The 52,473-nt window shown below is 61.0% G+C and carries 53 protein-coding genes and 1 tRNA gene (1 of these 54 cut by a window edge); 18 read left to right on the top strand and 36 right to left on the bottom strand.

The features are described from left to right. From KP701_RS09145 to KP701_RS09130, 4 genes are all read right to left on the bottom strand, one after another. A partial coding sequence (locus KP701_RS09145) for a transposase (RefSeq protein ID WP_215746917.1) occupies positions 1-162 on the bottom strand: 162 nt, incomplete at its 3' end. Between the two features lie 215 nt (positions 163-377). After that, positions 378-452, bottom strand: a tRNA-Val gene (locus KP701_RS09140). Between the two features lie 97 nt (positions 453-549). Next, the gene (locus KP701_RS09135) at positions 550-2,436 is read right to left on the bottom strand and encodes a hypothetical protein (RefSeq protein WP_215746907.1); all 1,887 of its coding nucleotides are present in this window, start codon (positions 2,434-2,436) and stop codon (positions 550-552) included. A 12-nt stretch (positions 2,437-2,448) separates the two neighbouring features. Further along, positions 2,449-3,381 carry a mitochondrial fission ELM1 family protein gene (locus KP701_RS09130; protein WP_215746906.1) on the bottom strand — a complete coding sequence of 311 codons (933 nt, stop codon included), beginning with the start codon at positions 3,379-3,381 and terminating at the stop codon, positions 2,449-2,451. Between the two features lie 62 nt (positions 3,382-3,443). Here KP701_RS09130 and KP701_RS09125 point away from each other — a divergent pair, with 62 nt between their 5' ends. Then, the gene (locus KP701_RS09125; protein ID WP_215746905.1) at positions 3,444-4,625 is read left to right on the top strand and encodes a DEAD/DEAH box helicase; all 1,182 of its coding nucleotides are present in this window, start codon (positions 3,444-3,446) and stop codon (positions 4,623-4,625) included. Here the strand turns inward: KP701_RS09125 and KP701_RS09120 are convergent. Next, a complete protein-coding gene (locus tag KP701_RS09120; protein ID WP_215746904.1) occupies positions 4,622-5,698 on the bottom strand; it encodes a glycosyltransferase family 4 protein in 1,077 nt (358 codons plus the stop codon). The genes KP701_RS09125 and KP701_RS09120 overlap by 4 nt on opposite strands. Next, on the bottom strand, positions 5,695-6,747 hold the full coding sequence (locus tag KP701_RS09115) for a glycosyltransferase family 4 protein (protein WP_215746916.1): 1,053 nt from the start codon (positions 6,745-6,747) through the stop codon (positions 5,695-5,697). Before KP701_RS09115 ends, KP701_RS09120 begins: the two co-directional genes overlap by 4 nt. Positions 6,748-7,095: 348 nt before the next feature. On the opposite strand from KP701_RS09115, the gene KP701_RS09110 reads away from it, so the two are divergent. Further along, the gene (locus KP701_RS09110) at positions 7,096-8,238 is read left to right on the top strand and encodes a succinylglutamate desuccinylase/aspartoacylase family protein (RefSeq protein WP_225198027.1); all 1,143 of its coding nucleotides are present in this window, start codon (positions 7,096-7,098) and stop codon (positions 8,236-8,238) included. Here KP701_RS09110 and glyA read toward each other — a convergent pair. Next, positions 8,235-9,539, bottom strand: a complete 1,305-nt coding sequence (gene glyA / locus KP701_RS09105; protein WP_215746903.1) for a serine hydroxymethyltransferase — start codon at positions 9,537-9,539, stop codon at positions 8,235-8,237. The genes KP701_RS09110 and glyA overlap by 4 nt on opposite strands. Before the next feature lie 92 nt (positions 9,540-9,631). Here glyA and KP701_RS09100 point away from each other — a divergent pair, with 92 nt between their 5' ends. The 3 genes from KP701_RS09100 to KP701_RS09090 are packed head-to-tail and all read left to right on the top strand — an operon-like array spanning position 9,632 to position 12,457. Further along, positions 9,632-11,074 (top strand): APC family permease, encoded by a 1,443-nt coding sequence (locus KP701_RS09100; protein ID WP_215746902.1) that lies wholly within the window; start codon positions 9,632-9,634, stop codon positions 11,072-11,074. A 16-nt stretch (positions 11,075-11,090) separates the two neighbouring features. Then, a complete protein-coding gene (gene hemB / locus KP701_RS09095; RefSeq protein WP_225198030.1) occupies positions 11,091-12,089 on the top strand; it encodes a porphobilinogen synthase in 999 nt (332 codons plus the stop codon). Next, complete coding sequence (locus KP701_RS09090; protein WP_371818936.1) at positions 12,086-12,457, top strand: YraN family protein; 372 nt, start codon at positions 12,086-12,088, stop codon at positions 12,455-12,457. Before hemB ends, KP701_RS09090 begins: the two co-directional genes overlap by 4 nt. A gap of 4 nt (positions 12,458-12,461) precedes the next feature. On the opposite strand, the gene KP701_RS09085 is transcribed toward KP701_RS09090, so the two are convergent. The 9 genes from KP701_RS09085 to purB all read right to left on the bottom strand — a co-directional run bounded on the left by KP701_RS09085 (position 12,462) and on the right by purB (position 19,410). Beyond that, the gene (locus KP701_RS09085) at positions 12,462-12,788 is read right to left on the bottom strand and encodes a hypothetical protein (RefSeq protein ID WP_215746900.1); all 327 of its coding nucleotides are present in this window, start codon (positions 12,786-12,788) and stop codon (positions 12,462-12,464) included. A gap of 190 nt (positions 12,789-12,978) precedes the next feature. Beyond that, the gene (grxD, locus tag KP701_RS09080; protein ID WP_215746899.1) at positions 12,979-13,314 is read right to left on the bottom strand and encodes a Grx4 family monothiol glutaredoxin; all 336 of its coding nucleotides are present in this window, start codon (positions 13,312-13,314) and stop codon (positions 12,979-12,981) included. Positions 13,315-13,403: 89 nt separating this feature from the next. Beyond that, positions 13,404-13,634 (bottom strand): BolA/IbaG family iron-sulfur metabolism protein, encoded by a 231-nt coding sequence (locus KP701_RS09075; protein ID WP_215746898.1) that lies wholly within the window; start codon positions 13,632-13,634, stop codon positions 13,404-13,406. Between the two features lie 5 nt (positions 13,635-13,639). After that, a complete protein-coding gene (purL, locus tag KP701_RS09070; protein WP_215746897.1) occupies positions 13,640-15,844 on the bottom strand; it encodes a phosphoribosylformylglycinamidine synthase subunit PurL in 2,205 nt (734 codons plus the stop codon). Then, the gene (gene purQ, locus KP701_RS09065) at positions 15,841-16,542 is read right to left on the bottom strand and encodes a phosphoribosylformylglycinamidine synthase subunit PurQ (RefSeq protein ID WP_215746896.1); all 702 of its coding nucleotides are present in this window, start codon (positions 16,540-16,542) and stop codon (positions 15,841-15,843) included. The genes purL and purQ overlap by 4 nt, the downstream gene beginning before the upstream one ends. Further along, positions 16,539-16,943 (bottom strand): Rap1a/Tai family immunity protein, encoded by a 405-nt coding sequence (locus KP701_RS09060; RefSeq protein WP_215746895.1) that lies wholly within the window; start codon positions 16,941-16,943, stop codon positions 16,539-16,541. The genes purQ and KP701_RS09060 overlap by 4 nt, the downstream gene beginning before the upstream one ends. Then, positions 16,940-17,182 (bottom strand): phosphoribosylformylglycinamidine synthase subunit PurS, encoded by a 243-nt coding sequence (gene purS / locus KP701_RS09055; RefSeq protein WP_062448244.1) that lies wholly within the window; start codon positions 17,180-17,182, stop codon positions 16,940-16,942. The genes KP701_RS09060 and purS overlap by 4 nt, the downstream gene beginning before the upstream one ends. Further along, positions 17,179-17,943 carry a phosphoribosylaminoimidazolesuccinocarboxamide synthase gene (purC, locus tag KP701_RS09050; protein ID WP_215746894.1) on the bottom strand — a complete coding sequence of 255 codons (765 nt, stop codon included), beginning with the start codon at positions 17,941-17,943 and terminating at the stop codon, positions 17,179-17,181. Before purC ends, purS begins: the two co-directional genes overlap by 4 nt. 135 nt (positions 17,944-18,078) lie before the next feature. Then, positions 18,079-19,410 (bottom strand): adenylosuccinate lyase, encoded by a 1,332-nt coding sequence (purB, locus tag KP701_RS09045; RefSeq protein ID WP_215746893.1) that lies wholly within the window; start codon positions 19,408-19,410, stop codon positions 18,079-18,081. A 91-nt stretch (positions 19,411-19,501) separates the two neighbouring features. On the opposite strand from purB, the gene KP701_RS09040 reads away from it, so the two are divergent. From KP701_RS09040 to KP701_RS09030, 3 genes are read left to right on the top strand one after another with little or no spacing between them, the layout of a single operon-like run. Further along, positions 19,502-20,104 carry a YjbE family putative metal transport protein gene (locus KP701_RS09040; RefSeq protein ID WP_024716901.1) on the top strand — a complete coding sequence of 201 codons (603 nt, stop codon included), beginning with the start codon at positions 19,502-19,504 and terminating at the stop codon, positions 20,102-20,104. Beyond that, entirely contained in the window at positions 20,088-21,965 is a 1,878-nt protein-coding gene (locus KP701_RS09035) for a transglycosylase SLT domain-containing protein (RefSeq protein ID WP_215746892.1), read from the top strand. Before KP701_RS09040 ends, KP701_RS09035 begins: the two co-directional genes overlap by 17 nt. Beyond that, the gene (locus KP701_RS09030) at positions 21,955-22,440 is read left to right on the top strand and encodes a CinA family protein (protein ID WP_215746891.1); all 486 of its coding nucleotides are present in this window, start codon (positions 21,955-21,957) and stop codon (positions 22,438-22,440) included. Before KP701_RS09035 ends, KP701_RS09030 begins: the two co-directional genes overlap by 11 nt. Before the next feature lie 83 nt (positions 22,441-22,523). On the opposite strand, the gene KP701_RS09025 is transcribed toward KP701_RS09030, so the two are convergent. From KP701_RS09025 to KP701_RS08970, 12 genes are all read right to left on the bottom strand, one after another. Continuing rightward, on the bottom strand, positions 22,524-22,832 hold the full coding sequence (locus KP701_RS09025) for a hypothetical protein (RefSeq protein WP_215746890.1): 309 nt from the start codon (positions 22,830-22,832) through the stop codon (positions 22,524-22,526). 86 nt (positions 22,833-22,918) lie between these two features. After that, on the bottom strand, positions 22,919-23,398 hold the full coding sequence (locus KP701_RS09020) for a type II toxin-antitoxin system RatA family toxin (protein WP_062458993.1): 480 nt from the start codon (positions 23,396-23,398) through the stop codon (positions 22,919-22,921). Then, entirely contained in the window at positions 23,398-24,366 is a 969-nt protein-coding gene (lipA, locus tag KP701_RS09015) for a lipoyl synthase (RefSeq protein WP_215746889.1), read from the bottom strand. The genes KP701_RS09020 and lipA overlap by 1 nt, the downstream gene beginning before the upstream one ends. A gap of 5 nt (positions 24,367-24,371) precedes the next feature. After that, positions 24,372-25,778, bottom strand: a complete 1,407-nt coding sequence (gene lpdA / locus KP701_RS09010; protein ID WP_215746888.1) for a dihydrolipoyl dehydrogenase — start codon at positions 25,776-25,778, stop codon at positions 24,372-24,374. A gap of 3 nt (positions 25,779-25,781) precedes the next feature. Continuing rightward, the gene (locus KP701_RS09005) at positions 25,782-27,011 is read right to left on the bottom strand and encodes a pyruvate dehydrogenase complex dihydrolipoamide acetyltransferase (protein ID WP_215746887.1); all 1,230 of its coding nucleotides are present in this window, start codon (positions 27,009-27,011) and stop codon (positions 25,782-25,784) included. Positions 27,012-27,016: 5 nt separating this feature from the next. Continuing rightward, positions 27,017-28,384: a pyruvate dehydrogenase complex E1 component subunit beta gene (locus tag KP701_RS09000; protein ID WP_215746886.1), complete on the bottom strand. Its 1,368-nt coding sequence runs from the start codon at positions 28,382-28,384 to the stop codon at positions 27,017-27,019. Positions 28,385-28,387: 3 nt separating this feature from the next. Further along, complete coding sequence (gene pdhA / locus KP701_RS08995; RefSeq protein ID WP_215746885.1) at positions 28,388-29,392, bottom strand: pyruvate dehydrogenase (acetyl-transferring) E1 component subunit alpha; 1,005 nt, start codon at positions 29,390-29,392, stop codon at positions 28,388-28,390. Between the two features lie 153 nt (positions 29,393-29,545). Then, positions 29,546-30,472, bottom strand: a complete 927-nt coding sequence (gene trpC, locus KP701_RS08990; RefSeq protein ID WP_215746884.1) for an indole-3-glycerol phosphate synthase TrpC — start codon at positions 30,470-30,472, stop codon at positions 29,546-29,548. Continuing rightward, positions 30,469-31,560 (bottom strand): anthranilate phosphoribosyltransferase, encoded by a 1,092-nt coding sequence (gene trpD, locus KP701_RS08985; RefSeq protein WP_215746883.1) that lies wholly within the window; start codon positions 31,558-31,560, stop codon positions 30,469-30,471. The genes trpC and trpD overlap by 4 nt, the downstream gene beginning before the upstream one ends. Continuing rightward, positions 31,557-32,153 (bottom strand): aminodeoxychorismate/anthranilate synthase component II, encoded by a 597-nt coding sequence (locus KP701_RS08980; RefSeq protein ID WP_215746882.1) that lies wholly within the window; start codon positions 32,151-32,153, stop codon positions 31,557-31,559. Before KP701_RS08980 ends, trpD begins: the two co-directional genes overlap by 4 nt. A 58-nt stretch (positions 32,154-32,211) precedes the next feature. Continuing rightward, positions 32,212-33,624, bottom strand: coding sequence for an anthranilate synthase component I (trpE, locus tag KP701_RS08975; protein ID WP_215746881.1), 1,413 nt, complete (start codon positions 33,622-33,624; stop codon positions 32,212-32,214). Continuing rightward, a complete protein-coding gene (locus tag KP701_RS08970; protein WP_215746880.1) occupies positions 33,624-35,561 on the bottom strand; it encodes a peptidyl-prolyl cis-trans isomerase in 1,938 nt (645 codons plus the stop codon). Before KP701_RS08970 ends, trpE begins: the two co-directional genes overlap by 1 nt. A 200-nt stretch (positions 35,562-35,761) precedes the next feature. Here KP701_RS08970 and tpiA point away from each other — a divergent pair, with 200 nt between their 5' ends. The 4 genes from tpiA (at position 35,762) to kdsA (ending at position 39,453) form a co-directional block, all read left to right on the top strand. Continuing rightward, positions 35,762-36,562, top strand: coding sequence for a triose-phosphate isomerase (tpiA, locus tag KP701_RS08965; protein WP_215746879.1), 801 nt, complete (start codon positions 35,762-35,764; stop codon positions 36,560-36,562). Next, positions 36,559-36,897 carry a preprotein translocase subunit SecG gene (gene secG, locus KP701_RS08960; RefSeq protein WP_215746878.1) on the top strand — a complete coding sequence of 113 codons (339 nt, stop codon included), beginning with the start codon at positions 36,559-36,561 and terminating at the stop codon, positions 36,895-36,897. The genes tpiA and secG overlap by 4 nt, the downstream gene beginning before the upstream one ends. A gap of 103 nt (positions 36,898-37,000) precedes the next feature. Continuing rightward, positions 37,001-38,632, top strand: a complete 1,632-nt coding sequence (locus KP701_RS08955) for a CTP synthase (protein WP_215746877.1) — start codon at positions 37,001-37,003, stop codon at positions 38,630-38,632. Then, positions 38,629-39,453, top strand: coding sequence for a 3-deoxy-8-phosphooctulonate synthase (gene kdsA, locus KP701_RS08950; RefSeq protein ID WP_215746876.1), 825 nt, complete (start codon positions 38,629-38,631; stop codon positions 39,451-39,453). Before KP701_RS08955 ends, kdsA begins: the two co-directional genes overlap by 4 nt. Here the strand turns inward: kdsA and KP701_RS08945 are convergent. Then, positions 39,450-39,926, bottom strand: coding sequence for a DUF3429 domain-containing protein (locus KP701_RS08945; RefSeq protein WP_225198052.1), 477 nt, complete (start codon positions 39,924-39,926; stop codon positions 39,450-39,452). The two genes, kdsA and KP701_RS08945, sit on opposite strands and share 4 nt — an antisense overlap. Positions 39,927-40,043: 117 nt before the next feature. Between KP701_RS08945 and eno the strand changes: the two genes are divergently transcribed. Further along, positions 40,044-41,324, top strand: coding sequence for a phosphopyruvate hydratase (gene eno, locus KP701_RS08940; RefSeq protein WP_215746874.1), 1,281 nt, complete (start codon positions 40,044-40,046; stop codon positions 41,322-41,324). 141 nt (positions 41,325-41,465) lie between these two features. Further along, complete coding sequence (locus tag KP701_RS08935) at positions 41,466-41,795, top strand: septum formation initiator family protein (RefSeq protein ID WP_099286734.1); 330 nt, start codon at positions 41,466-41,468, stop codon at positions 41,793-41,795. A gap of 83 nt (positions 41,796-41,878) precedes the next feature. On the opposite strand, the gene rpmG is transcribed toward KP701_RS08935, so the two are convergent. Next, positions 41,879-42,046 (bottom strand): 50S ribosomal protein L33, encoded by a 168-nt coding sequence (gene rpmG, locus KP701_RS08930; protein ID WP_011253780.1) that lies wholly within the window; start codon positions 42,044-42,046, stop codon positions 41,879-41,881. 305 nt (positions 42,047-42,351) lie between these two features. On the opposite strand from rpmG, the gene lexA reads away from it, so the two are divergent. Continuing rightward, positions 42,352-43,068, top strand: a complete 717-nt coding sequence (lexA, locus tag KP701_RS08925; protein WP_215746914.1) for a transcriptional repressor LexA — start codon at positions 42,352-42,354, stop codon at positions 43,066-43,068. A gap of 46 nt (positions 43,069-43,114) precedes the next feature. On the opposite strand, the gene KP701_RS08920 is transcribed toward lexA, so the two are convergent. From KP701_RS08920 to KP701_RS08905, 4 genes are all read right to left on the bottom strand, one after another. After that, on the bottom strand, positions 43,115-43,720 hold the full coding sequence (locus tag KP701_RS08920) for a hypothetical protein (RefSeq protein ID WP_215746873.1): 606 nt from the start codon (positions 43,718-43,720) through the stop codon (positions 43,115-43,117). A gap of 102 nt (positions 43,721-43,822) precedes the next feature. Then, positions 43,823-44,425, bottom strand: coding sequence for a CDP-diacylglycerol--glycerol-3-phosphate 3-phosphatidyltransferase (gene pgsA / locus KP701_RS08915; RefSeq protein WP_024716896.1), 603 nt, complete (start codon positions 44,423-44,425; stop codon positions 43,823-43,825). Between the two features lie 90 nt (positions 44,426-44,515). Further along, the gene (gene uvrC, locus KP701_RS08910; RefSeq protein ID WP_215746872.1) at positions 44,516-46,453 is read right to left on the bottom strand and encodes an excinuclease ABC subunit UvrC; all 1,938 of its coding nucleotides are present in this window, start codon (positions 46,451-46,453) and stop codon (positions 44,516-44,518) included. 313 nt (positions 46,454-46,766) lie between these two features. Next, on the bottom strand, positions 46,767-47,774 hold the full coding sequence (locus KP701_RS08905; RefSeq protein WP_215746871.1) for a dipeptidase: 1,008 nt from the start codon (positions 47,772-47,774) through the stop codon (positions 46,767-46,769). Between the two features lie 81 nt (positions 47,775-47,855). Here KP701_RS08905 and KP701_RS08900 point away from each other — a divergent pair, with 81 nt between their 5' ends. After that, the gene (locus tag KP701_RS08900) at positions 47,856-48,653 is read left to right on the top strand and encodes an exodeoxyribonuclease III (protein WP_215746870.1); all 798 of its coding nucleotides are present in this window, start codon (positions 47,856-47,858) and stop codon (positions 48,651-48,653) included. A 23-nt stretch (positions 48,654-48,676) separates the two neighbouring features. On the opposite strand, the gene KP701_RS08895 is transcribed toward KP701_RS08900, so the two are convergent. Beyond that, complete coding sequence (locus tag KP701_RS08895; protein ID WP_141352280.1) at positions 48,677-49,411, bottom strand: response regulator transcription factor; 735 nt, start codon at positions 49,409-49,411, stop codon at positions 48,677-48,679. A 163-nt stretch (positions 49,412-49,574) separates the two neighbouring features. On the opposite strand from KP701_RS08895, the gene KP701_RS08890 reads away from it, so the two are divergent. Then, positions 49,575-50,087: a L,D-transpeptidase gene (locus KP701_RS08890; protein ID WP_215746869.1), complete on the top strand. Its 513-nt coding sequence runs from the start codon at positions 49,575-49,577 to the stop codon at positions 50,085-50,087. A gap of 7 nt (positions 50,088-50,094) precedes the next feature. Here the strand turns inward: KP701_RS08890 and KP701_RS08885 are convergent, their stop codons facing one another. Then, positions 50,095-51,897, bottom strand: coding sequence for a sodium:proton antiporter (locus KP701_RS08885; protein ID WP_215746868.1), 1,803 nt, complete (start codon positions 51,895-51,897; stop codon positions 50,095-50,097). Positions 51,898-51,989: 92 nt separating this feature from the next. On the opposite strand from KP701_RS08885, the gene KP701_RS08880 reads away from it, so the two are divergent. Beyond that, a protein-coding gene (locus KP701_RS08880) for a GNAT family N-acetyltransferase (RefSeq protein ID WP_215746867.1) crosses the window boundary here: on the top strand, positions 51,990-52,473 show its 5' portion. Its footprint extends 41 nt past the window's final position; only the first 484 of its 525 coding nucleotides appear in the window; its start codon is at positions 51,990-51,992; the stop codon falls past the right edge of the window.

Here is a 52,473-nt window from a genome sequence, read left to right as displayed (position 1 = left end):
CTCATGCATGTCTCGCCAGGGGCAACCTGTGCGCAGAACATGCAGCATACCATTGAGGAACCGGCGATTGTCTCCAGCCGGACGCGCCCAACGTCCGCGTTCAGCCGGCAGAAGTGGACCAATGATCGCCCATTCCTGATCCGTCAGATCACCTCGTGCCATGCCTGCTCCACTGTACTGCCTTCATTGAAGACAACAGTGAATCAGATCTCACGCAGATCGTATAGACCTTTTGTCAACGTGACCTAAGTAGAGTGTACGGATTTTGTACAGATCGCCCACTTATAGGGATAAACTGCTTAGGTTAGAGACAGCTTAAAGAAATGCGTCTCTATCTCGCGCAGCAAGCTAAGTACAATATTTTCAGGAGTTTAGGATGGTGGGCGCGACAGGGATTGAACCTGTGACCCCTGCCGTGTGAAGGCAGTGCTCTACCGCTGAGCTACGCGCCCATCCGTGGGACGGGCTTCTAGCAAGGTGTTGTTTTCCTGACAAGATCTTTTTCGTGGGGAGCCGCATTATCCGCTGCGGCTCCCCTTTCCCTGCAGATCAGAAGCCGAACATGTGGTCCAGCGAGAATGCGCCTTTTCCATTTTCCAGACCATGATAGCCGAAGAGGCGGCAGGTCAGGTCCCGGATCAGTACGTAGCCCCCTTCCCCTGCACGATCGAGGTGCGAGCCTTCAAACAGTTCGTGCGGGCGGACCATAAATGACCCGTTGGGCGCGATCCTGATGGTCGTCTGGGCAATCAGGGCACCATTTGCACCATGAAGCAGAAGAACGGTTTCCGAGATGTCGGTTCCGTCGACGGAAGCGGGATGGATGAGGCAGCAGAAGCTTCGCAGCGTCTCTTGGCCTGTCTTCTGTCCCAGCTTCAGGAAAAGCCGCGTTGTCAGGCCTGGCGGTGGGCCTGAGTACGATTGCGGCTCCGAGCGCCAGGTCATGAGCGTGTTGAAGATATGGGCGCCAAAGCTGGTTTCAGCAGCGTGATCGCTCTCGCGGTTCCGATAGCGCATCAGGGCGTGCAACCACCCATCGGCTTCCCCGCCGTCGCGGAAATCATAGACCAGGTCGGCATGACCCGGTCGATCCATCAGGGTGTGCAGAGCAACGGCCGTGTCATGGTTGCGGGGAAGATTGCCCAGGAAGTGCGATCCGATCTCCCCGCCTGCCTCATCAAACAGATCGAGCCTTACGGGAAGAGACTGGAGCGCTTCGGACATGGGGTTGGGCTGCAAGAAGGTTTCGAACTGCTTCGGATCCAGGATCGGAAACGGTAGCAGGAACCCACGGCCCAGCGACGGTGCAAACTGACGGATGGCAGGCTCGGGGCGCAGATCGTCCCGCTCAACGTTCAGATGGGCGATGCGGGTCCGGCCGCGCTGCGTGATTTCATAGCGTGGGCGCACGAGATGCCGGCCCGAACGCAGTTCAAACTGTGCGGGCCAGTGGAATCCGGGAAAGAGCGCGCCAATATCCACGGCCACCGTCTCGAATGGCCCGACAGGCCGGTCGAGCGCATGCGATGTGTCTTCTCCCATCCGGTTGAAGGTAATGCCTCCTGCCGGAATGGTGGTCGCATGGCTGTTCTGTACCCAGACAATCAGCGTCTCGTCGGGTTCAGGGGCCGGAAGGGTCGCGTAACGCACGGAAGGCCACGCATTGGCATCATGCGTGACGGAGAGGCTCGGGTCGCCGTTTTTACCCCAGCTGTCGAGAGCATATTTGACGACGTCATGTCCGCGAGCGCCCAGAACATGGATGAAAAGCTGGCCCGTAAATTCCGGCAGATCAAAGCGGCGGCGGATATCGGCGCTGTCGATCGTGATCCCCGCCCCGGCTTCAGTAACCGGCTGTTCCCACTGGGCCAGTACCTTGCCCGCTCCGTCATAGAGCCGCATCCAGTAACGCAGGTTCTCCGCAGCATAGCTGGACCAGTAATTGGCGGTCACGATCCTGCAGGAAAACTGCTCCGTCTCGCGGAAGAAGGCGAAGTTGGTCGCGAAGTTCAGCTTGTCCAGATAGGGGCGGCCGGCAACCAGCATCTCGTCCGGCAGACGCGCAGGGGCGAGCGTGTAAAGATCCCGGCCGTTCTGAAGCCCCTTCAGCCGGGTCCGCATCTTGGCGTCTTCAAAAGACAGGGCGAGGATGGCATCCGCTTGGGTCGCGGGAAGATCCACGAGCGCCCGAAGCGTTCCGCCAAAACCGTCCGGCTGTCCCACCCGCTCCGTATCATGAACATAGACGCAGGCCGGTTTCAGCCCCGGATAGAGCGCGGCAAGCGTGCGGGCAGCGTCATCCGGATCGTAGACAGCCAGCGTCCGCCCTGCGAATTCGGCTTCCATCCGGACGAGCGCTTCTGCGGCCAGCGGATGCGCCAGCGCCTTGTACAGAACATTGCCACCCTGCGGACCAAAGGTGCGGATATCGAGCATACAGGGGCCCTTTCAGAGCTTCAGACGTCGGCGCATTTCTCTCGCCACGAGGGGGGTATCGTCAAGCGGCATGACATCCCAAGGAACCTGTGCCGGATCGAACCACTTAACCCGCCCGGCGTCCGCAAGCGTTTTTACAAAGCGTGAAATCCGACTGGAGCGGCCTGGAAGCGGGAAAATCAGGACCGGAGCAGTGGTCGCCACGGCTTCGGAAATCATTGAGACACTGTCCGTCGTGACGGCAATCATGTCCGCACAGGCCAGCATACCCATATAAGGGTTGTCGTCCCCGCGGCCTGTCAGAACGGCAATGCCATGAGGTTCCAGCCGTTCGCGAAAAACGGCCACGGCAGCCGGATCGGTCCGGCGCGAGGGCGTCAGTACGGCCTGCATGGCGTTGCGTTTCGTGAAAGTGATGATCCCGTCCGCCATGCGCTCCGCTTCGACAGCCCCCAGCGAGAAACGACCATTGGCGCCGCCGACCAGAATGGACAGCAGCGGCCTTGCGTCGCGTTTCAGGCGCGCTTCCCATTCAGCCCGTGCCAGAGCGAGCTTCCGGGGCGTGACGGGATGAAGTGCATTGCGCGAAATCAGGACATCCGGTCCGCTAATCCCGTCATGCGTATTGGCAATCACGAGGTCGAACTTGCTGACCGCCATGCGTGGGTTCTGGATCTGCACGACGGGCAGTCTCTCGCGCCGGGCCACGGCTCTGCCGATGACGCCTCCTGTTCCGCCGATACAGATGATGAGGCCTGTGTCTTCGGGAATCCTGATGGGATCGACCCGACGCAACGGAGACGGCCAGTAACGCGCCGGAAAACGCGACCAGAAAGGCTGGATGCGCACAGGCCGGAAATCCCACTCCAGACCGGCCTTTTCAGCCAGTCCCGCCCCCTGCGCCCGCATGCCGGCGAAGTCCTCCGCGATGATGATGGCCTTCATGAGGGAACTCCGCAAAAAAGAAGGTATTTCCCGAACTGCGAGAAATTTGGCAAGAAGCGCACATGACAACGCCCCAGACGCGCCCTGCCTCGCCGACCGCAACGCCAGCCACTCCTGCTCCCGGATTTGAAGAGCTTGGGCTGATTGCGCCCCTGCTGGCAACTCTTGCCCAGGCCGGACATAAACGTCCGAGCCTGATCCAGGCACAGGCCATCCCTCCGCTGCTTGAGGGAAAGGACGTTCTGGTCGGCTCCCAGACGGGCAGCGGCAAGACTGCAGCCTTCGTGCTGCCCATGCTTCAGAAGCTTAAGCAAGCCGGTCCGGCTCCCGGCCCCCGTGCGCTTATTCTTGAGCCTACGCGCGAGCTTGCTGCCCAGACCGCAGCCGTCTGTCGGCAGCTTGGACGGCAGCTCTCCCTGAAAACGCGCGTTATCTGCGGGGGGACGTCCCGGGAGCAGCAGGTCCAGTCCGTCAGCGATGGCGTGGATATCATCGTTGCGACCCATGGCCGCCTTCTGGATCTGGTGATGCAGGCCGATCTCGTTCTGGAACATCTGACCTATCTGGTTCTGGACGAAGCGGACCGTCTGCTGGACGAGGATTTCTCCGCCAGCATGACGGCGCTGACCCCCTATTTCCCGGACCAGCCGCCCCAGACTGTTTTCTGCTCGGCTACATTGCCCGAGCCGGTCATGGATCTGGCCAGACGTGTGACGCGCAATCCCGTTCGCGTGGAAATCGCGGCGGAATCCTTCACGCCCAAGAATATCCGTCAGCGGGCCATCTTCGTGGAAAAGGATGACAAGCCTGAGACCGTTGCCCGTCTCCTGAAGCATTTCGCGGGTCGCAGCATCGTTTTTGCGCGGACGAAAAATACGGTGGACGCCCTCGCCAAAATCCTGCGCCGACATAACCTGCGGGTCGAAACCCTGCATGGCGATCGGACGCAGGGTGCCCGTAACAAGGCACTGGATCTGTTCCGTCAGGGGCGTGTTCCGGTTCTGGTCACGACCGATATCGCCTCGCGTGGTCTCGACATCCCGGATGTGGATCTCGTCATCAACATGGACATGCCCGAAACGCCGGAAGCCTATGTGCACCGCATTGGCCGAACGGCCCGTGCCGGTCGCAAGGGCGTGGCATTCTCGCTGATCAATATCGACGAACGCACTTTCCTGCGCGATGTCGAGAAGCATATCGGCTATCGCGTCCGGATCGCGACGGAAGATTCGCTGGACCGCTAGGACGTCTCACGGCTGGCGAGAATATCCCTCGCCAGATTTTCCCATTCCTGCCCGCTATCGACCTGCGGGCGAACGGGTGGAGGCACCTCAAGGATATTCTCCAGCGCTGCCGCAATCGCCATCGGTTCCGGCGCGCACAGAACGGCCTGCGCATCGTCCGAAAACTGCTCGACCAGCCCTCCGACCCTGGTCGCCACAACATAGCGCCCGCTGGCAATCGCCATGGCCCCGACGCCACTCTGGGAGGCTTCACGATAGGGCAGCACCACGATGTCAGCCCATGCGATGAGGTGGGGCAGTTCGTCTTCCGCGACCCAGTGGTTCTCGACCCTGACATGTGCCAGTGCCGCAAGTTGCCCCAGTTCCGGGCTTTCAGGGCCCTGCCCCACAACCCGACATTCGAAATCACGCCTGACACGCGGTAAAGCTTCCGCCAGCAGGTCCAGCCCCTTGTAGGGCAGCAGGCGCCCAAACATCAGGATGCGCGGGGCTCCCTCATGGGCGAATGGTAGCGTGCCTGCCTCCCCAATGAACGGTGGATGAGCCAGTGCGACGACTGGACAGCCTACGGGATCCGGCCCGGAGGTCAGTCCATCGGCGACATGACGGCTGAATGTGACGATCTGATCGGCCTGACGGATCAGCCTGCGTTGCAGGAACGCCTGAAAAGGATAGCCGTCTCCCGGATGAGGCTGCGCATCATGGACAATGACCACAATCCGCACGCCAGCCCGACGCAGCATATACGTCATCAGCAGATCCAGAGGTCCCGGCATCGCACAGATCGCTACGTCCGGACGGAAGTCTCTCACAATCCGTCCCAGCTGCCGCAGAAATCCCGGCGCCGTCAGCAGGCGCCCCACCAGCCCCCGGAAGGAACTGTAGGTCGCAATTTTCACGACCGCGTCCGGAGCATTCCGGCTCTGAAGGATTTCCGCCCGGTCCGACAGGAAGAGCAGAACATCCGTATCAGTCAGGCGTTTCAGCCCATCCGCCAGATCCACGGCAATCCGCGGGCCTGCTCCCCGCCGCCCCCATTGCCACACAAGAATACGTCCGCCAGATGTCGTCACGGCTGGACCCCAGTCGCCAGAGCCGCTTCCCGTAATGTCGCACCATTCAGGCGCGTGGCGATCCTCTGTCTGGCATTCGCCCCAAGGCGGGACCGCAACTCCGGATCTGCGGCTGCAGTCCGCAGGGCCGCCACAGCGGCATCCCTGTCGGGAAGTGCCCATTTCGTGTCCGGCATGTCCCAGATTCCGCGTGGATCCTGTGCCGGAACCAGCGTGTACGGGACCGGCAGACCGCACGTCCCGTCCAGAAATTCCGTCGTCGCCGACCAGTCCGTTGCAATCACGCACCGCCCCAGCGCCATGGCCTCAGCCACGACAAGCCCGAATCCTTCACTACGATGCAGGGACAGCACGATATCTGCACAGCCAGTTAGGGCAAGCCGGTCGGCGCCGCTGAGCTGTCCGGTCTCGATCCGGATATTGGGCGCTCCGCCGGTGGCCGCCCGGATCTTCGCCAGATCATCAGGATAATGTTCGGTATGGCCGATCTTCATGAGCAGGAGCCGGTCTGAACGCTCTCCAAAGGCAGCGCAAAACGCCTGGATCGTCTCAATCGGGCTTTTGCGCACCATGCTGGAAGAAAGGCTGAACGAAACAAGAACAATCACGCAGTCTTCCGGCAGTCCGAAAGATGCCCGGTCACGGTCTGAGGGTTTCTGTTCCGCAAGGCCCACCGGATGCTCGACGACCCGCACAGGACGCCCCAGCGTACGAAAAGCCTGAGCGGTAAAATGCGACGGAGCCCAGATTTCATGGACGTGACGGCGGGCGTGACGCCATGTCTGCGGCACAACCGGTAGTTCCCAGGCCCAGTATCCGATGACCCGCCGTCCGGTTCTCAGCCAGCGTGGCATGAAAAGCTGCACATAAGGCAGCATCGGCGCATTGACGTGAATGATCAGAGGCGCTCCCGGCCCCGTCGCATCACCTTCAAGAACGCGCCTGTCGATGTCCCACGTCGCGCAGGGGATGTTCATGTCCCGCAGCGCCCGGACCATCAGCCGCGCCCCCTCGCCCAGCCCCGAACTGCGGCTGAACTCTCCTGCCACGATCATCCCGTGTGCCGGAACAACCCTGTGCGGCCTGAGCGCAGGGGCTGCGGCGGCCGTGACCCATGCGAAAAACCGCCTTCGGGATCCGGCAGGAAGCCGTTGCCACAATTTGTGAAAAAGGGAGAGAGACTGTTTCATCGTCCGTTCATGTGCCGTCTGTACCTGGGGCGTGACCATGGACACGGGCCGTACTCCGCGAAAAACCGGGCGGAGTACGGAAAAGGGACGCGCCAGACCAACCTCGGCGAAATGTGACTCTCCTCAGGCCCCGCCGAAGAAAAAGGCAACATTCCCTCTCTGGCGAGCCGTCCCCAACGTGCTTACACTACAACCCATGACCGATCCATGTCCTATGCTCTCCGGTGCAGGTATGGCTCCGCCGGGCGACCGGATGGGGAGCAGTCGGTCCTGTCCTGTATCGTCGGGTTTCCGGGGACCATGAGTTGCAAGGCGGGACAGCGGCACCATCCGCTCCGGATCCGTCAGCCCCGCCTGTCGGAAACGCTGCCGGGGCTCGGCCGGCCGCCCCTGGTCTTCAACGTGCTCCTTCCGCCCCCCGATCTTTCATCGTGGCGCGCACCTCCTTCGGGCATGCCGGGCGTCTGGGTTTTCGATTCGGGACGCTCCGGTCCGGAGATGGTCATCACGGCCATGGTGCATGGAAACGAATATGCCGGGGGATGGGCGCTTGAAAATCTCCGCAGGCGTGGTCCTGTCCTGTCCTCGGGACGCCTGACGCTGATCCTGGCCAATCTGGAGGCGTTTGATCGCTTCGATGCCGCCAATCCGGTCATGTCCCGTCACGTCGACGAGGATCTCAACCGTCTGTGGCACAACACACGCCTGAACAGTCGCGAGCATTCCAGCGAACTTGAGCGCGCCCGTAAGCTTCAGCCCTATATCGCCCGGGCCGACCTGCTGCTGGATCTGCATTCCACTCTCTGGCCATCCGAGCCCCTGTTCATTGCCCCGCCCCGTCAGCGTTCTGCCGAATTCGCCTGTGCTCTGGCCGGGGGCAAGGAACTGCCGCAGACGGTCCTGACGGATCTCGGGCATCACGGTGGATCACGGCTGATCGAGCATGCGCATTTCATGTCGCCGGGCGGCACGGGACGCAGTTGTCTCCTGGAGGCTGGTCCTCACTGGGAGCCTGCCACCGTCACGGTCATGGAAAGCGCGATCGCACGCCTGCTGGCGGAGGCCGAGACCATCCATCTTCGTGGACAGGCGACAGAGGAGTCGTGTCCGCCGGAAATGGCGGTGGTGACGGACAATATCATCGCCCGGAATGCGGATTTCAGTTTTATCAGGCCATGGGAGGGCGGGGTTACGATCCCTAAAGCAGGAACGCCCCTCGCCCATGACGGGCATGATCTGATCTATACACCCTATGATGAGTGTCTGTTGATCATGCCCAATCTTCGCCCCCGCCGGGGGCAGCTTGCGGTCCGCCTGGCCAGACGGACCGCAGCACCGCTCAGGTCTTAGGCAGACGCGCGGTCATAGATCGGGAAGCGGCGGCACAGGGCCTTCACCTCCTCATGCACGCGGGCCGTCACGGCCTCGGCGTTATCCTCTTCAAGCGCCGCCGTCAGCACTTCGTCGATCATGCGACCGACTTCGCGGAACTCGGCTTCACCGAAACCACGTGCCGTGGCGGCCGGGCTACCCAGACGGATACCGGAGGTTACGAACGGCTTCTCCGGATCGAACGGAATGGCGTTCTTGTTCGCCGTGATGCCGGCACGCTCGAGGATGGCTTCAGCCAGCTTGCCCGTCACTTTCTTCGGACGCAGATCCACGAGGATCAGATGGCTGTCCGTGCCACCCGTGACGATGTCGAAGCCACGGTTCTGAAGCTCATCCGCCAGAGCGCGGGCGTTGGCCAGCACGCGCTTCTGATAGGCCTTGAACTCATCCGAAAGCGCCTCGCCGAAAGCGACTGCCTTGCCGGCAATGACATGCATGAGCGGACCGCCCTGCAGTCCCGGGAACACGGCGGAGTTCACCTTCTTCGCCAGATCGGGGTTATTCGTCAGGATGATGCCACCACGCGGACCACGCAGCGTCTTGTGCGTCGTGGACGTGGTGATGTCGGCAACCGGAACCGGATTCGGGTACAGGCCAGCAGCCACCAGACCGGCAAAATGCGCCATGTCCACCATCAGATATGCACCGACTTCATCGGCGATCTTCCGGAAGCGGGCGAAATCGATGACGCGCGGATAGGCGGAGCTGCCCGCCACGATGATCTTCGGCTTGTGCTCGCGGGCCAGTGCTTCCATCTGGTCGTAGTCGATCAGACCGTCCTCGGCGCGCACACCATACTGCACGGAATTGAACCACTTGCCCGAATAGTTCGGGGCCGCGCCATGCGTCAGATGTCCACCTGCAGCGAGGCTCAGGCCCAGAACCGTGTCGCCGGGCTTGGCCAGCGCCATGAAGGCGGCCTGGTTGGCATTGGCGCCGGAATGCGGCTGAACGTTTGCGAATTCGGCACCGAAGATCTTCTTCAGGCGCTCGATGGCAAGGTTCTCGACGCGGTCCACATCCACGCAGCCGCCATAATAGCGCTTGCCCGGAAGGCCTTCCGCATACTTGTTCGTCAGCACCGAACCCTGTGCTTCCATGACGGCAAAGGAGGCCATGTTCTCCGAAGCGATGAGCTCGATGCCATCCTGCTGGCGCGTGAGCTCCTCGTTCAGAATGGTGGCAACTTCGGCATCAACCTCCTTGAGGGGGGCATGAAAGAAACGATTCAGCGTGGACTGGCTGGCGTGTTCCGACATCGTGGTCCATTCTCCAGGGTGAGTTCGGCATGTGACTAGCCCAGATTGCCTGCCTCGGCAAAAACAATCCGCCTATCAAACGAGGATCCTTCATGACCACTCCGCTCTGGCGGACCAAACCCGTATCTTCCGCAGCTGACAGCCAGACTGGCCTCAAGCGTGTCCTCGGCCCGTGGCAGCTCGTTGCCCTGGGTGTCGGTGTGACGATCGGTGCTGGCCTTTTTTCCCTCACGGGCGTCGCCGCTGGCCAGAATGCCGGCCCGGCCGTAACCCTCTCTTTCGTCATCGCAGCGGTGGCCTGCGGCTTTGCGGGCCTGTGTTACGGCGAGCTCGCCAGCATGATCCCTTCTGGCGGATCGGCCTATTCCTACGCCTATGCCTCGATGGGTGAGCTGATCGCCTGGATCATCGGCTGGGACCTCGTGCTGGAATATACCGTGGGCGCCGCCGCTGTCGCCTCAAGCTGGTCGGGCTATCTCGCATCCCTTCTTGGAGGCTGGGGTATCCATATCGATCCGCGCCTGCTGGCAACGCCGATGACGCCTGTCACAATGCCGGATGGAAGCATGGCCTCGGCCTGGTTCAACCTTCCGGCCGTCTGTGCCCTGTGGGGTGTCACGGCCCTGCTCATGCGCGGTGTGAGTGAGTCCACGACCATCAACACGATCGTCGTCTGCATCAAACTCGCTGTCATCGTTGCCGTGATTGCAGCCTGCGCGCCCCATATCAGCTTTGAGCACTATCATCCGTTCATCCCGCAGAACACCGGCACATTCGGACAGTTTGGCATGTCCGGGGTCATGCGGGCCGCGGGCATGGCGTTCTTCGCCTATCTGGGTTTCGATATCGTCTCTACGACGGCACAGGACAGCCGCAACCCCGCCCGGGACATCCCGATCGGCATTCTGGGAAGCCTGCTCGTCTGTTCAGTGGTCTATGCCGTGTTCTCGATGGTCCTCACGGGCGTGGTCGATTACCGGGCCATGGCCAATGACCCCAGTCCCGTTGCTACAGCCATTGATGTCGCGGGCATGCCCTGGCTGGCCAGTCTCGTAAAACTCGGCATCACGGCAGGATACGTCTCGGTCCTGTTCGGCCTGTTGATGGGACAGGCACGCGTCTTCCTCATCATGTCCCATGACGGCCTGCTGCCTCCCGTCTTCTCTAAGCTCAATGTCCGGACCCATACGCCCTGGACGTCCCATCTGATGTTCGCAGCGCTGACCAGTCTGCTTGCCGCTCTGCTTCCGATCGGTCAGCTCGGCAACATGACATCCATCGGAACGCTGCTGGCCTTCATCATCGTCTGTATCGGTGTCCCTGTCCTGCGTGCCAGATACCCTGACGCCCCGCGACAGTTCCGCGTTCCGGGCGGTCTGCTTATTCCGATCCTTGGCGTGCTGTCCTGCGGCGCAGTCATGATATCGCTCGACAGGTTGACCTGGATCAGACTTGTTGTCTGGCTCGCGATTGGACTTGCCGTTTATTTTGCTTACGGCATCCGCCACAGTCGACTTTGCAGACGCGAAAGTTAGGAGCATGATCGGGGGTATGAGCAATGCAGCATACCCCCTCTCCCGCCCGCGGCGTAACCGCCACGATGCTTTCACCCGCCGTCTGGTGCAGGAACATCGCCTGCATGTCGACAATCTGATCTGGCCGATCTTCGTCTGCGAAGGTGAAAACCAGCGCCAGAAGGTCGACTCCATGCCGGGCGCCGAACGCGTCAGCGTGGACAATGTCGTCGAACACGTCCGCCAGGCCGTAGACCTTGGCGTCCCGGCCGTCGCCATTTTTCCTGTCACGCCCATGAGCGTCCGCGATGCCACCGGTACCGAGGCCCTCAATCCGGACAACCTGATGTGCCGCGCCTCGCGCACCATCAAGGAGGCCTTCCCCGATCTGGGTATCATCGGGGACGTGGCGCTCGACCCGTACACCTCTCACGGCCATGACGGCGTGATCGAGAACGGTCGTATCCTCAACGATGCCTCCGTCGAGATCCTGCGCCAGCAGGCTCTCAATCAGGCCCGTGCCGGCAACGACATCATCGCCCCGTCTGATATGATGGATGGTCGCGTCAAGGCCATCCGCGAAACGCTCGACGGCAACGGCTACGACACGACCCGCATCATGGCTTATACGGCCAAGTACGCCTCCGCATTTTACGGTCCGTTCCGCGATGCGCTGGGTTCCGGCGATCTTCTCAGCGGAGACAAGAAGACTTACCAGATGGACCCGGCCAATTCCGACGAAGCCATGCGCGAAGTCGAGCAGGATCTGCGCGAAGGGGCGGACATGATCATGGTCAAGCCGGGCATGCCCTATCTCGACATCATCCGGCGCGTCCGTGAACGCTTTGAGGTCCCGACTTTTGCCTATCAGGTCTCGGGCGAATACGCGATGCTGATGGGGGCCATCCAGAACGGCTGGCTCGACCGTGACCGCACGATCATGGAAAGCCTGATTGCCTTCAAGCGCGCTGGCTGTAACGGTATCCTGACTTATTTCGCGCTGGATGCAGCACGCCTTTTGCGGGACGAACGCTGAAAAGCCGGCAGACACGCGGCATTCAGTCCTATTACACGGGGCTGAATGCTGAAAACATTGCAGCCCGCCTTCTTGAGGAGCGCGGGCTGACAATTCTCGCACAGAGACTGCGAACGCCTTATGGCGAACTCGATATACTGGCAGCAGATTCGGAATGGCTGATTGCCGTTGAGGTCAAGCAGAGACGCAGCCTGCGGGAAAGTGCGTCATGCCTGACAGTCAGACAGTCTCAAAGGCTGATGGAGGCCTTCAACTATATTCTGCTGACAAAACCGGAGTGGAACAGGCCCAGCACCCGGTTTGATTTGATCGTCGTCGACCCGTCCGGTCAGGCGCGACGCATCCAGGATGCGCTGCGCCAGTTCTGAAGGATCAGGTCCGGCGAACGCGTGCGTGGCGGTGTGCCGAGGCGACCGCGACATGCGCGTGAGCGATTGCATGCGGACGATAGGCCACGTTACGGACAACTGCATGCGAGCTGTTCCAGGCAACGGCCGTGTTATGCGACGTCGTACGACGTGCAATGGCGTGATGGAAAACGACGTGATGATAGACCGGCGTGGCGGTCAGTGCATCGAAGGTCAGCTTGCTGGCTTCGTAATCGGTGATTGCCGGACGGGCATAGGCCTTGCCTGCCCCCATGCAGATACCGACGCCCATGATACCCAGAGCAATTCTGCCGACCCAGTTCCGCGCCATTGACGTTTATCCCATCCCGTTCTGATGGAACCAGCCTATGCGCTGAACTCGGGGTTCGACAACCCCTGTTGGGAAAGTTTCCGAAAAAATCAAGGTCCTGCCACTTTTCGCCGCTTCATGGCTGAATTGTGGCAGGAGCAATGCTTAAAAAACGCTGAATTTAGCGCTTTTTATTTCTGGCGTGCCCGAATCAGGCGTTGGCAGTCGTGATGCCCTTCTCGGCCAGCAGTGTCTCAAGCTCGCCGCTCTGATACATGTCGGTCACGATATCGCAGCCACCGACGAACTCGCCCTTGATGTAGAGCTGCGGCACGGTCGGCCACTGGGAAAAATCCTTGATGCCCTGACGCAGTTCGGCGCTTTCAAGGATGTTGCAGGTTTCGAACGGAACGCCGAGATGCGTGAGGATCTGCACCACGCGGGCGGAGAAGCCGCACTGCGGGAAGAGCTTGTCACCCTTCATGAACAGCATGACCGGATTGGCGTCGATCAGGTTCTGGATATGCTGGAACACGGTTTCGGACATTGGATTTTCCTTGTTTCGGCAGGGCGGACGATGGGCCCGCGCCTGCTGTCTCAGTGCTCGTCTGGAAAAAAGGACGTCAGCCCCGGCTCTTAAGGGGTGAGCGTCTTGAGGGCCATCGCATGCAGTTCAGTGCCCATGCGGGTTCCGAAGGCATCATAGACCAGTTTGTGCTGCTGCACACGAGAAAGACCACGGAAGGCCTCACTCGTGACCGTGCAGGCGTAGTGATCCCCGTCCCCGGCGAGATCCTCGATCTCGATCCGGGCATCGGGAATGGCGGCAAGGATCGTGCGTTCGATTTCAGAAGCTGCCATCGGCATGAAAATCAGGCCCCCTCACCCATGAACCGCGGGAAGAATGCGGCATTGATCTCCCGGAGACGTTCGGCACTGACGCGGACAGTGCCCGGAAGCTCCAGATCAGTACCCCCCGAACGTCCCAGACGCATTGCCGGAACGTTGGCCTTCTCCGCCGCCGCGACAAGGGCTGCGCCATCGGAAGTTGCAATAACGTAGCAGCCCTGGTCCTCACCGAACCAGAAAGCATGCGCCGCAACATCTGTCGGAGCGGCTTCAAGTTTGCAACCAACGCCGCTTGCCATGACCATTTCTGCCACCGTCACCAGAAGACCACCATCGGCAATGTCGTGACAGGCCGCAACCGCGTCCGCAGCGATCTGGCTTCGTACGAAGTCACCATTGCGACGCTCGACCGCAAGATCGACCACCGGCGGTGCACCGTCTTCACGCTGGCAGATTTCGCGCAGCCAGAGCGACTGCCCGAGTTCGCCGCGAATGCCACCAACCAGAACCAGATCATGGGCATCTGGCATCGCAAGCCCGATGGACTTTGACGCATCCGCCAGTACACCAAGCGCACCGATCGCCGGCGTCGGAAGGATGGCCTGAGCCTCGCCGGACGGAGAGCGCGTTTCGTTATACAGTGAGACGTTGCCACTCACGACCGGGAAGTCGAGCGCACGGCATGCATCGCCCATGCCTTTGATGGCATCGGCAAACTGCGCCATGATTTCCGGACGTTCCGGATTGCCGAAGTTCAAATTATCCGTCACGGCCAGCGGGGTTGCGCCCGTTGCCGTGATGTTGCGCCATGCCTCAGCAACAGCCTGTGCACCACCCGTCTTCGGATCAGCCTGACAGTAGCGCGGCGTGCAGTCCGTCGTCAGGGCAAGGCCCAGACGCGTGCCTTCAACGCGCACGACAGCCGCATCAGCTGCACCCGGCCGACGGGCTGTGTTGCCACCGACCGAGCCGTCATACTGGTTCCAGACCCAGGCGCGGGATGCCAGATCCGGACAGCCGATCAGCGTCAAAAGTGCCTTTTCGATCCCTTCCGGGTCAGCGGGGGTCTCGATCCGCGCTGGTGCCGTCAGAGGCACGGTCGGACGGTTATAGACCGGAGCTTCATCCGCCAGCGGAGCCAGCGGAATATCAGCCTCGACCTCGCCCTTGTGGCGGATCGTGATGCGGCCCGTATCGGTCAGCTCACCAATGACGGCGAAATCCAGCTCCCACTTCGCGAAGATCGCACGGGCAACTTCGGTCCGCTCGGGCTTGAGGACCATGAGCATGCGCTCCTGGCTCTCGGACAGCATCATTTCGTAAGCCGACATGTTCGGCTCGCGCTGTGGAACGGCATCGAGATTGAGCTCGATACCCACGCCACCCTTGCCAGCCATTTCTACGGCAGAAGACGTCAGACCTGCCGCACCCATGTCCTGAATAGCGACGATCGCATCCGTTGCCATCAGTTCAAGGCAGGCCTCGATCAGCAGCTTTTCGATGAACGGATCGCCAACCTGAACGGTCGGACGCTTGGAGGCCGCTTCCTCGTCGAACTCCGCCGAGGACATGGTCGCGCCGTGAATACCGTCACGCCCTGTCTTGGAGCCGACATACACGACCGGATTGCCTACGCCAGCCGCAGCCGAAAGGAAGATCTTGTCCTGCTTGGCGACACCCACCGTCATGGCATTGACGAGCGGATTGCCGTCATACGCCTTGTGGAAGTTGACCTCGCCACCCACGGTCGGAACACCGACGCAGTTGCCATAACCGCCAACGCCGCGCACGACGCCATCGACGATGCGACGCGTTCCCGCATGTTTCGGATCGCCAAAACGCAGGGCGTTGAGGTTTGCAACCGGGCGTGCACCCATGGTGAACACGTCACGCAGGATACCGCCCACGCCCGTCGCCGCACCCTGATAGGGCTCGATGAAGGACGGATGGTTGTGGCTCTCCATCTTGAAGACGGCGGCCAGCCCCTCGCCGATATCCACGACGCCCGCATTTTCGCCCGGACCGTGGATGACCCACGGCGCCTTGGTCGGGAGCGTCTTGAGGTGGATGCGGGACGATTTATAGGAGCAGTGCTCGGACCACATGACGGAGAAGATCCCGAGCTCCGTAAAGCTCGGCGTCCGTCCCATGATCGTGACAAGCTTGTCGTATTCTTCGCCTGTCAGTCCGAAAGACTGGGCAAGCTGGGCATCAATCGTCACACTCATCCGACAAGAGCCTCCACAAGGCCTTTGAAAAGCGGCACGCCGTCGGTTGCGCCGATTTCGGGGTCAGTCAGGTTCTCCGGGTGCGGCATCAGGCCACAGACACGGCCGTTTTCGCTCAGGATACCGGCGATGGAGCGCGTGCTCCCGTTGGGGTTGGTCGTCCGGTAATCGTCCGAAACCGCACCGTCCGCACCGCAATACCGGAACGCCACGCGGCCCTCACCCTCAAGGCGCTTCAGCGTCTCGGGCGAGGCCGTGTAGTTGCCGTCACCATGTGCGAGCGGCGCGCGGAACACATCGCCGCGCGTCCAGCCCTGTGTATAGGGCGAAGACGCGTTCTCAACCTTCAGATGGCAGTCCTGCGACAGGAAGCGCAGACCCGCGTTGCGCAGAAGTGCGCCCGGCAGCAGATGGGATTCCGTCAGGATCTGGAAGCCATTGCAGACGCCCAGAACGTGCCCGCCCTTGCCTGCGAACGCCTTGACGTCCCGCATGATCGGCGAATGCGCGGCCATGGCGCCACTGCGCAGATAATCGCCAAAGCTGAATCCACCCGGCAGCACCACGAGGTCCAGATCACCCAGAGACGTTTCCCCGTGCCAGATCAGACGCGGCGCCTGCCCCGTGACCAGCTTCAGGGCATGGACCATGTCGCGCTCCCGGTTCGTGCCGGGAAATACGACGATACCTGCCTTCATTTCTGGACCTCCGCCGGAGCGGATGCATGGCACGGATAGGTGTCATGCAGGGCGCGATAGACGGCCTTGCCTGCCGGCTCCGTCAGCGCATCGTTATGCGCATGCAGCCAGGCCACGACCAGACCACGCACCTGCGGTGCGGTCTGCTGGGCCGGAACGCAGAACGCCACCGGCGCAGACGCATCATGGGCGAAGCTGTCGTATTTCTTCGCCCAGGCTTCACCATCCATCAGACCGGACAGATAGGCATCGCACATGCCGATGGACGACTTGCTGGAGCACATCTGGCCCAGAGCCTTGCCCGAAACCTTGGACACGCGCTGCGCGTGGGCCGGGGCTGTAACAAGAGCCGGTGCGGCCACAAGACCGGCCAGCAGGAACATCGTGGAAAGACGGGTCATGCTGCCACCTCGACACTGAAATCCTCGATGACTTCATTGGCGAGCAGGGCGCGCGCCATGGCTTCACCTTGCGCCAGCGCATCAGCGGCGTTGTCGGCCGGGACTTCAAGCTCAACGACGCGGTTGATGCGGACTTCACCCAGGCCCTTGAAGCCAAGGGTTTCGAGAGCATGGCCCACGGCCTTGCCCTGCGGATCGAGAACGCCGTCTTTCAGGGAAACAAAAACACGAATTTTCACTGAACTGCCTCCGGACCCTTGAGGTCACCATTCCCGGACTCGGGCAGGATCCCGAGACGCTTTGCCACTTCCTGATATGCTTCTTCGACGCGACCCATGTCACGGCGGAAGCGATCCTTGTCCATCTTCTCTTTCGTCTTGGAATCCCACAGACGACAGTTATCCGGCGAAATCTCGTCCGCCAGAAGGATGCGCATCTCCTCGCCTTCCCAGATCCGCCCGAATTCCAGCTTGAAATCGACGAGCGTGATGCCGACGGCCGTGAACATGCCCATCAGGAAATCGTTCGTCCGGAGCGCCAGCTGGTTCATGTCGTCCATGTCCTGCGGTGCGGCCCAGTTGAAGGCGGCGATGTGCTCTTCGGAGACCATCGGATCGCCGAGCGCATCGTTCTTGTAATAGTACTCGATGATCGTGCGCGGCAGGCGCGTCCCTTCGGGGATGCCGAGCCGCTTGGACAGGGAGCCCGCCGCCACGTTGCGCACCACGACTTCAAGCGGAATGATCTCCACTTCGCGGATGAGCTGCTCGCGCATGTTCAGTCGGCGGATGAAGTGGGTCGGGATGTTGATCTCGTGAAGCTTGAGCATCAGGTATTCGCTGATGCGGTTGTTCAGGACACCCTTACCGGTGATGATGCCGCTCTTCGCGCCGTTTCCGGCGGTGGCGTCATCCTTGAAGTACTGAACGAGTGTGCCGGGTTCTGGGCCTTCAAAAAGAACCTTGGCTTTGCCCTCATAGAGCTGGCGGCGGCGAGCCATGAGCAATCCTTAGCGTTGCGCCGTCCTGACAGGAAATGCGGACGGCTGGAGCAGCGACGAATTGTGGTTCCATAGCATTGCGGAACCGGAACTGCGAGTGTGCGGGGTGCAGGAAATCCACGCCCCGCAGACCTCTCAGTCAAAGATACGGGCGAAGATACGATCCACGGCACGCAGATGCTGTGCCGGATCGAACGCCTGATCGAGAATGTCCTTGCTGACACGACCGGACACTTCCGGATCGGCCTCAAGGTTTTCGCGGAAGGTTTTGAAGCCCGGCTTGCCCAGCTTCGTCCATGTTTCCATGGCATTACGCTGCACGATCCGATAGGCGTCTTCACGCGAAATACCGGCACGTGCCAGCGTCAGCAGCACTTCGCCAGAATGGACGACGCCACCGAGGCTTTCCATGTTCGCGATCATTTGCTCGGGGTAGACGACCAGCTTTTCCATCATTCCCGCCAGACGGATCAGCGCAAAATCCAGACCAATCGTCGCATCGGGACAGATGTTGCGTTCGACGGCGGAGTGGCTGATGTCCCGCTCATGCCACAGAGCGACGTTCTCCAGAGCCGGGATGACATGCGAGCGGATCAGGCGCGCCAGACCCGTCAGGTTCTCCGACAGGACAGGGTTGCGCTTGTGCGGCATGGCCGAGCTGCCCTTCTGTCCCTTGTGGAAGAACTCTTCCGCCTCCCGGACTTCCGAACGCTGCAGATGACGGACCTCGACAGCCAGACGCTCGATGCCGCTGGCGATCACGCCGAGCGTGCAGAAGAACGCGGCATGGCGGTCACGCGGAATGACCTGCGTGGACACGCTCTCGACAGCCAGACCCAGCTTGTCGGCCACGTATTCTTCGATCTCCGGATCGATATGGGCATAGGTACCCACAGCGCCGGAAATGGCGCAGACGGCGATTTCCTTGCGAGCCTGGATCAGACGGGCGCGGTTCCGGGCGAATTCGGCGTAGTGTCCTGCGATCTTCAGGCCGAAGCTGGTCGGCTCGGCGTGAATAGCGTGGCTGCGGCCGATCGTGACCGTGTTGCGGTGCTCGTAGGCGCGGGCCTTCAGCGCGGCGAGAACGCGATCCAGATCTTCCAGCAGGAGATCGGCGGCCTGCGTCATCTGGACCGACAGGCAGGTATCCAGAACATCCGAGGACGTCATGCCCAGATGAACGAAACGGCTGTCCGGTCCGACCTTTTCCGCAAGCCAGGTCAGGAACGCGATGACGTCGTGGCGCGTTTCGGCTTCGATCTCGTCAATGCGGGCCAGATCCGCGTCGGAGAAGGCGGCCATGGCGGCGTCACCTTTCTCGCGGATGGTCTTGGCTGATTCGGCGGGAATGTCACCCCGTTTCGCCATGGCTTCGCAGGCAAGGGCTTCGATCTCGAACCAGATGCGAAAACGGTTGGCGGGAGACCAGATGGCAGTCATCTGCGGACGGCTGTAACGGGGTACCATGGGAACTCCGGATGCGGGGTGGGTCTTTACGGAGGCTGCTTAGACCAAATACGAAGATATTGCACGGACCCCTTTTCGGAAGAATGACACCTTGGCCCCAGACTCTCTGCTTCACGCTCTCATCGCGCTCGGCCAGATCACCCTTATCGACATCACGCTTGCCGGTGACAACGCCGTTGTTATCGGGATGGCCGTCCGCAATCTCGAAGGGCGGCAGCGCCGTCTGGCTATCCTGTTCGGGACCGGGTTCGCGGCCATTCTGCGTGTCGGCCTGGCCCTGCTGGCGACAACACTCCTTGCCGTGGTCGGCCTGACACTGGCGGGAGGTTTTCTGCTTCTGTGGGTCTGCTGGAAAATGTACCGTGAGCTTCGTGGTGGCGAACATCACGAGGACGTCGAAGCCGCCCCACCGCGCCTCGGCCCTGCCGTCCTGCGGATCGTGGTGGCCGATCTGTCCATGAGTCTCGATAACGTTCTGGCGGTGGCTGGTGCCGCCGTCGGGCATCCGTGGATTCTCGTATCGGGGCTTGTGCTGTCGGTTCTGCTGATGGGGCTTGCCGCGTCGGTCGTCGCCAATCTTCTGGCCCGTTACCGCTGGATCGCATGGATCGGTCTGCTGGTGGTTCTGGGTGTCGCAATCGAACTCGTCATCCGGGGTGGCGGAGAGGTCTGGACGCATGTTCTTCCGAAATAGCCGAACACTCCTTACGGGGCTTATGGCGCTTTGCGCCGCGTCATCAGCCCTCGCCGCGCCTCCATCTCCTCCTGTTCGGGAGCGGCTGGCGGAATGGCTCATTCTCGTCGGACCGGGCGGAACGGCTTTTCCGGCACAACGCTACGCTGATTTCCTGGCACAGACGCCCCAGTGGCCGCAGCGGGTCCGGATCCTCTGGCGTTACCAGAACGCCCTGTCCCAGACTACCGATCCGCAGATCCTGAACGTCCTTTGCCCACGCTATCCCCTCACGCTCCCGGCGGCGTTCGAGGCCTGCGCTCCTCATCTTCCTGACGCGGCGTCAACGGCACGTCGCCTCTGGCTGTCAGGCAATGCCCTGACCGTCGGCGAAGAACAGACACTGTTCCAGCGCTTCGGTCAGAACTTCGCACCCACCGATCAGTGGGCCCGTTACGAGGCTTTGGAAATGCGGGGCCAGTTCTCCGCCGCGTCGCGCCAGATCGAGCGTCTTGCTCCGGATCAACAGCCGCTGGCTCGTGCCCGTCTGGCCGAGCGTCTGGCCTCGCCTGATGCCGATTCCCTGTTCGCATCGCTCCCTGCTGACCTGCAATCCGATCCTACCCTGATCCGCTATCGCCTCAGAGCGCTGCGCCGTGGGGACAGGCTGGACGAGGCGCTCTCGTTGTGGAACGCGCAGGGCACCGCGCTCCAGCAGGCCAGCCCCTCGCATGACTGGTCGTCCGAGCGCATCAGTCTTGCCCGCGCCCTGCTGCTGGCTGGCCGTCCGAAAGAGGCCGCGGATCTCGCAGACGATACCACCATGGCACCCGACACCACGGACCGTCAGGAAGCCGAACTGCTTGGCGGGATCATCGCCCTAAGGGAGCTTCAGGCCCCTGCCCGCGCGGAAAAATTCTTCAGGCCGCTTCAGGACGCCACCTCGCTCCAGATGCAGGCCCGTGGCTATTACTGGACAGGGCGCGCTCTTCAGGCCGCAGACCGGCAGCGGGAGGCCGAAGCTGCTTTTCGCAAGGCTGCCTCGTATCCCACGACCTTTCCGGGTCAGCTCGCACTCGCGGCCCTCACCCGGGATGAAGGTATTCTGGTCTCGGGAAAATCGTCCGAGGCTTTTGACAGCGCTCTGCTTCAGGCGCTTCAGGAGCTTCGCGCCCCGACTGCCGGAACCCTCAGCCGGACGGACCTGCTCGAAGCCGCAACGGATCTCGTGCAGGCAGGCGACTCCGATCATGCACGGGAATTCCTCATGATGCTGGGCGTGGTCAATCCCTCACCCGAGGGACAGAAAGCGGTCGCGGACGCCGCGTCCCGGCTGGGCCTGGCCGCGCCGGAAGTCTTTGCGTCGTATGCCTTGGCCCGCAAAGGGATTGCCCTTTATCCGCAGGGCTTCCCCGATCCCTATCCGTCAGCCTCGACTGTCCCCGACGGGCTGCTGCCCGCCATTATCCGGCAGGAGAGCGGCTTCGACCCGGACGCCATCAGTGGCGCTCATGCGGTCGGCCTGTTGCAGCTTCTTCCTGCCGCAGCAAAGGACGTAGTGCGTAAGGCGCATTTGGGTCCCGTTAATGTCTCACCCGCAGCCCTGACCGATCCCCAGACGAATCTCCGGATCGGCAATGCCTATGTCTCACAGCTTCTGGAGCGTTTCGGGAATGTGATTCCCTATGCGCTGGCGGCCTATAATGCCGGCCCGCACCGGGTTGATCTCTGGCTGAAGGCAGATCCTCCTTCCGAACCGCTCTCCGAAGACGGAGTGCTGGACTGGATCGAACGCCTGCCCTATCGCGAGACACGCCTCTATATCGAAAATATCGAGGCCAGCATGATGATCTACCGTGTCAGGAACACCCATGCCGGATGACGCACTCCGCACGCTAGCCGAACAGGTGCTTGAGCATCTCCGCACGACCGGCCGGAGGCTGGTTACGGTGGAAAGCTGCACGGGCGGTCTGATTGCTGCCGCGCTCAGCGACATTCCCGGATCGTCAGACGTGCTGGAAGGCGGCTTCGTTACGTATTCCAACGCCCTGAAAATGAGCGCTGTCAGTGTTCCCGAAGCCATTCTGGCGCAATACGGCGCCGTCAGTTCCCAGACGGCCGAGGTCATGGCCAGAGGCGGTCTTTTAAATGCCAGGGATGCGGACCTTGTCATCTCCGTGACAGGGATCGCCGGACCGGGCGGTGGCAGTACACTCAAACCGGTCGGAACCGTCTGTTTCGGGCTGGCCGCCCGAACGGGACCAACCACAAGCGTGCAGTGTCATTTCACGGGAGATCGCGCTGCCATCCGTGCCCAGTCCGTACACCATGCCCTGCAGATGGTTCTGTGCGCCTGACACAAAAAAAAGCGGCTCCCGAATGAACGGAAGCCGCCTTTGCCTGAAACCGGAGCAGACCGGAGGTCCGGCCGTCCGGACTCTCAGTTACCCTGCGTCGGGGCCGGAAGCGTGGAGGCTGCTGCCGGAGCCTGAAGGCTCGGAGCCGTCGGAACGGCGGTGGGAGCAGCCGGCGGGATTGCGGCGGTCGGCGCCGTCGGAGCAACCGGCGTCTGGGCCTGCTGCAGCGAGCGGGCGTTCAGGGCATCCGTTGCGGACTCGCTGTCGGCCTTCTGAGCCTGAGCAGCCTTGTCGTGGTGCTTGCCGTGATGATGGTGATGCTCGGCCATTGCGGGCGAGGCTGCGGCGACCAGAGCGGTCAGGGCAAATGCGCCAAAGGAAATCTTTTTCATTACGTAATCCTTTTCATGTCACCATGACGGTGCTTGAGACCTGTAACGGCCCACGCACCGAATGGTTCTGGAAATAATACGAAATTTTATGTCCTTTGGGAAAGGCCCGGTGCCGGGGGGACCGCTTTCGTCGCCTGCGTGCCGTAAATGTCCCGTGCCCGCTTGATGAAGGCGGAGACCATCAGGCGCACGCCCTCATTGAACACGACACCCATCGCATTCTGCAGAAGGCGCGAACGGAACTCGAAATCCACGAAGAAATCGACCAGACAGCCCCGCGGATCCGGCGTGAACGTCCAGACATTATTCAGGTAACGGAAAGGCCCCTTCTCGTAGCGCACCCGGATACGCGAAGGCCGCTCCAGCGTCACGCGGCTGGTGAAGGTCTCGCGGAACGGGCCGAACCCGATCGTCAGATCCGCCACAAGCTCCTGTTCCGTCTGGGTCCGGATGCTTGCCTTCACACACCAGGGAAGGAACTGCGGATATTTCTCAACATCTGCCACAAGATCGAAAAGCTGGTCCGGCGTGTAGGCGATCAACCGTTGCTCGGCATGTGTCGGCATCAGAGACTTTCTTTCAGACGGCTGTTCCGCGCAGCCTGAAGCTTCGCGAAATCACTGTCCGCATGGTAGGAGGACCGGGTCAGAGGACTGGCACTGACCTGAAGAAATCCTTTTGAACGGGCAGCAGCAGCATAGCCGTCAAACTCGTCGGGGGTAACAAACTTTTCCACCGCCGCATGTTTCGCGGACGGCTGGAGATACTGTCCAAGCGTCAGGAAATCGACGTCCGCGATCCGGAAATCATCCATCACCTGAGCCACTTCCATCCGCTCCTCGCCAAGCCCAAGCATCAGGCCGGACTTGGTAAAAATGGAAGGATCGAGTTTCTTTACTCCGTCCAGGAGACGGACTGACTGATAGTAACGCGCACCCGGCCTGATGGTGGGGTAAAGGCGGGGTACGGTCTCGATATTGTGATTGAAAACGTCCGGCCGAGCCGCCACCACGACCTCCAGCGCGCCATCCTTGCGCAGGAAATCAGGCGTCAGAATCTCGATCGTGGTCTGCGGAGAGGTCTCGCGGATCGCATGGATGACCCGCGCGAAATGCTTCGCCCCCCCGTCTTCCAGATCGTCACGGTCCACCGAAGTGATGACGACATGCTTGAGCCCGAGCTTCGCCACTGCTTCCCCGACCCGCCGTGGCTCGTCCTCATCGAGATGCTTCGGTAGTCCGGTCGTGACATTGCAGAATGCGCAGGCCCGGGTGCAGATCTCGCCCATGATCATCATCGTGGCATGACGCTGCGACCAGCATTCCCCGATATTGGGGCATGCCGCTTCCTCGCAGACCGTCACCAGCCCGGCATCCCGCATGAGCGCACGGGTCTCGTGATAGACGGGATGGTTCGGCGCCTTGACCCGGATCCAGGACGGCTTGCGCTGGATCGGGTTGTCGGGCCGGTGCGCCTTCTCCGGATGACGGAGGGCAGGCGCTGAACGGTGATCGATGGTGATGCGCTGGGACATGGTGCTCAGATATGCAGCGGGCCGTCGAAGGCCGCCAGAGTTGCCTCATGCATGGTTTCGGAAATGGTCGGATGCGGAAAGACCGTTTCGATCAGCTCCGCTTCCGTCAGTTCACCCGTGCGCGTGATGACATAGCCCTGGATCATTTCCGTGACTTCCGCGCCGATCATGTGGGCGCCAAGAAGCTCACCGCTCGTGGCATCGAATACGGTCTTGACCATGCCGTCCGTCTCACCCATCGCCACGGCCTTGCCGTTGGCAATGAACGGGAAGCGCCCGACCTTGACCTTGTGGCCGGTAGCGATGGCTTTCTCTTCACTCAGCCCGACAGAGGCAATCTGCGGACGCGAATAGGTGCAGCCCGGGATATTCAGCGGATGAAGCGGCTGCGGCGAACGACCTGCAATCTTCTCCACGCACAGAATACCCTCATGACTCGCCTTGTGGGCCAGCCACGGAGCACCCGCAACGTCGCCGATCGCATAGATGCCCGGTTCGCCGGTGCGGCAGAAGCCGTCCGTCACGATATGAGTCCGCTCGACCTGCACCCTGGTGCCTTCAAGTCCCAGATCCTCGACATTACCGACGATGCCGACGGCGCAGATCACGCGGTCCACCGTCAACTCGACCTTACCCGCCGGACTTTCGATCGTCGTGGAGACTTCGTTTTCACCCTTATTCAGCGGTCCGACTTTCGCGCTGGTGACGATCTTCATCCCCTGCTTTTCGAAAGCCTTGCGGGCAGCGGCGCTGATTTCCGGATCCTCGGCAATTAGGATCCGATCCGCCACTTCGGCAATCGTGACCTCGCTGCCCATGTTCCGGTAGAACGACGCAAATTCGATGCCGATGGCGCCCGATCCGATGACGAGGAGCCGCTTGGGCAGCTCTTTCGGCGTCATGGCCTCGCGTGCGCCCCAGATCAGATTACCATCCGTTTCCAGACCCGGAAGTTGGCGGCCGCGTGCGCCTGTCGCCAGAATGACGTGCGGTGCCTTGATGGTTGCGACGGTAGTGCCGTCTTTGGTGATGGCAACCTGATGCGCCTCACCCGAACGGCCGGCCAGCTTTGCACGGCCATCAAAAGTCGTGACCTTGGCCTTCTTCAGCAGATGCGCAATTCCGCCGCCCATCCGCCGTGCAATGCTGCGCGAACGCCCTACGATTTTGGACAGGTCGAACGAGATATTGTCGGCAGAAAGACCGAACGTCCCCAGTTCATGCAGCAGATGGTGGATTTCCGAAGACCGCAGAAGCGCCTTGGTCGGAATGCAGCCCCAGTTGAGGCATACCCCGCCGAAATGCGTGCTTTCCACGATCGCCACGCTCATGCCGAGCTGGCTGGCGCGAAGGGCCGCCACATAGCCGCCGGGGCCGCCGCCAACAACAATCAGATCGAATGTATCGGACATGGTTCAGACCACCAGAGTGTAAGGGTTCTGCACAATATCGCGCAGTGCGTTAAGCCATTCGGCACCAAGAGCACCATCGACGGCGCGGTGATCGACCGACAGCGTCGCCGTCATCACGGTTGCAACCGCGATCTCCGATCCGCGCACCACGGCCCGCTTTTCGCCCGATGCAATCGCCAGGATACCGGCCTGTGGCGGATTGATGATCGCCGCGAATTCGCGCACGCCGAACATGCCCATATTGGAAATGGAGAACGTCCCGCCCTGGAATTCCTCGGGCTTGAGCTTTCCGGCACGGGCGCGCTTGGCCAGATCCTTGGCTTCGACGCTGATCTGGCGCAGGGACTTGCGATCGGCGTTGCGGATGATCGGCGTGATCAGGCCATCCGGAACCGATACGGCCATCGAGATGTCCACATTTTCAAAATGCAGCGTCTCGGCATCCGTGAACTGCACGTTCACACCCGGCACCTTTTTCAGCGCCAGTGCAACGGCCTTGATCATCATGTCGTTGACGGAAATCTTGAAGCTGTTTTCCTGCGCTGTGGCATTCAGCTTCGAACGCAGTTCCAGCAGTGCATCCAGCTCGATATCGACCGAGACATAGAAATGCGGAACCTGCGTCTTGGACTCCGTCAGACGTCGCGCAATGACCTTGCGCATCGTGGAGTTCGGAACGCGCCGGACAGTCTCTTCCGAAGCCGCAGGGGGTGCCGCCGACGGAGATGCTTTCGGCGCAGTCTTCGGAGCCGTCACACCCTTTTCCACATCACGCTTGAGAATACGACCGTTCGGACCGCTTCCCGTCAGCGCATCAAGGGCAATGCCCCGCTCCCGCGCCATGCGGCGGGCCAGCGGAGAGACGAAAATCCGTTCGCCCTTCCCTTCTACCGGAGCTTTTGCAGGCGCTGTTCCCGTCGATACGGCCGAAGCGGCCTCAACTTTCGGGGCCGCTGGAGCCTGCGTGGAAGAGGCTTCCGGCACAGCCTCACCCTCTTCCACGAGAACCGCGATCGGCGTGTTAACCGGGATGCCCTCTGCGCCTTCCTGGATCAGGATGCGGCCAAGAATGCCCTCGTCCACGGCTTCAACTTCCATGGTCGCCTTGTCGGTCTCGATTTCGGCAATCACGTCGCCAGCGGAGATGGTATCGCCCTCGGCTTTGAGCCAGCGAGCCAGTTTGCCCTCGGTCATGGTCGGCGACAGCGCCGGCATCAGAATATCGGTAGCCATCGTTGTCAGTCCCGCAGCTGCTTGCGAACGGCATCCACAACCCATTCGGGTTTCGGAAGCGCCAGTTTTTCGAGATTGGCCGCATAGGGCATCGGCAGGTCGAGCCCGCAGACACGTGCCGGCGGAGCATCGAGCCAGTCAAAGGCCTGTTCGACGGCCACGGTGCAGATTTCCGCACCAATACCCGCTACCGGCCAGCCTTCCTCGACGGAGACAATCCGGTTCGTCTTCTTCACGCTGCGCACGATCGTCTCGGTATCCAGCGGCCGGATCGAGCGCAGATTGATGACTTCGGCCGAGATGCCTTCATCCGCCAGGATCGCCGCAGCTTCCAGCGCCACGCCGACCATGATGGAGAACGCCACCAGCGTCACATCCGTCCCTTCCCGCTCGATCTTCGCGCGACCGATCGGCAGGATGAAATCCTCATCCACCGGGCACGGGAATTTCTGACCGTACAGGATCTCGTTTTCCAGCACGATGACCGGGTTCGGATCACGGATGGCCGCGCGCAGCAGCCCCTTCGCGTCCGCGGCCGACCAGGGAGCAACGACCTTCAGGCCCGGAATATGGGCATACCAGCTCGCGAAACACTGCGAATGCTGGGCACCCACGCGGGCGGCCGCACCGTTCGGTCCGCGGAACACGATGGAACAACCCATCTGGCCGCCGGACATATACAGCGTCTTGGCAGCGGAATTAATAATATGATCAATGGCCTGAAGCGAGAAGTTCATGGTCATGAACTCTACGATCGGCTTCAGACCCGTCAGGGCCGCCCCCACGGCCATGCCGGTAAAGCCATGTTCGGTGATCGGCGTATCAATGACGCGCTTTTCGCCAAACTCTTCCAGCAGACCCTGGCTGATCTTGTAGGCGCCTTGATACTGCGCCACTTCCTCACCGATCAGGAACACGTCCTCGTCACGACGCAGCTCAGCCGCCATGGCATCACGCAGCGCCTGACGCACGGTGATCTCGCTGGTCTCGCCCCAGTCGCGATCATCTTCGGCCTGCGCCACTGCCGGCGCTTCGGTGATGGCCGGATCGGACGGTGTTTCGATGGCGACAGGCGCACCGACTGCCGGATCGGAAGAGCGCACGACGTTATCGGCCGCAGAGGCGTCCTCGCCTTCCGCCAGAAGCACGGCGATCGGTGTGTTGACCGCGATGTTCTGCGTGCCTTCGTCCACCAGCGTCTTGCCGATCACGCCCTCGTCCACGGCTTCGACTTCCATCGTCGCCTTGTCGGTTTCGATCTCGGCAATCACGTCACCGGCCGCAACGGTGTCACCGGCCTTCCTGACCCAGCGGGCCAGCGTACCTTCGGTCATGGTCGGCGAGAGAGCCGGCATCAGAATCAGAGATGCCATGGATCAGGCCTCCACCAGAATGTCGGTCCAGAGTTCGGACACATCCGGCTCCGGGCTTGTCTGCGCAAATTCGGTCGCGTCCGCCACGATGGCCTTCACGTCCGTCTCAATGTCCTTGAAGACACTCTCCTCAATGCCGCTGCGCAGCATTTCGGCCTTCAGCATCTCGATCGGATCGCGCGTGCGACGCATCTCCTCGACTTCCGCACGCTGGCGATACTTTGCGGGATCCGACATGGAGTGCCCGCGATAGCGATAGGTTTCCATCTCAAGCAGGAACGGCCCCTTGCCCGAGCGGCAGTATTCCATGGCTTCCTGCGCTGCTTCGTGGACGGCAAAAATATCCATGCCGTCCACCTTGCGGCTGGCAATGCCCCAAGGCTCGCCATTGCGTGACAGATCCTTGGAGGCCGAAGCGCGCTCGATGGACGTGCCCATGCCATAGCGGTTGTTCTCGATCACATAGATGCAGGGCAGCTTGTGCAGGGCAGCGAGATTGAAGCTCTCATAGACCTGTCCCTGAGCCGACGCGCCCTCGCCAAAATACACGATCGAGACCTCGTCCGTACCGCGATACTTGTTTGCGAACGCCAGCCCCGTGCCGAGTGCCACCTGTGCGCCGACGATACCATGGCCGCCATAGAACTCCTTTTCACGGGAGAACATGTGCATGGAACCGCCCTTGCCGTGCGAATATCCGCCGGAGCGGCCCGTCAGTTCCGCCATGACACCACGCGGCGTCATGCCCGCGACGAGCATCTGCCCATGGTCGCGATAGGACGTGATGGACTTGTCGCCCTGCTTCATGTTGAGCCCGATCCCGACCACAACGGCTTCCTGCCCGATATAGAGATGGCAGAAGCCGCCGATCAGACCCATGCCGTAAAGCTGGCCAGCCTTTTCCTCAAAGCGCCGGACAAGAAGCATGTCTCTGTAAGCGCGCTTCATGGTCTCCGGCGAAAGGGCCGGACCGTTGCTCCGGCCTGAAGCGGACGGTGTCTCGTCCATGACGGTCTCCTGATGGAAATGCACAAAATCCTGCATGCTCTTAGCGGTACAACCCGCCAAAAGCCAGACCACGCCCCCGCTTTCGCGGAAGTCCCGGCCTGCTGGATGTGCTGTGGAAAAACGGATCAGACCGCCCCGAAGGGCGGTCTGGGATCATACGAAACCGAGCAGACGGCGTGCGGCCACGCCGGGGTCAGGCTCACGCAGCAGGCTCTCGCCCACCAGAACCGCGCTTGCTCCTACCGCTCCGACCTTCATCATGTCGTCCTGCGTCCGGATGCCGCTTTCGGAGACAACCAGACGATCAGGCGGCACAAGCGGCGCAAGGTCGATCGTCGTCTGGATGTCGGTCTTCAGTGTCCGCAGGTTACGGTTGTTGATCCCGATCAGGAACGTATCCAAGGCCAGGGCCCGGTTCAGTTCGGCCTCGTCATGGACTTCCAGAAGGACGTCCATGTCCAGTCCGCGTGCAATCGCGATCAGTTCGGCAGCCTGTGTTTCCGTCAGGATCGCCATGATCAGCAGGATGCAGTCTGCCCCGATCAGGCGGCTCTCATGAACCTGCCAGGGGTCCAGAATGAAGTCCTTGCGCAGGATCGGCAAACTGCATGTCTCACGCACGGCCCGGATATCGTCCGTGCTGCCGTGAAAGCACGAGCCTTCCGTCAGAACCGAAAGGCAGGTGGCGCCGGCAGCCTGGTATTCCTGCGCGATCTCGACCGGATTGTAGTCGGGACGCAGGATACCGGCTGATGGAGACGCCTTCTTGATCTCGGCAATCAGTCCGACCTGACGATCAGCTGTGAGATGCTGGAGTGCCTGACCGAAGCCGCGTGTCGGGACCGTGACTTCCCGGGCGCGTGCCGTGATCTCCTTGAGGGACATGATCTGTGAGCGCTGCTCGATGTCCACGCGGGTGCGGGCGCAGATCCGGGCCAGAACGTCGCTGCGGTCAGCCGCCGTTTCCGCTTCGGGATCCTTGATGGGTGGGGTCGTCGTTTCCGGAATTTCCGGGTCCGGGAACTGTTCCGTTCCCTCAGGCGAATATGTCATCGCCGGTCGATGGTACATGAATGTCATGATCGTCCTGCGTCTTTGGGGGCAATGGAATGAGCTGACATGCGCGCAGCCTCGAGCGCGGCACGGGCAAGACCCCGATCAATGGAATCTGCCGCCATTCCTACATTGCGACGGAAAGCCGGAACGTCAATTGCTCCGGCCTTCACGATATCGCCGCGCCCTGCCACATGCAGGGCCGCAGCGGCGTTGAGAAGAACCGTATCCCGGTAGGCGCCACCCGCGCCATCCAGCAGGGCAAGCAACGCGGCCGCATTGGTCTGCGCGTCTCCGCCCCGGATGGCTGAAATCGGGGCGGCAGCCAGTCCGGCCATGTCCGGTTCGATCCCGAATGAAAAAAGGGTGTCGTCCTGCCAGGCCGAAACCTGGGAGGGGCCAGCAAGCGTAAGCTCGTCGCTTCCCCCTTCTTCGGTCGAGCCATGCACGACCCAGACCGACAGACTGCCGAGTGCGCCAAGCGCCCGCGCCACCGGCTCGCACCAGCGCCCGTCAAACACGCCGATCAGCTGATGGCGGACCTGAGCGGGGTTGCATAGCGGCCCGAGCAGATTGAACAGGGTACGGAAACCCAGTGCCTTGCGAACAGGCGCCGCATGCCGCATCGCAGGATGATGCTGGGGGGCTGCCAGAAAGACCAGTCCGTCTTCGCGCAGCCGACGGCCCTGCAGAGCCAGATCATCGGTCGGCGGAATGCCCAGAACTTCGAGAACATCCGTCGCACCCGTAGCAGATGAGAGTGCGCGGTTGCCATGCTTGGCTACGGGAACACCAAGTCCCGCCAGTACGAAGGCGACGGCTGTGGAGACATTCAGTGTCTTCAGGCCGTCGCCGCCTGTTCCGCACACATCAATCGCCCCGGCTGGCACATCCGGCAGAACCGTCATGTGATGACGGACTGCCTGAACGGCTCCGGTCAGTTCGGCAAAGGTTTCACCACGCAGTTTCAGCGCGGTCAGGAAAGCGGCAAGCTGAACGGGATCGACCTCGCCGACCATGATGGCGTGAAAAGCTGTTTCCGCCTCATGACTGTCGAGGTGCCGTCCCAGGGCCGCCTTGTGCAGAAGGGACGTAAAATCCGCGCTCACAGTCATGCGGCCTGTGAGGTAAGGGTCGAAATACCGGCAATTTTCAGGAAATTGGCCAGCAATTCGCGTCCTGCAACAGATGCGATGCTTTCGGGATGGAACTGGACGCCATGCACGGGATAATCGCGGTGACGCACGCCCATGATGACCCCGTCTTCCGTGCGGGCATTGACCATGAGCATTTCGGGAATGCTGTCCGGTGCCAGCGTCAGGCTGTGATAGCGCACCACATCCACTGGATCAGGCAGTCCGGCAAAGACGCCTGTCCCGTCATGATGCACCGCGCTGATCTTGCCATGCATCGGCACAGGTGCGCGCACGACGTCTGCCCCGAAGACCTGCCCGATTGCCTGATGGCCAAGACACACACCGAATACCGGCACCTTTCCTGCAGCAGCACGGATCAGATCACAGCAGATGCCGGCTTCGGCCGGGGCGCCCGGGCCCGGGGAGATCACGATGGCAGACGGCTTGAGCGCCAGAGCCTCGTCGACACTCAGCGCATCATTGCGCCGCACATCACACTCAACTCCAAGCGCGCCCAGATGGTGGACGATGTTGAATGTGAAGCTGTCGTAATTGTCGATGAGAAGGATCATGGCAACAGAATGACGCCCGTGTCTGTTTTCGTCAAATACATCGCGCTTCAAGGCTCCGTCAGGCTTTCACGGCAGTTGCTACGGCGATTTCCGCCGCCCGGAACAGCGCACGGGCCTTCGCCTGCGTCTCGCGGAACTCGGCGTTCGGATCGCTGTCTGCCACGACGCCGCAGCCCGCCTGCACATACATGTTCCCATCCTTGAGAACGGCCATGCGCAGCCCGATGCAGGTGTCCATTTCCCCGTCTGCCCCGAAATACCCGACGCAACCCGAATAGGGCCCGCGCCGCGTCGGTTCGAGCTCGTCAATGATTTCCATGGCGCGGATCTTGGGGGCGCCCGTCAGGGTCCCGGCCGGGAAAGCTGCGACAAGTGCATCCATCGCCGTTTTGCCGTCCTTGATACGGCCGGTCACGGTCGAGGAAATATGCATGACGTGGCTATAGCGCTCGACGACGAACTTCTCCGGAACCTCGACGGTCCCAAGCTGTGAGACGCGCCCGACATCGTTTCGGCCCAGATCGATCAGCATCAGATGCTCGGCCAGTTCCTTGCGGTCGGCCAGAAGCTCTTTTTCCAGAGCCAGATCTTCTTCGCGGTCCGCTCCGCGCGGACGTGTGCCCGCCAGCGGACGCACCGTGACCTCGCCGTTGCGCAGTCGCACGAGGATTTCCGGAGAAGAGCCGACCAGAGCGTAATCCTCAAGCTCCATCACGAACAGGAACGGCGCCGGATTGACGCGGCGCAGGCTGCGATAGAGCGAGAGCGGCGACAGCGGGAATGGTGTCGTAAAGCGCTGGCTCGGCACGATCTGGAATGCATCGCCCGCAGCGATATAGTCCTGCGCCTTGCGGACGTGATCCTCGAACTGCTGCTGTGTCATGTTCGAGACCGGGGGCGCCAGTTCCGTGCCGGCCGGCAACGTCTCGCGCTCATCCCCTAGGGGGGCGGCCAGAGCGGCCCGTGCCTGATCGAGAAGCGCATGCGCCTCCGCATCCGTCGTCTCGCCGCGCACCGGCACGGCCAGCGTAAGCTCGTCCCGCACGGAATCGAAAACCGCGAAGAGGCGCGGACGGATCATGATCCCTTCCGGCAGCCCCAGATCGTTCACCGGAGCGTTCGGCAGACGCTCCATCTGGCGCACCATGTCGTAACCCAGTACGCCGAACACGCCGCCGATCATCGGCGGCATTCCGGCGGGAAGCTCCATCTGGCTCTCATCCACGATGGTCTTCAGTGTCTCGAGCGGCACGCCGTCAACGGGCTTGCCATCCTGCGTCACCTTCCCGTCCCGGCATTTCCAGACCAGATCCGGCAGAAGCGCGATCACGGAATAACGCCCGCGGGCTGCACCGCCTTCGACACTTTCGAACAGCAGCCGGTACGGATCGTCCGACAGTTTCGAGAGACGGAGAAAGGCTGAGACAGGCGTGAGAAGATCGGCGGCCTCGATGCTGTAGACAATACCCATTACTGCGCCCCGTTTCCTGCTGCAGGCGCAGCCGCGGTCACGACCTGATTATAGAGCGCCATGTTGATATGCGAGGGCGGAACCGCCTTTTCCATGGCGGCATTCAGTGCCACCGGAATATCGGAGCGCATGGACTGCAGATATTCGTCCGAAAGCTGGTTGCCCAGGCTTTTCATGTCCTCTGCCGAGGCCGGCTTGTCCTCCGTCACGTTGACCAGCCAGAACGCATCCGGTGATTCGAACATGCCGCTCGTTCCCGGCTTGAGGCCGAAGACACCGCGCAGGACATTCTGCGGCAGGCTCTGGTCCGGATGAACCCGCGACACGGCAACGTCCTGACGCAGGGCGGAGGCTTCGGCCTGTCCTTCAACAGCCTTGCGCAGCGTTCCCGCCTTGGCGGCATTGAACAGCGCGGTCGCCCGCAGATCCGCGGCATGGCGTTTCTGATCCGTCGTCCAGGCCTGCACGACCTGATCGCGCACGCTGTCGAACGGTTTGAGCGTACCGGGGTGCACTTCATCGACGAGCAGGGAGAACGCCGTGCCGTTCGGGCCATTGATGACGGTCGGCTGGGCATCCTTGGACTGCGTGAAGATCTGGTGGATGATCGCCTGGCGCAGGGCCGCGTCGCCCGGGATGGGCGCAGGCAGACCGTCCTGCGTCAGGCCATTGGAATCCAGCGTACCGGCTGCGGGAACGGCACCGAGATCGCTCGGGATCTGCTCCAGCGTCGAAGATCCGGCAACCGCATCCTGAAACTGTTTCTGGCGGGCCTGAAGGGCTTCTCCGGCCTCCTGGTTCTGGACCTGTGTTTTCAGACCATCTTTAGCCTGCTCGAACGTCGTCTTGTGAGGCGCGGTGATGGCCGTAATGTTGAAGACGACCCAGCCCATGCCGGTCTTTTCCGGCCCGGAGATGCGGTTGGAAGGAGCTGCGAATGCCGCCTTGGCGAGTTCGGGGTTCGGAATGTCGCTCTGACGTACGGACGGCAGGGACACCGCAGCAGCTTCGGGGAATTTCTTCTGGATATCATCCCAGGACGTTCCGCTCTTCCAGGCGGTCGCAGCCGCATCGGCCTTTGCCTGATCGGTGAAGGTCAGGACCTGAAGCGTCCGCGTCTCGGGCATGTCGAAGGTGCGGGCCTGAAAATCATACAGACGGTGCAGGACGTCATCGGGAACCTCGATCGTCTTTGCCACGCTGTCCGGCGTCATGACGACCATTTTCGCATGACGGTATTCCGTCGTGCGGAACATCTGCGGGTGGTTGTCATAGAAACGGTGAAGCTGGTCATCCGTCGGTGCAGCGGCAACGACACCGCTTGCAAACGGGATCTGAACCAGATCGAACACGCGCTGGCTCGCATCGAAGGACAGCATCCGGTCCGTCAGGGAAGACGGTGCGACAACAGACTGCCCCATGCCCTGCAGAAGGCCGCGTGAAGCGATATCCTCGCGGATGGCCTGAAGCAGCTTGCCTTCGGACAGTCCGATCCGCGTCAGACGGTCATTGAAAACGCTCCGGTCGAACTGTCCGGCGGCATTGTGAAACGCCGGAATGGCAAAGACTTCCTGCCGCACCAGATCATCGGGAACCATCATGCCCGCGCGGGTGGCGGCAAGCTGGGTCTCGTTCTGGATCACAAGGTTTTGAAGCGTCTGCCGTGCGATCTGCTCGACTTCGCCCTTGGGGAGCTTGGACGGGTCGGCAAGCCCGATCCGTCGGGCAACTTCGGGAAGCTGCGCCGAGAGCGCGCGGCTGAAATCATCCGGCGTGATGCTCCGATCGCCGACACGCACGATTTCGTTGGAGCTTGCCGTGCCCATGTTGGAATACACATCTCCCACACCCCAGCCGATAAAGGCCAGAAAGATCAGCAGCGCGGCGGCACGGCCGGCCCAGGAGTCAACAAAGAGGTGGCGGAGCGTGGTAATCATAGGGTCAGGGCAGATCCGGATGACGGGATGGTGCGGACACAAAAGGCCCGCTAGACTTGCCGCACCATAATGTCGTGAGAACGGCTTGACCAGAAGCAGACCGGAACGAGTGCTGCCTTGCGGCATTCAGCCGGTCGTAAACACTGAGCGCATACCGGAAACGCCGCCCTTCTTCAGGGCGTCATCATCAAGGAGGAAGAGTGCCCCCATCACCCAGGCTTGTCGTTGGAAACTGGAAGATGCACGGATTGCGGGAGCAGTCCGGCCGTCTGGCCCGTGCCGTCGCCGAAGGCGCGCAGTCCCTCCCCGATGACGTGCGGCTCGTCCTGTGCCCCCCCTTCACCCAACTCGCCAGCGTGCATGGCATTATCAATGCCGAAGGACCGTCCACGCCTCTGCGTCTTGGTGCGCAGGACTGTCACACGACGTCCTCCGGCCCCCATACCGGGGATATCTCGGCTGAAATGCTGGCTGATCTCGGTGTCCGCTACGTCATCCTCGGCCATTCCGAACGTCGTCAGGCCCATGGCGAAACCGATGTCCTGATTCGTCAGAAGGTCGAAGCCGCCGAAGCCGCGGGCCTCATCCCCATCGTCTGTATCGGCGAGACGATGCAGGAGCGCCTTGAAGGCCGGATGACCACCGTTCTGGCCACGCAGGTCGAGGGATCGCTGACCGACGGTTTTACCGGTATCCTGGCTTACGAGCCCGTCTGGGCCATCGGGAGTGGCACTGTTCCGCCGATTGACGAGCTTGAGAGAACCCTCTCTTTGCTGCACGGACTGTTGCAGTCCCGTCTCAAGACGGATGACATTCGCGTGCCGATCCTGTATGGCGGCTCCGTCACACCGGCTCAGGCGCCGACCATTTTTTCCATCGGGTCGCTTGGCGGGGTGCTGGTCGGCAGTGCCAGTCTGGAAGCAGAGAGCTTCCTGCGCATCGCTGAAGCGGCATCTTTCCGCCTGACGTCCCAACCATTGTCCGGACCCTATCGTTCATGACCACTCTTCTGCTTGCTCTCAACCTGCTGGTCACACTGGCGCTGATCGGGGTGATCCTGATCCAGCGCAGCGAAGGCGGCGGCCTCGGCATCGGAAGTGGCCAGGGCATGGGCTCTTTCATGAGCGGCCGCGGAACCGCAACGCTGCTGACGCGTGCCACGTCCGTTCTCGCCGGCATCTTCATGCTGCTGTGCCTCGTGCTGGCCGTCATGAACCGCGGCGCCTCCTCCGGCGTCGGCTCGCACGACATCCTGGCCGAGCCGCCTGCCGCCACCCAGACGACCACGACAACTCCGGCTGCCCCCGCCGCTCCGGCTCCCGCACCCGCTCACTGATCGGGCCTGAAAATCCCCGTTCAAACTTTTTAACGGGGATCTTTTCAACAGACGCGTCTCTCCGCTTCCCCTGCCCCATGTCGGCAGTGTATGAAGACCGCCCATGACGCGTTTCGTATTCATCACCGGCGGTGTGGTATCTTCTCTCGGCAAGGGTATCGCTTCAGCGGCCCTCGCTGCTCTCCTCCAGGCGCGCGGATACAAGGTCCGCATGCGCAAACTGGACCCCTATCTCAACGTGGATCCGGGCACCATGAGTCCGTACCAGCACGGTGAGGTGTTCATTACCGATGACGGGGCCGAAACCGACCTCGATCTCGGTCATTATGAACGCTTCACGGGCGTACACGCGTCACGTGCTGACAACACCACGACGGGACGGATCTATTCGGATGTGATCGCCCGCGAACGCCGCGGCGACTATCTGGGCGGGACCGTGCAGGTCATTCCCCACATCACGGACGCCATCAAGGACGTCGTGGTCACGGGTACCGACGACTATGATTTCGTTCTTGTGGAAATCGGCGGTACGGTCGGCGACATCGAGAGCCTGCCCTTCCTCGAAGCCATCCGTCAGCTCCGCAATGATCTCGGCCATGCCCAGACCATGTGCGTGCACCTGACCCTCCTGCCCTACATTCCGGCAGCCGGCGAACTCAAGACGAAGCCGACGCAGCATTCCGTCAAGGAACTGCAGAATGTCGGCATCCAGCCGCAGATGCTGCTGTGCCGTTCGGATCGTCCCATTCCGGACAACGAGCGTCAGAAGATCGCCAATTTCTGCAACGTCCGTTCGGAAGCCGTTATCGCGGCGCTTGACGTGGACACGATCTATGCCTGCCCCATTTCTTACCATAACGAGGGAATGGATCAGGAAGTCCTGCGCTATTTTGGCCTGCCCTATGACAGCAAGCCGGACCTCTCGCGCTGGGAAAAGATCGTCCATGCGATTCGCGAGCCCGAAGGCGAAGTCCGCGTGGCCATCGTCGGCAAGTACACGGCTCTGCTCGACAGCTACAAGTCTCTCGCCGAAGCCCTGCTGCATGGTGGCATCGCCAACCATGTAAAGGTGAAACTCGACTGGATCGAATCGGAAGAGTTCGAGAAGAACGGGAATATCGCCGAGCGCCTGAAGGATGCGGATGCCATCCTCGTTCCGGGCGGATTTGGTGAGCGCGGTGCGGAAGGCAAGATCCAGGCCGTCCGCTATGCCCGTGAGCACAACATTCCGTTCCTGGGTATCTGTTTCGGTATGCAGATGGCCGTGATCGAATGTGCCCGCTCGCTGGCTGGTCTGCCCAAGGCCTCCTCGACCGAGTTCGGCCCGACGGACGAGCCTCTGGTCGGCCTGATGACCGAATGGGCGCGCGGCAGTGAGCTGCTTCGCCGCCGCGAAGGTGGCGATCTGGGCGGTACAATGCGTCTGGGTGCCTACCCGGCCAAGCTGGTTCCGGGCTCCCGTGTGGCCGAGATCTACGGCCGCACGGAAATCCGTGAGCGCCATCGCCACCGCTGGGAAGTCAACGCTCACTACAAGGACCGTCTCGAGAAGACAGGCCTGCGGTTCTCCGGTCTCTCCCCTGACGGCGTACTGCCGGAAGTCGTTGAGTATCCGGATCACGCCTGGTTCGTGGCGGTGCAGTATCATCCGGAACTGCTCTCCAAGCCTTTCGACCCGCACCCGCTGTTTGCAGGATTCATCGCGGCGGCCGTCAAGGAGGCTCACAGCAAGTGAGCTTCCGGATCGGAGACCTCACGGTCGGCCAGAATCAGCCGTTTACGCTGATTGCTGGCCCCTGCCAGATCGAATCCCGCGAGCATGCACTGGAAATGGCCGACGCCATTTCCAGCCTGTGTCGTGAGCTGGGAATCGGCCTGATCTACAAAAGTAGCTTCGACAAGGCGAACCGCAGCTCGGTCAACGCCGCCCGGGGCGTGGGTATGGATGCCGGTCTGGACATTCTAGCCAGCATCCGGGAGCGATTCGGCGTTCCCGTCCTGACGGATGTGCATACTGCCGAGCAGTGCGAGCCTTCAGCGCAGGCGGTGGATGTTCTTCAGATTCCGGCCTTCCTGTGTCGCCAGACGGACCTGCTGCTGGCTGCGGGCAAAACCGGTCGCGCCATTAATATCAAGAAGGGCCAGTTCCTCGCACCGTGGGACATGGCAAATGTCGCAGCCAAGATCGCATCCACGGGCAATGAGCGCATCATGCTCTGCGACCGTGGTACGAGCTTCGGTTACAACACGCTTGTAAGCGACATGCGTGGACTGCCGATCATGGCGCAGACGGGCTACCCCGTCGTGTTCGACGCCACCCACTCGGTCCAGCAGCCGGGCGGCCTTGGGGCTTCCACCGGCGGTCAGCGCGAGTTCGTCGAGCCTCTGGCCCGCGCTGCTCTGTCCATCGGTGTGGCTGCCGTTTTCATCGAAACGCATCAGGACCCGGACCACGCGCCGAGCGATGGTCCGACTATGGTGCCGCTTAGTGAAATGCGTGGTCTTCTGACGCGCCTGAAAGCCTTCGACGCCCTCGCGAAGTCTTTTCTGGCCTAGGTGCCGGACGGCGCCAGAGCCGCCAGAAACAGACTCAGCACCGCAATAGCCGTCAGCCCTGTGCGAAGCGGCAGATAGCCTGGAGGAAGAGCGCCTTTTCTCCAGGCTTCCCGTTCCACAAGGAACGTCCCGACAAAGCCGATAATTTCCAGTCCAAAACCGGCGCGGACATGCCCAAGCACACCAACGCATAGCGACAGCCATGCCCACAGCGCAGGGCAGACGCCCAGAACAAGACGCTGACGGTCCCGCTGCGACGTCCCGCCGACAGTGATGATGTCTGGCCGTTCCATGGCCAGTCCCCAGTGTACGGCTCCCAGAAACGACAGGATGCAGGCCCCGTACGCCAGCAGAATGATCTTCAGATGCGGTAGGGGTGTGAACAGTCCGGCCAGGAAGATCCACCCGCCAAGTGTCATGAAGGGGATCAGTCCGGCAATGCCGAGCACGAAAACGGGAAAAGGAAGGCGCATGTCGTCGTTGACCTCAGGGCGTGATTTTGAGACTTGAAATAGCTGTTCCATTCCGAACGGTCACGAGCCACCCCCGGTTCATGCATATCGGTTCACGCATCTCCAGGAGAGCTTCCATTGAGCGCCATCGTTGATATCACCTCCCGCGAAATCCTGGACAGCCGCGGCAATCCCACCGTTGAGGTCGAGGTCGAGCTGTCCTCAGGTGCCCGCGGCCGCGCTGCTGTCCCGTCCGGTGCCTCTACAGGCGCCCATGAAGCCGTGGAGCTGCGCGATGGTGACAAGTCCCGCTACGGCGGCAAGGGCGTCCTGAAGGCCTGCAGTCACGTTGAAAACGACATCCTCGAAGTTCTCCAGGGCGCCGAATCGGAAGATCAGATCGCCATCGACAACGCGATGATCGATCTGGACGGGACCCCTAACAAATCCCGTCTGGGTGCAAATGCCATCCTCGGCGTCTCTCTGGCCGTCGCAAAGGCCACGGCCGAGGAACTGGAACTGCCGTTGTACCGCTATGTCGGTGGTGCCTATGCCCATCTCTTGCCTGTGCCGATGATGAACATCGTCAATGGCGGCGAGCATGCCGACAATCCGATCGACATCCAGGAATTCATGATCCAGCCGGTCGGTGCTCCGACAATTGCCGACGCGATCCGCATGGGGTCGGAAATCTTTGCGCGCCTGAAGAAGGGTCTGTCTGAAGCGGGCTATAACACCAATGTCGGCGATGAAGGCGGCTTCGCACCGAATCTGAAGTCTGCTGACGAAGCTCTTGGTTTTATTGCAAAATCCGTTGAATCTGCGGGCTACAAGCTTGGTGAGGATGTGACCTTCGCGCTCGACTGTGCTGCCACAGAGTTCTATGCGGACGGCCGCTACAACCTGAAGGGTGAAGGCAAGGAATTCGATGCTTCAAGCATGATTTCCTATCTCGAGGATCTGGCCAGCCGCTACCCGATCGTCTCCATCGAGGACGGTCTGGCCGAGGATGACTGGGAAGGCTGGGCGGAGCTTACGACCCGTCTGGGCAAGAAGCTCCAGCTTGTTGGCGACGACCTGTTCGTGACCAACCCCGAGCGTCTGCGCCGCGGCATCAAGGCCGGCACGGGTAATGCCCTGCTCGTAAAGGTCAATCAGATCGGCACGCTGACGGAGACGCTCGAAGCTGTCGAAACCGCGCACAAGGCTGGTTATGCCTGCGTCATGAGCCATCGTTCGGGTGAGACGGAAGATTCCGTGATTGCCGACCTCGCCGTCGCCACGAACTGTGGGCAGATCAAGACGGGTTCCCTCTCCCGCTCTGACCGCACGGCGAAGTACAATCAGCTCATCCGTATCGAGCAGCAGCTCGGCAGCGCGGCCCGTTATGCCGGCCGTAGCATTCTCAAGAACTCCTAAGATTCCACAACGGCCTCATCTCCTTCGGGAATGGGGCCTTTTTTTCAGGTCCGGACCTGAAACATCTCCACATCATTCATTGTCTGGTCACGATTGACTGATATAAACTGAGACAGTCCCTCAGAACGGAGTTTTCACGACGTGACACTGATCCGGCTCATCAAGCGTGGTGTCCGCGCCGTCGCTCCCCCAGCTTTCTTTCTGTCCCTGACGGCCTATTTCGGATGGAACGCCCTTCACGGCGCTCACGGTATTCACGCCTATCAGGAACAGACGCAGCTTCAGAAGGATGCCCTTCAGGCCAGGCAGGATGCCGACGACGAACAGAATGTCTGGCGTCGGCGTGTCGTTGCGCTCAAGGAAAAGGCGCTGGATGCCGATATGCTGGACGAGCGTGCCCGCGCCACGATGAACCTGACGCGCAGCGGTGATCTGGTTGTCCCCTACGGCCCTCACGACAAACTGTTCTGAGCAGCCGCCAGGAAATCCAGTCCTGCAGATACAAAAAAAGCGGCCCGAAGGCCGCTTTTTTCATAAAGACTGTCGAAACAGTCTTACTTGATCTTGGCTTCGCGGAACACGACGTGCTTGCGTGCAACCGGGTCGTACTTGCGCACTTCCATCTTTCCCGTAGCGGAACGGGCATTCTTCTTCGTGACGTAGAAGTAGCCGGTTTCGGCTGACGAAACGAGCCGGATCTGAATAACGTTGCTCTTTCCCATGATACCCTCGGGCTTTCGCCATACTGATGCCGCTCGAAGGTGTCGATGCAGCATGTTGATCTTTAGATTGGGCGCACCATGCTGATTTGTGGCCCGCAGGTCAAGGCCCTGACGCACAATTTCGGGGTTTTCCTGCGCTTTCAGAGACTTTCAGCCCGACGGAATCTTATCAGACCACTGCGTGAGCCTCTCTCTTTCGCTTGTGAGGCAACAGACAGGAACCTATAAGGAACAAATGCGGGATGGCTTTCATTCTGCACCTTGTTTTCCGACCTGCCTCCGCCGAGGCGCATGGGAGCGCCTGTATGCTGACCCGCAAGCAGCACCAGCTTTTGCTATATATCGACGACCATCTTCGCCGGACGGGATATTCTCCTTCTTTCGATGAAATGAAGGATGCTCTTGAGCTTCGCTCAAAGTCTGGCATTCATCGGCTGATTTCTGCTCTGGAAGAACGCGGCTTTCTGCGTCGTCACCATCATCGTGCCCGTGCGCTCGAAGTGCTGCGCTTGCCACACATGGGAACCGAGGCACCGGTCGCTACTGGCACGGGTACAGCGTTCGTCCCCGCCGTTCTCAACCAGGGGCAGACGGGCCTTCAGGGGGCGTTCTCAGAAGACAGCGTCGCCAATGACCGCCAGACTGTCAGCATCCCACTCTATGGACGCATTGCAGCCGGTCTTCCGATCGAGGCCATGCAGGATGATAGCGACAGGATTGACGTGCCGGTCTCGCTTCTGGGCACCGGCGAGCATTATGCCCTGACGGTTGCGGGTGATTCGATGATCGAAGCGGGCATTCTGGATGGCGATATCGCCATCATCCGGCGACGCGAGACTGCGGAAAATGGGCAGATCATCGTCGCCCTGATCGACGAGCAGGAAGTGACGCTCAAGAAGCTGCGTCGTCGCGGATCGATGATTGCGCTGGAAGCTGCCAACAGGGACTACGAAACCCGCATCTTCCCGGCGGAGCGCGTCCACATCCAGGGCCGTCTGGTCGCGCTTTTCCGGCAGTACTGAAAACCGGTGTGACTGCTGACGGCTTCAGGAGCCGTCAGAAATTCTGTTATTGCGGCGCAGCGGGTGTGCCGCGTACGACTTTCACGCTGCCATCCGGCGCAATCAGCGTGCTCGTGCCGTCACCATTCGGAATGACGATGGTCTTGCTTGGGTTTTTGTTCAGGAAACGGGTGGCGCTATCGGGGACCGAGGATGGCAGTGTCGGAATGATATGGCTGCGGTCCCGGCTCACGCCCTGATGGGTATCGGTGCTTTCGCCGACTGACATGCTCTGCCCCTGCATGAGCTGCTGGCCGGAAGCGCCCAGAGCGCCCTTGCTGCCAATGCCTCCCATGAAATTTTCGTCGAGTGCTGCGCCACCGAAATAGGTTGCGGGGTCGCCGAGGGCGTGACTGAACGTGCTGTTGGGGTTTTCGACGTCCTTGAGGGTCGGAAGGGGTTGTGGAGCCCCAGGCCAGATATTGCCACCCTCAGGAAAAATCGGTGTTTCAGCGTATTTTTCGCCACGTGCGCGGTGAATATTCTCACTGTCTCCGTGTGGACCATTGGGATTATCGAGCGCCGTCCACACCATGGTGTCACGGATATACTTGCCCATGCCTGAACAGCCGCTCAGAGCGAGAGGTAGTGCCAGCAGAGCGGCCTTCCGCATTTCTTACTCCCACAAGGTCAATAAATGACCTTTAGCGGTCCTTGTAACGGAGCGCCAGATGAAGACAGTCAAAGACACCCATAATTCTACCAGAGACTGGTATCAGAAGCTGATCTTGGATGACTTGCGGGATTGTCCCGCCATGATGCGGGCGAGTCCGGCAGTCAGATAACCCCAGCCGCTGATGACGGTCGGAATGACCGAGAACCAGAGGAGAATTCCGCCGATCAGGCTGGCGGGAAGGAAGGAGAGACCCAGCATTCCGGCCGCCCCGTCCCCACCGATCAGAAACCCGATCGCCACCATCTGGATTCCGGTTTTCCATTTCGCCAGGCGGGTGGAAGGGAGCGTTTCCCGCTGCGACGCCATGTACTCCCGAAGGCCACTGACCAGGATTTCCCGGACCATGATGATGATCCCGGCATAAAGTGAGAAAACCGGGAGGTGTGTCAGCCCCGCCAGAGCCAGTAGGAGCGACCCCACCAGCAGCTTGTCCGCAATCGGATCCATCATCCGGCCCAGCTCCGAAAGCTGGTGCCAGCGGCGTGCGAGCGCCCCGTCCAGATAGTCCGTGATGCACGCGGCAGTGTAGACCGCGCACGCAATCACGTTTGCGGTTGGCGAATGCACGGAGAGCAGCACGACCAGTACAGGAATGGACGCGATACGTAGCAGTGTCAGGATGTTTGGCAGATCTGTCAGCATCGCAGTCAGTCTAGAACAGTTTCCGTCTCTCCGGTATGCGCCAATCTGCCTGTAAAAGATGTATTTTTCGTGTAAATTCCGACGTGTGGCTTAATGGCTGCGATTATCGGCCGATGTCTTCTGGACCCATTCCGGATGAAAATGCCCGTAGATGGCGCTTGCCGTACTCGAGCTGATCCCCGGTGCGTTCTCAAGTTCCTCAAGGCTCGCCTGCCTGACGGATTTTGCCGAGCCGAAGTGGTTGAGCAGGGCTTTTTTCCGCGCCGCTCCGATTCCCGGAACGTGATCCAGCTCCGAACTGCGCAGTCCCTTGGAGCGTCCTGCCCGATGGGTCGTGATGGCGAATCTGTGCGCCTCGTCACGCAGCCGCTGCAGATAATACAGAACCGGATCCCGCGGTGGGAGCTGGAACGGCGGTTTCGTTTCCGTGAAGAACCACTCCCGCCCTGCATCACGATCCGGCCCCTTGGCGATGGCGACGATCGGGATTCCTGTCACGCCCAGATCAGCCAGAACGGCCCGTACTGCGTTAAATTGCCCGAGGCCGCCATCAATCAGCAACAGATCCGGCCAGTCTTCCGGTCGCTCTCCATTTTCAGGACGGTGTCCGAAACGCCGCTCCATGACCTCCCGCATCATGCCGAAATCATCGCCTGGCGTGACAGGTCCCTTGATGGCGTATTTGCGATAGGCGCGCTTGTTGAACCCTTCCGGGCCTCCCACGACCATCACGCCATAAGGCGCCTGCCCCATGATGTGCGAGTTATCATAGGTCTCGATCCGCTGGGGGATTTTCGGCAGGCCAAAGACTTCCGCCACACCTTCGAGCAGTTTGCGCTGCCCGGTATTCTCTGCCAGCTTCCGCTCCAGCGCCTCACGCGCATTCAGCGCCGCATGCTCGACAACGTCTTTCTTCTCGCCTCGTTGTGGTCTCAAAATCTCGACTTTCTGCCCCCGGCGGATGCTGAGTGCTTCCTCGACGAGCTTCAGTTCCGGCAGTTCGCAGTTCACGAGAATGGCAGGTGGCGGTGGCTTGTTGTCATAGAACTGGATCATGAATGCCGACAGCACGTCCGCTGCGGTCTCTTCTTCCGCGTGAGCCGGATAGAAGGCCCGGTTGCCATTATTGCGGCTGCCACGGATGAAGAAGACCTGGATGCAGCTCTGACCGGCTTCCTGCCAGATGGTCATGATGTCTGCGTCGTTGATCGAGGTCGGGTTGATTGTGCTCGAGCCCTGAATACTGGCAAAACCCCGAATCCTGTCCCGGATCGACGCGGCCCGCTCGTAGTTCATTTCCTGTGAGGCCTGCTCCATCTCGGCCACCAGACGCTGCTGCAGTTCCGTGCTGTGTCCGGACAGGAACTGCCGCGCCTCGCTGACCAGCTCGGCGTAATCCTCTTTGGAAATCCGGTCCACACAGGGCGCGGAGCAGCGCTTGATCTGGTACAGCAGGCAGGGGCGCGTTCTGCTGTTCAGGACCGCATCCGAGCAGGAACGTAGCAGAAAGCTGCGCTGCACCAGATTCAGCGTCTGATTGACCGCCCAGGCATTCGCGAACGGTCCCCAGTAGGTCGCACCCTTGACCGGCTTGCCACGCTGCTTGGTGATCTGGGGAAATTCATGGCTCTCGGTCAGCATCAGCCACGGATAGCTCTTGTCGTCGCGCAGCAGGATGTTGAAGCGGGGCTTCATCCGCTTGATGTAGTTGGCTTCCAGAAGCAGTGCGTCCGCTTCTGTCCGTGTGATGACGATTTCCATCGACACTGTCATCGACACCATACGCCGCAGTCGCTCCGGCAACTGGTTGATACGGGTATAGGAAGATACGCGCTTCTTCAGGCTCAGCGCCTTGCCGACATACAAAACCTCTCCCTTCTCGCTCAGCATGCGATACACGCCAGGGCTGTAGGGAATAGTCTTCAGGGCTTCGCGGATGGCCTCCGCGCCCTGCTTTTTTTCCGCAGGAACAAGGGGTTCACCCTGATCGGCAGGACGGTCGGAACTGTGCGGAGGAAGGTCGGTCATTCAGCTTCTTCAGTCATCCACTGAACCTGTGGAAAAGTCTGTGGGCTGCTCCGTGACAGAATCATGAAAGCCCCGGTTTGCCGGACCTGCCATCAGATTGCCCAATTTTTAATCATGTTTTGCAAGTCATTGAAAACACTTGCATCTTGCTTTCCAATCTTTCCCGTCAGCTTCGTTCTGCGGGACGGAAAGGACCGGGAAGCTCCCGAAGAACACCTGTTCCGATCATGGTGGACGAACTGGCTCCCTTTTCGCCGCCCATGATCATGTTCTGTTCTATCGGGCGACCACGAAAGCGTGTGAAGACCCGCTCTCAGACCTTCTCTGCAGCCCGTTCGGCCGTCTCCAGAAGACGCAGCATGTTACCACCCCAGATGGAAGAAATATCCGTGTCGCTGAATCCAGCCGCCTGGAGGGCCTGGGTCACGTTCGCGGTCTCGGTTGCGTCCTTCCAGCCCGGAATACCGCCCCCGCCATCGAAATCGGACGAAATGCCCACATGCTCTACCCCGATCCGATCCGCGATGTACGAGACATGTCGCACCAGATCCTCGACAGTGCCGCCCCCGCCTTTTTTCAGGAACGATCCCATGGCCGTCACCTGGATCAGCCCGCCCGTCTCTTTCAGGCGGTCAAGCTGCTCGTCATCCAGATTGCGCGGATGATCGCACAGGGCGCGGGCACAGGAATGGCTGGCGAAAACCGGCGTGATCGAGACTTCGGTGGCCTGCATCATGGTCGACTTCGCAGCATGCGACACATCGACCAGAACACCTGAGCGGTTCATCTTCGCGATCGTCTCACGTCCCAGATCCGACAGTCCGCCATGAAGCGTCTCGTTATCGGCAAGATCCTTGCGCGGAATGGCCGCATCCGCGAGCGCATTATGCCCGTTATGGGTCAAGGTCATGTAGCGCACGCCATACCGACGTGCGAGTTCAGCAATACGTTCCGGGCGCCCACCCAGACCGTGCCCGTTCTCGATCGCCGGAATGACGGCGAGCTCACCTGCCTTGTAGGCGGCCCGCACATCCGCAGCTGTGCGGCAGACACGTGCGCCCTGATCGCCTTGCCGTCCTTCAAGTCCGGCAATCACGTCAAGCATGCCCTGAACCCTCTCCCAGCCTTCAGCATGTCCTGCTTCGTCACGGGGGCCCTGTGGAATATACGCGGCCAGACACACGGCCCGCAGGCCACCCTTGCGAGTCTTGGGGACATTCACCTGTCTGGGTGTTTCTTCTGCCCAGGCGTCCTGCCGGTCCGGCCAGGGAATATCGATATGGGAATCAAGCGTCAGGAGTGTGTCGTGCAGATCAGTCATGGTCCGTTCTAGATCGGACGGGAACGCCTTGTGTGCAAGAGGGCGCTTGTCAAAACGACCGATCCGGTCGATCCAGTTTGCATGCGTCTCATCACATGGAACATCAATTCCCTTCGACTCAGACTGCCTCTGCTGAAGCAGATCGTCGAACAGGAAAACCCGGATATCGTCTGTCTACAGGAAACGAAAGTCCCGGATCCCCTCTTCCCTGCTCAGGTCCTGGCCGAAATGGGACTGCCCCATCAGATCTATAAAGGCATGAAAGGCTATAACGGCGTGGCGATCCTGTCGCGCCATCCGTTGCAAAGCGTGGCGGGCACGCCTGACTGGTGCACCCGCTCCGATTGCCGACATGTGGCAGCCAGCATTGCGACGCCGGCCGGCCCAATTTTGCTGCACGATTTCTACGTGCCAGCTGGCGGGGACATCCCGGATCCGGAGGAAAACGAAAAATTCGCCCATAAGCTGGCGTTCGTGGACGAAGCAACCAGCTGGTTCACCAGCACTCCGCCTGCCCGTAGCATTCTGGTCGGCGATCTCAATATCGCGCCGCTGGAGCATGACGTCTGGAGTCACAAGCAGCTTCTGAAAATCGTCAGCCACACGCCACCCGAGATCGAACGTCTCAAGGCGTGGATGGCAACAGGTTTTCAGGATGCCATGCGGACGATCACGCCGGAGTCCGAAAAGCTCTATACGTGGTGGTCATACCGCAACAGGGACTGGAAGAAGTCCAACCGTGGACGGCGGCTGGATCATGTCTGGATGACGCCCGATCTGATGCCGGGCCTGCGTAATGTCCGGGTTCTTCAGGACGTGCGGGACTGGGCCAGTCCCTCCGATCACGTCCCGGTCGTGCTGGATTTCGATCCGGCCTGACCCGTCACCCGCCCTGTCAGCCTTCAGGCTGACAGGCTGTCGGAGCTGATGACACCACGGCCTTCCGGATCGAGACGATAGCCGCCCCCTTCCGTAATCAGCAGCGACGTGCGAGCCGGATCGGGCTCGATCTTCTGACGCAGACGGTAGATATGCGTCTCAAGTGTGTGGGTGGTGACGGCGGCATTGTAGCCCCACACCTCGTTCAGGAGAACCTGACGGGCCACCGGACGCTGACCTGCGCGGTAAAGATATTTCAGGATTGCCGCTTCCTTCTCCGTCAGACGGATCCGGCGGTTGCGGGCGGTTTCGACCAGCAGCTTGGCGGACGGACGGAAGGCATACGGACCAATCTCGAAGACGGCGTCCTCGCTGTTCTCGAAAATCCGCAGCTGGGCGCGCAGACGGGCGAGAAGCTCACCGATCCGGAAAGGCTTGGCAACGTAATCGTTGGCCCCTGCATCCAGACCGCGCACAACATCATGCTCGTCATCGGAGCCGGTCAGGATAATGATCGGCATGCGGACGCCTTCGCGTCGCAGTTCAGCGCAGAAATCGCGCCCGTCACCATCGGGGAGAGTGATATCCAGCAGCATGGCGTCGTAACGGGCGCCAGGCTTGGCGAGAAGTTCGCGCGCCGCGGCAACGGAGGTCGCCTCAACGGCTTCCAGTTCGCCACCGTGCTGAAGCTGCTCCGCCAGAAGACGACGCAGCGTATCATCATCGTCAACAACCAGAATGGGGCGTGGACCTGCCATAATAACCTGTCTCGTTCTATCGCGACGGAAGAAAAGTCACATCCGCAGAGATCGGCGTTCGTAACTCGCGCATCTGGACTTACCATTCCCGCTACGGGGTGAAGAAAGCAGCGTGCTCTCGGGGCAGACTATGGCAAGTACAGCCGGAAAAGGAAACAGCATTATGACTAAAGCTATTTTGAAAACCGCTGGAGACCGCGCTTTTCTTCACTTCCAGGGCAAAATCGTTCCGGCCTTGACGGGTCGGCGCGGTCTGTCTCTTGACAAGGTCGAGGGCGATCTGTGCACCCCCGTGGGGGAACTGCCGATCCGGCGTGTCCTCTATCGCGCAGACCGGACATCCCGCCCCGTTTGCGGTGCAGAACTGCCTGTTGAGCCGATCGCTCCCAATGACGGCTGGTGCGATGATCCGGCCCATCCTGACTACAACCGCGCCGTCTCTTTGCCCCACCCCGCTTCCTGCGAGACTCTCTGGCGCGAGGACCATGTTTACGATCTCTGTATTGTGATGGGCTGGAACGACGCGCCAGCCGATTCGGGACGCGGCTCCGCCATTTTCCTGCACCTTCCGCCCGCCAGCGGTTACACGGAAGGCTGCATTGCCGTAGAGGAAAAGGAACTCCGCGCGCTCCTGCGGGACGGCCTCTCCCACATCACCGTGGAAAAACCGTCCTGAGCTGCTCTTATTCTGCCGCCGGTGGGACCATAGAGACCATGTAATCCCCCGGCTGGGGCACGGCTTTGTCATTGTCCTCGGCCGACCGGATCAGGATGCCCCCGTCCCGGCGCACCACGAGGATGTCGAGCCTGTTTTCGTCCGTCCCGAAAGTCGGCGCGCTTTCTTCCGTGGCTTCCACTGCCACGAACCGCCAGCCCTGTTCGAACAGCGTATCGAACAGGGTATAATTCCAGGCGGGTTCACCCAGAACCTTGCCCCGCGCATCGCGTGACAGGCCATGATAGAAATCCAGCCGCGCCACGCCAGGGCTGATCTGATAGACGCGTTGCCGCCCCATGGTCGGCGCCAGATGTCCACACACCATCCCGTTATAGATACCGTCACCCGTCGTCGCGATCAGATAGTCCGCAGGCCGTTCTTCAAGGGATTCCTGCCCGTGCTGGGACAGGAGTTCCGCCCGCAGGACAGGAATATCCTGACGTGTCGCGGGCATGAGTGCACTGGAGCGGTTGTCCACTAGAAGCACTGGCACCCCGGCCCTGCGCAGGCAGGACGCAAAATTGATGGACCAGGGGCTTGCTCCCAGAAGCGCAATTGCCGGATCGTTGGACAGCGTGAGCTTCAGCAGCCGCGCGATCGGCCCGAGCGAAAATCCATGCAGGATCATCGTAACTGCGATCACGGCGAACACCGCCGGCATGATAAGATCGGCGGACTGATACCCCGCTTCCTTGAGGCTGATTCCTGCCTCGCCGGCCACAGCGGCCGCCACGATACCGCGCGGCGCGATCCAGCCAACGAACAGCTTTTCCTTCCAGGGCATGCTCGTCCCCAGGGTGGACAGAAAAATGCCCAGTGGCCGCACAACGAACAGGACCACGACCGTCAGCGCAAAAATCGGAATGGAAAGCCGGGCCAGAACGTCGCGGTGCAGATCCGCTGTCAGCATGATGAACAGCACCGACACGACCAGAACCACGAGCGATTCCTTCATGCGCCGCAGTTCCGTGACACCGGGGATCTGGAGATTCGCCAGCGCCATGCCGAAGATGGTGACCGCCATCAGCCCCGCGCCACCCATCTCTAGATTGCACAGGGAGAAGATCACCAGCGCCATCGAGATCAGCATCGGGGTCTTGAGGATTTCCGGCATCAGATCGCGCGTAAAGAGATAACGGATCAGATAGGCTGGCAGGATTCCCGCAGACAGCGAGACCGCAATCGCTCCCAGCAGATCCGGCAGCGTATGCGTGAAGAATACATCCGCATGAACGTCCACATGCAGCATCATGAGCTGCAGGACGACAGCTGCCAGAATCGCGCCCAGAGGATCGTTGACGATGGCTTCCCATCGCAGGAATGCCGCCACACGCGGCTGAAGCTTGGCACTGCGCAGCAGCGGCAGAACCACCGTCGGTCCCGTCACGACGACGATCGCCCCGAACAGCATGGATGTGCCCCACTCCAGATGGGCCACATAATGCGCCGCCAGAGAGCCCAGAACCCAGTTGATCGGCAGCGCAAGCATCGTCAGGCGTGCAACGCCTTCCCCGGCTTCGCGCAGTTGGCGGAAATCCAGCGCCATGCCGCCTTCGAACACCACGAGTGCCACGAGCAGCGACACGAGAGGCCGGAACATCCACCCCATCGTCTCCGATGGATGAAGAATGCCTAGCCCGGGCCCGAAGATCAGACCAAGCGAAAACAGAAGGACAATAGCCGGAAGCCGGAATCGCCAGGCGACCCACTGGGCCAGCATCCCCGCTCCGAAAGTCGAGGCAATGCCGATAAGAATGTCATATTGCATGGATGTTCGGGACGGGCTCCGCGTTATGGATACGAAGCGGTATCATATCCCGGATCAGCCAATGCACCTAAAATATGGAATAATGTTCCGTTATGACGCTTCCGCCATGCCAGCCCAATACGGATCTTCTGATCCGTCCCGCCCAGTCACTGGACCGTGAAGGAATCTGGCGGCTTCTGTCCCCTGTCCTGCGCAAGGCCGAAACCTACGCGCTGCCCCGTCACTGGGGACGGCAGCAGGCGCTGGCCTACTGGATGGATGTGGAGCATCGCGTCTATGTCGCGCAGACCCGTGACCATGAGATCGTCGGGACATTCTATCTTCAGGCCAATCAGAAAGGCGGTGGCGCGCATATCGCCAATGCCGGTTTCGTCGCCCGGTCCGGATTTGGCGCGGGCCGCCTCATGGCTGAACATGCTCTGGCGGAAGCTACTAAACTCGGCTTCCGCGCCATGCAGTTCAATTTCGTCGTCAGCACGAATCAGCGTGCCATAGCCCTGTGGAAATCACTGGGCTTTCGGGTGATCGGCACGCTCCCCGGAGCATTCGACCACCCATCCCAGGGTTATGTGGACG

Source organism: Gluconobacter sp. P1C6_b, assembly GCF_018811945.1.
In the GTDB taxonomy this organism is placed as follows: Bacteria; Pseudomonadota; Alphaproteobacteria; order Acetobacterales; family Acetobacteraceae; genus Gluconobacter.
The sequence above is the reverse complement of the archived record's forward strand: the minus strand, read 5'-3'. Positions and strand labels throughout refer to the sequence as shown.

Coding starts and splice junctions, on each gene's coding strand:
- KP701_RS09035 (WP_215746892.1), top strand. CDS start 20,088: ATGTTCTTCCGAAATAGCCGAACACTCCTTACGGGGCTTATGGCGCTT.
- grxD (WP_215746899.1), bottom strand. CDS start 13,314: ATGTCCGAAACCGTGTTCCAGCATATCCAGAACCTGATCGACGCCAAT.
- KP701_RS09075 (WP_215746898.1), bottom strand. CDS start 13,634: ATGCCGATGGCAGCTTCTGAAATCGAACGCACGATCCTTGCCGCCATT.
- glyA (WP_215746903.1), bottom strand. CDS start 9,539: ATGTCGGAACACGCCAGCCAGTCCACGCTGAATCGTTTCTTTCATGCC.
- lipA (WP_215746889.1), bottom strand. CDS start 24,366: ATGTCCCAGCGCATCACCATCGATCACCGTTCAGCGCCTGCCCTCCGT.
- rpmG (WP_011253780.1), bottom strand. CDS start 42,046: ATGGGAAAGAGCAACGTTATTCAGATCCGGCTCGTTTCGTCAGCCGAA.
- lpdA (WP_215746888.1), bottom strand. CDS start 25,778: ATGTCCGATACATTCGATCTGATTGTTGTTGGCGGCGGCCCCGGCGGC.
- KP701_RS08970 (WP_215746880.1), bottom strand. CDS start 35,561: ATGATTACCACGCTCCGCCACCTCTTTGTTGACTCCTGGGCCGGCCGT.
- KP701_RS08920 (WP_215746873.1), bottom strand. CDS start 43,720: ATGCGGAAGGCCGCTCTGCTGGCACTACCTCTCGCTCTGAGCGGCTGT.
- KP701_RS09020 (WP_062458993.1), bottom strand. CDS start 23,398: ATGCCGACACATGCCGAGCAACGGTTGATCGCCTACACGCCGGACCAG.
- KP701_RS08890 (WP_215746869.1), top strand. CDS start 49,575: ATGACTAAAGCTATTTTGAAAACCGCTGGAGACCGCGCTTTTCTTCAC.
- pgsA (WP_024716896.1), bottom strand. CDS start 44,425: ATGCTGACAGATCTGCCAAACATCCTGACACTGCTACGTATCGCGTCC.
- KP701_RS09110 (WP_225198027.1), top strand. CDS start 7,096: ATGTCCTATGCTCTCCGGTGCAGGTATGGCTCCGCCGGGCGACCGGAT.
- KP701_RS08980 (WP_215746882.1), bottom strand. CDS start 32,153: ATGATCCTTCTCATCGACAATTACGACAGCTTCACATTCAACATCGTC.
- pdhA (WP_215746885.1), bottom strand. CDS start 29,392: ATGGACGAGACACCGTCCGCTTCAGGCCGGAGCAACGGTCCGGCCCTT.
- KP701_RS08905 (WP_215746871.1), bottom strand. CDS start 47,774: ATGACTGATCTGCACGACACACTCCTGACGCTTGATTCCCATATCGAT.
- trpE (WP_215746881.1), bottom strand. CDS start 33,624: ATGGGTATTGTCTACAGCATCGAGGCCGCCGATCTTCTCACGCCTGTC.
- purL (WP_215746897.1), bottom strand. CDS start 15,844: ATGAGTGTGACGATTGATGCCCAGCTTGCCCAGTCTTTCGGACTGACA.
- KP701_RS09100 (WP_215746902.1), top strand. CDS start 9,632: ATGACCACTCCGCTCTGGCGGACCAAACCCGTATCTTCCGCAGCTGAC.
- purB (WP_215746893.1), bottom strand. CDS start 19,410: ATGGTACCCCGTTACAGCCGTCCGCAGATGACTGCCATCTGGTCTCCC.
- KP701_RS09005 (WP_215746887.1), bottom strand. CDS start 27,011: ATGGCTACCGATATTCTGATGCCGGCGCTGTCGCCGACCATGACCGAG.
- KP701_RS08945 (WP_225198052.1), bottom strand. CDS start 39,926: ATGCGCCTTCCTTTTCCCGTTTTCGTGCTCGGCATTGCCGGACTGATC.
- purQ (WP_215746896.1), bottom strand. CDS start 16,542: ATGAAGGCAGGTATCGTCGTATTTCCCGGCACGAACCGGGAGCGCGAC.
- purC (WP_215746894.1), bottom strand. CDS start 17,943: ATGGCTCGCCGCCGCCAGCTCTATGAGGGCAAAGCCAAGGTTCTTTTT.
- KP701_RS09025 (WP_215746890.1), bottom strand. CDS start 22,832: ATGAAAAAGATTTCCTTTGGCGCATTTGCCCTGACCGCTCTGGTCGCC.
- KP701_RS09000 (WP_215746886.1), bottom strand. CDS start 28,384: ATGGCATCTCTGATTCTGATGCCGGCTCTCTCGCCGACCATGACCGAA.
- KP701_RS08955 (WP_215746877.1), top strand. CDS start 37,001: ATGACGCGTTTCGTATTCATCACCGGCGGTGTGGTATCTTCTCTCGGC.
- KP701_RS09130 (WP_215746906.1), bottom strand. CDS start 3,381: ATGAAGGCCATCATCATCGCGGAGGACTTCGCCGGCATGCGGGCGCAG.
- lexA (WP_215746914.1), top strand. CDS start 42,352: ATGCTGACCCGCAAGCAGCACCAGCTTTTGCTATATATCGACGACCAT.
- KP701_RS08900 (WP_215746870.1), top strand. CDS start 47,856: ATGCGTCTCATCACATGGAACATCAATTCCCTTCGACTCAGACTGCCT.
- KP701_RS09030 (WP_215746891.1), top strand. CDS start 21,955: ATGCCGGATGACGCACTCCGCACGCTAGCCGAACAGGTGCTTGAGCAT.
- KP701_RS08895 (WP_141352280.1), bottom strand. CDS start 49,411: ATGGCAGGTCCACGCCCCATTCTGGTTGTTGACGATGATGATACGCTG.
- uvrC (WP_215746872.1), bottom strand. CDS start 46,453: ATGACCGACCTTCCTCCGCACAGTTCCGACCGTCCTGCCGATCAGGGT.
- trpC (WP_215746884.1), bottom strand. CDS start 30,472: ATGACATTCATGTACCATCGACCGGCGATGACATATTCGCCTGAGGGA.
- hemB (WP_225198030.1), top strand. CDS start 11,091: ATGAGCAATGCAGCATACCCCCTCTCCCGCCCGCGGCGTAACCGCCAC.
- trpD (WP_215746883.1), bottom strand. CDS start 31,560: ATGACTGTGAGCGCGGATTTTACGTCCCTTCTGCACAAGGCGGCCCTG.
- secG (WP_215746878.1), top strand. CDS start 36,559: ATGACCACTCTTCTGCTTGCTCTCAACCTGCTGGTCACACTGGCGCTG.
- KP701_RS09125 (WP_215746905.1), top strand. CDS start 3,444: ATGACAACGCCCCAGACGCGCCCTGCCTCGCCGACCGCAACGCCAGCC.
- KP701_RS09085 (WP_215746900.1), bottom strand. CDS start 12,788: ATGGCGCGGAACTGGGTCGGCAGAATTGCTCTGGGTATCATGGGCGTC.
- KP701_RS09060 (WP_215746895.1), bottom strand. CDS start 16,943: ATGACCCGTCTTTCCACGATGTTCCTGCTGGCCGGTCTTGTGGCCGCA.
- KP701_RS09135 (WP_215746907.1), bottom strand. CDS start 2,436: ATGCTCGATATCCGCACCTTTGGTCCGCAGGGTGGCAATGTTCTGTAC.
- KP701_RS08885 (WP_215746868.1), bottom strand. CDS start 51,897: ATGCAATATGACATTCTTATCGGCATTGCCTCGACTTTCGGAGCGGGG.